At 73.5% G+C, this 57,671-nt stretch carries 43 protein-coding genes, 1 tRNA gene and 1 pseudogene (1 of these 45 cut by a window edge); 14 read left to right on the top strand and 31 right to left on the bottom strand.

The window, feature by feature from the left end:
* The 5 genes from ABT015_RS27825 to ABT015_RS27805 all read left to right on the top strand — a co-directional run.
* On the top strand, positions 1 to 1,147 hold the 3' portion of the coding sequence (locus ABT015_RS27825; RefSeq protein WP_350883745.1) for a hypothetical protein. The gene continues 680 nt to the left of window position 1, outside the view; the window shows 1,147 of its 1,827 coding nt (coding positions 681-1,827); its start codon lies beyond the left edge, outside the window; it ends in the stop codon at positions 1,145 to 1,147.
* Positions 1,148 to 1,161: 14 nt separating this feature from the next.
* Positions 1,162 to 4,851 carry a hypothetical protein gene (locus tag ABT015_RS27820; RefSeq protein ID WP_350883743.1) on the top strand — a complete coding sequence of 1,230 codons (3,690 nt, stop codon included), beginning with the start codon at positions 1,162 to 1,164 and terminating at the stop codon, positions 4,849 to 4,851.
* A gap of 40 nt (positions 4,852 to 4,891) precedes the next feature.
* The gene (locus ABT015_RS27815) at positions 4,892 to 6,514 is read left to right on the top strand and encodes a hypothetical protein (RefSeq protein ID WP_350883741.1); all 1,623 of its coding nucleotides are present in this window, start codon (positions 4,892 to 4,894) and stop codon (positions 6,512 to 6,514) included.
* A 444-nt stretch (positions 6,515 to 6,958) separates the two neighbouring features.
* Positions 6,959 to 8,107 (top strand): hypothetical protein, encoded by a 1,149-nt coding sequence (locus ABT015_RS27810; protein ID WP_350883739.1) that lies wholly within the window; start codon positions 6,959 to 6,961, stop codon positions 8,105 to 8,107.
* A gap of 404 nt (positions 8,108 to 8,511) precedes the next feature.
* Complete coding sequence (locus ABT015_RS27805) at positions 8,512 to 9,756, top strand: tyrosine-type recombinase/integrase (RefSeq protein ID WP_350883737.1); 1,245 nt, start codon at positions 8,512 to 8,514, stop codon at positions 9,754 to 9,756.
* A gap of 392 nt (positions 9,757 to 10,148) precedes the next feature.
* On the opposite strand, the gene ABT015_RS27800 is transcribed toward ABT015_RS27805, so the two are convergent.
* The 7 genes from ABT015_RS27800 to ABT015_RS27770 all read right to left on the bottom strand — a co-directional run bounded on the left by ABT015_RS27800 (position 10,149) and on the right by ABT015_RS27770 (position 16,323).
* Positions 10,149 to 10,222 (bottom strand) — tRNA-Pro (locus tag ABT015_RS27800).
* A 155-nt stretch (positions 10,223 to 10,377) separates the two neighbouring features.
* On the bottom strand, positions 10,378 to 11,769 hold the full coding sequence (locus ABT015_RS27795; RefSeq protein WP_402449786.1) for an MFS transporter: 1,392 nt from the start codon (positions 11,767 to 11,769) through the stop codon (positions 10,378 to 10,380).
* Between the two features lie 62 nt (positions 11,770 to 11,831).
* Positions 11,832 to 12,623 (bottom strand): DUF1684 domain-containing protein, encoded by a 792-nt coding sequence (locus tag ABT015_RS27790; RefSeq protein WP_350883735.1) that lies wholly within the window; start codon positions 12,621 to 12,623, stop codon positions 11,832 to 11,834.
* 261 nt (positions 12,624 to 12,884) lie between these two features.
* Positions 12,885 to 13,751: an acyl-CoA thioesterase gene (locus tag ABT015_RS27785; protein ID WP_350883732.1), complete on the bottom strand. Its 867-nt coding sequence runs from the start codon at positions 13,749 to 13,751 to the stop codon at positions 12,885 to 12,887.
* A 210-nt stretch (positions 13,752 to 13,961) separates the two neighbouring features.
* Complete coding sequence (locus tag ABT015_RS27780; RefSeq protein WP_350883786.1) at positions 13,962 to 14,660, bottom strand: alpha-ketoglutarate-dependent dioxygenase AlkB; 699 nt, start codon at positions 14,658 to 14,660, stop codon at positions 13,962 to 13,964.
* 88 nt (positions 14,661 to 14,748) lie between these two features.
* A complete protein-coding gene (locus ABT015_RS27775) occupies positions 14,749 to 15,225 on the bottom strand; it encodes a transglycosylase family protein (RefSeq protein ID WP_350883730.1) in 477 nt (158 codons plus the stop codon).
* A 339-nt stretch (positions 15,226 to 15,564) separates the two neighbouring features.
* Positions 15,565 to 16,323 carry a transglycosylase family protein gene (locus ABT015_RS27770; RefSeq protein WP_350883728.1) on the bottom strand — a complete coding sequence of 253 codons (759 nt, stop codon included), beginning with the start codon at positions 16,321 to 16,323 and terminating at the stop codon, positions 15,565 to 15,567.
* A 596-nt stretch (positions 16,324 to 16,919) separates the two neighbouring features.
* On the opposite strand from ABT015_RS27770, the gene ABT015_RS27765 reads away from it, so the two are divergent.
* Together ABT015_RS27765 and ABT015_RS27760 are read left to right on the top strand one after the other, a co-directional pair.
* Positions 16,920 to 17,762 carry a DUF8842 C-terminal domain-containing protein gene (locus ABT015_RS27765; RefSeq protein ID WP_079135943.1) on the top strand — a complete coding sequence of 281 codons (843 nt, stop codon included), beginning with the start codon at positions 16,920 to 16,922 and terminating at the stop codon, positions 17,760 to 17,762.
* 270 nt (positions 17,763 to 18,032) lie between these two features.
* Entirely contained in the window at positions 18,033 to 18,782 is a 750-nt protein-coding gene (locus ABT015_RS27760; RefSeq protein ID WP_350883725.1) for a hypothetical protein, read from the top strand.
* A gap of 134 nt (positions 18,783 to 18,916) precedes the next feature.
* On the opposite strand, the gene der is transcribed toward ABT015_RS27760, so the two are convergent.
* The 3 genes from der to ABT015_RS27745 all read right to left on the bottom strand — a co-directional run bounded on the left by der (position 18,917) and on the right by ABT015_RS27745 (position 22,852).
* A complete protein-coding gene (der, locus tag ABT015_RS27755; protein ID WP_350883723.1) occupies positions 18,917 to 20,371 on the bottom strand; it encodes a ribosome biogenesis GTPase Der in 1,455 nt (484 codons plus the stop codon).
* A 202-nt stretch (positions 20,372 to 20,573) separates the two neighbouring features.
* Complete coding sequence (cmk, locus tag ABT015_RS27750; RefSeq protein ID WP_350883721.1) at positions 20,574 to 21,287, bottom strand: (d)CMP kinase; 714 nt, start codon at positions 21,285 to 21,287, stop codon at positions 20,574 to 20,576.
* Positions 21,288 to 21,766: 479 nt separating this feature from the next.
* On the bottom strand, positions 21,767 to 22,852 hold the full coding sequence (locus tag ABT015_RS27745; protein WP_350883719.1) for a prephenate dehydrogenase: 1,086 nt from the start codon (positions 22,850 to 22,852) through the stop codon (positions 21,767 to 21,769).
* A 414-nt stretch (positions 22,853 to 23,266) separates the two neighbouring features.
* Here ABT015_RS27745 and ABT015_RS27740 point away from each other — a divergent pair, with 414 nt between their 5' ends.
* From ABT015_RS27740 to ABT015_RS27730, 3 genes are all read left to right on the top strand, one after another.
* Positions 23,267 to 25,627, top strand: coding sequence for a DUF4139 domain-containing protein (locus ABT015_RS27740; protein WP_350883717.1), 2,361 nt, complete (start codon positions 23,267 to 23,269; stop codon positions 25,625 to 25,627).
* Positions 25,628 to 25,630: 3 nt separating this feature from the next.
* Positions 25,631 to 27,190, top strand: coding sequence for a mucoidy inhibitor MuiA family protein (locus ABT015_RS27735; RefSeq protein ID WP_350883715.1), 1,560 nt, complete (start codon positions 25,631 to 25,633; stop codon positions 27,188 to 27,190).
* 79 nt (positions 27,191 to 27,269) lie between these two features.
* Positions 27,270 to 27,632: a DUF952 domain-containing protein gene (locus ABT015_RS27730; protein ID WP_350883713.1), complete on the top strand. Its 363-nt coding sequence runs from the start codon at positions 27,270 to 27,272 to the stop codon at positions 27,630 to 27,632.
* 55 nt (positions 27,633 to 27,687) lie between these two features.
* Here ABT015_RS27730 and ABT015_RS27725 read toward each other — a convergent pair whose 3' ends face one another.
* The 10 genes from ABT015_RS27725 to pyrG form a co-directional block, all read right to left on the bottom strand.
* The gene (locus ABT015_RS27725) at positions 27,688 to 28,671 is read right to left on the bottom strand and encodes a helix-turn-helix domain-containing protein (protein WP_159398525.1); all 984 of its coding nucleotides are present in this window, start codon (positions 28,669 to 28,671) and stop codon (positions 27,688 to 27,690) included.
* Between the two features lie 261 nt (positions 28,672 to 28,932).
* A complete protein-coding gene (locus ABT015_RS27720; RefSeq protein ID WP_350883711.1) occupies positions 28,933 to 30,279 on the bottom strand; it encodes a pseudouridine synthase in 1,347 nt (448 codons plus the stop codon).
* Positions 30,280 to 30,342: 63 nt separating this feature from the next.
* Positions 30,343 to 30,936, bottom strand: coding sequence for an SMC-Scp complex subunit ScpB (scpB, locus tag ABT015_RS27715; protein WP_402449853.1), 594 nt, complete (start codon positions 30,934 to 30,936; stop codon positions 30,343 to 30,345).
* A 332-nt stretch (positions 30,937 to 31,268) separates the two neighbouring features.
* A complete protein-coding gene (locus ABT015_RS27710) occupies positions 31,269 to 32,189 on the bottom strand; it encodes a segregation and condensation protein A (RefSeq protein ID WP_350883709.1) in 921 nt (306 codons plus the stop codon).
* 270 nt (positions 32,190 to 32,459) lie between these two features.
* Positions 32,460 to 33,047 carry a hypothetical protein gene (locus tag ABT015_RS27705; RefSeq protein WP_350883707.1) on the bottom strand — a complete coding sequence of 196 codons (588 nt, stop codon included), beginning with the start codon at positions 33,045 to 33,047 and terminating at the stop codon, positions 32,460 to 32,462.
* Positions 33,044 to 34,111: a ParA family protein gene (locus ABT015_RS27700; protein WP_030245868.1), complete on the bottom strand. Its 1,068-nt coding sequence runs from the start codon at positions 34,109 to 34,111 to the stop codon at positions 33,044 to 33,046. Before ABT015_RS27700 ends, ABT015_RS27705 begins: the two co-directional genes overlap by 4 nt.
* Positions 34,112 to 34,616: 505 nt before the next feature.
* A complete protein-coding gene (gene ald / locus ABT015_RS27695) occupies positions 34,617 to 35,732 on the bottom strand; it encodes an alanine dehydrogenase (protein WP_350883703.1) in 1,116 nt (371 codons plus the stop codon).
* 261 nt (positions 35,733 to 35,993) lie between these two features.
* Complete coding sequence (locus ABT015_RS27690; RefSeq protein ID WP_350883701.1) at positions 35,994 to 38,192, bottom strand: tetratricopeptide repeat protein; 2,199 nt, start codon at positions 38,190 to 38,192, stop codon at positions 35,994 to 35,996.
* Positions 38,193 to 38,367: 175 nt separating this feature from the next.
* Positions 38,368 to 39,015, bottom strand: a complete 648-nt coding sequence (locus ABT015_RS27685) for an NUDIX domain-containing protein (protein ID WP_350883699.1) — start codon at positions 39,013 to 39,015, stop codon at positions 38,368 to 38,370.
* 93 nt (positions 39,016 to 39,108) lie between these two features.
* Positions 39,109 to 40,788: a CTP synthase gene (gene pyrG / locus ABT015_RS27680; protein WP_350883697.1), complete on the bottom strand. Its 1,680-nt coding sequence runs from the start codon at positions 40,786 to 40,788 to the stop codon at positions 39,109 to 39,111.
* A 720-nt stretch (positions 40,789 to 41,508) separates the two neighbouring features.
* On the opposite strand from pyrG, the gene ABT015_RS27670 reads away from it, so the two are divergent.
* Positions 41,509 to 43,527: a glycoside hydrolase family 15 protein gene (locus tag ABT015_RS27670; protein WP_402449817.1), complete on the top strand. Its 2,019-nt coding sequence runs from the start codon at positions 41,509 to 41,511 to the stop codon at positions 43,525 to 43,527.
* A 35-nt stretch (positions 43,528 to 43,562) separates the two neighbouring features.
* Here ABT015_RS27670 and ABT015_RS27665 read toward each other — a convergent pair whose 3' ends face one another.
* The 3 genes from ABT015_RS27665 to yczE all read right to left on the bottom strand — a co-directional run bounded on the left by ABT015_RS27665 (position 43,563) and on the right by yczE (position 47,493).
* Positions 43,563 to 44,741 (bottom strand): glycosyltransferase family 4 protein, encoded by a 1,179-nt coding sequence (locus ABT015_RS27665; protein ID WP_350883696.1) that lies wholly within the window; start codon positions 44,739 to 44,741, stop codon positions 43,563 to 43,565.
* A 234-nt stretch (positions 44,742 to 44,975) separates the two neighbouring features.
* Entirely contained in the window at positions 44,976 to 46,709 is a 1,734-nt protein-coding gene (recN, locus tag ABT015_RS27660; RefSeq protein ID WP_350883782.1) for a DNA repair protein RecN, read from the bottom strand.
* An 88-nt stretch (positions 46,710 to 46,797) separates the two neighbouring features.
* Positions 46,798 to 47,493 carry a membrane protein YczE gene (yczE, locus tag ABT015_RS27655; RefSeq protein WP_402449820.1) on the bottom strand — a complete coding sequence of 232 codons (696 nt, stop codon included), beginning with the start codon at positions 47,491 to 47,493 and terminating at the stop codon, positions 46,798 to 46,800.
* A gap of 132 nt (positions 47,494 to 47,625) precedes the next feature.
* Here yczE and yczR point away from each other — a divergent pair, with 132 nt between their 5' ends.
* Positions 47,626 to 49,125, top strand: coding sequence for a MocR-like transcription factor YczR (yczR, locus tag ABT015_RS27650; RefSeq protein WP_350883694.1), 1,500 nt, complete (start codon positions 47,626 to 47,628; stop codon positions 49,123 to 49,125).
* A gap of 19 nt (positions 49,126 to 49,144) precedes the next feature.
* On the opposite strand, the gene ABT015_RS27645 is transcribed toward yczR, so the two are convergent.
* From ABT015_RS27645 to ABT015_RS27630, 4 genes are all read right to left on the bottom strand, one after another.
* Positions 49,145 to 50,053, bottom strand: coding sequence for an NAD kinase (locus tag ABT015_RS27645; RefSeq protein WP_350883692.1), 909 nt, complete (start codon positions 50,051 to 50,053; stop codon positions 49,145 to 49,147).
* A gap of 93 nt (positions 50,054 to 50,146) precedes the next feature.
* Positions 50,147 to 51,004: a TlyA family RNA methyltransferase gene (locus tag ABT015_RS27640; protein WP_350883690.1), complete on the bottom strand. Its 858-nt coding sequence runs from the start codon at positions 51,002 to 51,004 to the stop codon at positions 50,147 to 50,149.
* On the bottom strand, positions 51,001 to 51,189 hold the full coding sequence (locus ABT015_RS27635; protein WP_350883688.1) for a hypothetical protein: 189 nt from the start codon (positions 51,187 to 51,189) through the stop codon (positions 51,001 to 51,003). Before ABT015_RS27635 ends, ABT015_RS27640 begins: the two co-directional genes overlap by 4 nt.
* Positions 51,173 to 52,081 carry a histone H1-like repetitive region-containing protein gene (locus ABT015_RS27630; RefSeq protein WP_350883685.1) on the bottom strand — a complete coding sequence of 303 codons (909 nt, stop codon included), beginning with the start codon at positions 52,079 to 52,081 and terminating at the stop codon, positions 51,173 to 51,175. Before ABT015_RS27630 ends, ABT015_RS27635 begins: the two co-directional genes overlap by 17 nt.
* A 177-nt stretch (positions 52,082 to 52,258) precedes the next feature.
* Here ABT015_RS27630 and ABT015_RS27625 point away from each other — a divergent pair, with 177 nt between their 5' ends.
* Positions 52,259 to 52,606 (top strand): sterol-binding protein, encoded by a 348-nt coding sequence (locus tag ABT015_RS27625; protein WP_350883683.1) that lies wholly within the window; start codon positions 52,259 to 52,261, stop codon positions 52,604 to 52,606.
* Positions 52,607 to 52,686: 80 nt separating this feature from the next.
* On the opposite strand, the gene ABT015_RS27620 is transcribed toward ABT015_RS27625, so the two are convergent.
* Together ABT015_RS27620 and ABT015_RS27615 are read right to left on the bottom strand one after the other, a co-directional pair.
* Positions 52,687 to 53,724, bottom strand: coding sequence for an HAD-IIA family hydrolase (locus ABT015_RS27620; RefSeq protein WP_350883681.1), 1,038 nt, complete (start codon positions 53,722 to 53,724; stop codon positions 52,687 to 52,689).
* Between the two features lie 136 nt (positions 53,725 to 53,860).
* Positions 53,861 to 54,460 carry a tetratricopeptide repeat protein gene (locus ABT015_RS27615; protein WP_350883679.1) on the bottom strand — a complete coding sequence of 200 codons (600 nt, stop codon included), beginning with the start codon at positions 54,458 to 54,460 and terminating at the stop codon, positions 53,861 to 53,863.
* A 92-nt stretch (positions 54,461 to 54,552) separates the two neighbouring features.
* On the opposite strand from ABT015_RS27615, the gene ABT015_RS27610 reads away from it, so the two are divergent.
* The gene (locus tag ABT015_RS27610) at positions 54,553 to 55,923 is read left to right on the top strand and encodes a DUF1015 family protein (RefSeq protein ID WP_350883677.1); all 1,371 of its coding nucleotides are present in this window, start codon (positions 54,553 to 54,555) and stop codon (positions 55,921 to 55,923) included.
* An 89-nt stretch (positions 55,924 to 56,012) separates the two neighbouring features.
* Here the strand turns inward: ABT015_RS27610 and ABT015_RS27605 are convergent, their stop codons facing one another.
* Positions 56,013 to 56,891 (bottom strand): tetratricopeptide repeat protein, encoded by an 879-nt coding sequence (locus tag ABT015_RS27605; protein ID WP_350883675.1) that lies wholly within the window; start codon positions 56,889 to 56,891, stop codon positions 56,013 to 56,015.
* A 180-nt stretch (positions 56,892 to 57,071) separates the two neighbouring features.
* Positions 57,072 to 57,671, bottom strand: a pseudogene (locus ABT015_RS27600) (DEAD/DEAH box helicase); the annotation flags it as partial.

Below are 57,671 nucleotides of genomic sequence, written 5' to 3'. Positions count from 1 at the left end.
CTCCTACGCCGCCGCCTGGACGCTGGGCCGCGCCATCGGCATCGCCGACCCCAGCTACGCGGCCGGGATGACCCGCACCCGGCGCGAACTGGCGAACACCGCCACGCGCCTGATGGCCGCCGCCACCGACCCGCCCCGCGCACAGGCCGCTCTCACCGACCCGGACGGGCGACCCGGCCTGAGCGCACTGGCCCGCCTGGCCCGCGACCGCGGCGGCAAGACCCTGGTCGACGCCCTGCGCGCACCGCAGCTCCCGCAGGACCCGGCGGCGCGCACCACCACGACACGACCGCGGCTGAGCCATGCCGCCGCACGGGCTTCCCTGGCCGCCGAGCCCCAGCAGGCGGCCCTGCTCGCGACCGCCGGCCGCCACGCCGACAGCCTCACCGAACGCCTCGACGAACTCGGCAAGCTGCGCCTGGTGCCGTTCTCCTACCTGCTCCCGGACTTCCGGATGCTGCCCCAGGAGAGCCTGCGACTGTTCCGCATCGACCCGACCTGGATCGACGCACTGCTCGCCGGGGCACGCGACATCGCCACCAGCACCACCCTGGACGTCTCCTGCGACCAGGCACTGCGCCGGGCCACCACCACCGCGCGAGGCGACACCTACCCACAGGCGGGCATGCTGCTTCGCTCCGCCCTGGTCCCTGCCTGGCCGCAGATGCGGATCGCCGCGACCCAGGCAGGCCGGGCACTGACCGAGGTACGCCGCGACCACCCCGCGCCGGACATGATGCTCTGCCTGTTCGACGGCGTCCCGGACGAGGTGACGATCCGCGAGCCCAGCGAGGGCATCCACTTCGGCATCGACCTCACCCTGGACGGCCGCGAGGTCATCAACCTGCGCCAGCTCACCGCAGGCACCACCCCACCGCTGGGCGCGACGCTGCCCGGACAGCACTTCCCCAGCGGCACGGACACCGTGTTCTCCCGCTTCCTGCGCCCCGCCCACGCCGACGGACCGGCGGACGTACTACGGCTGCGCGGCGACGACGGGCTGGCCAAACAACTCGCCGCGGCTTTCCCACCCTTGACCGACCTGCACCCCGCGCAGTTCGCCCTCGAACTCGTCAACGCGCCGATCGAGCAGCACCTGACACCCACCGGCTCCGCCCGGTCCGAGCCGATCGACCAGGACGCCTGAAAGGTCTACGACAGATGAGCGACACCGACCTGATCGTGCCGATCCGGCTGCACGCCCTGGTCTACAACCACATGGTGCACACGGCCGGCGGTCCCTTCACCCGCTGGAACGCCGACTACGCGGGCATGCTGGAGGACGGCCTCAGCCTGGTCCCCTCCCCGGGCCGCGGGCAGCAGGAAGAGCGGCTGGAGGACTTCCGCGGCGTCCACCTCATGTGGCAGCTGCCCGAGGCCCTCACCGCGGGGCACTACGACCCGGACACCGAGGAAACCACCTGGCCCCTGGTACCCAACCGCTGGCTGGTGGTGCGCTACTTCGACGCACCGCACCAGCCCGCCCCCCAGTCCCGCCAGGACGCGCGGGCCGTCGGCTGGATCGTGCACAGCGACTACCGCGAGGCCGACTACACCGCGGCGGACTTCGACGGCACCCTGCCCTACGGCACCAACCGGTACCTCCCGCGCGAACTGCCCAGCGAGGGGCGCGAGTTCCTCGGCCGCCACCAGCGGCTGAGCGACGACGAGCCCTGGCACGAGCCGCCGCGCCGAGAGCCCTTCCTCACCGCGGTCGGACCCGGACTGCCCGACTTCGCCGCCTACCACCCCTACAACCGCGACGTCTTCTCCTTCCACGACGACCTGAGCGACCTGTCGGCCGAGGTCGACCTCCACCCGCCGGACAACCGGCTGTCCTATCTGGTGGTCGGCTGGTACTCCGAGGACCCGATCGACCTGCTCCAGCAGGCGATCTCGATCCCCGGCCTGCTCCCGCCCGACGACACCTCACCCGAGGCGGTTCTCAGCGCCCTGAACTGGGCGCTGCCCGGCGGTGTGCCGCAGGACCTGGAACGCTCGCTGTACTCGGGTACCGCGCTCGGCATCACATGGCAGTACAACGACTTCCAGCCGCCCTCCGACAAGCCGGAGATCGCCGACATCACCGTCGCCGTCGGGCACAGCACCGCCGAGGCCGCCGCCGCGCTCGCCGCCAACCAGACCCGCTCGGCGGAGACCGGCGACCTGCTCTCCGCTCTCTGCCACGGCACCATCGACACCTTCGACACCTCCGAGGGCCCCGACGACCTGACCGAGTCCCTGCGCACGACGTGGTTCGCCGGCCGTACCGGCGGCTACACCTGGCGCCTGGCGGAGCGACCGGCACAGGGACCGGAACCCGGCCGACGCTCCACCCGCCGCGACGCCACCCCGGACTGGCTGCAGGAGCTGAACGCGCGGCAGGCGCAGTACGACCGGCTCCTCGCCGAACTGGAGCACCTCCAGTGGCGCACCTGGAGCCTGTACTGGCTACGCACCCGCAGCATCGTCGAAGGCCAGCACCCTCCCCAGTTCGACACCGCCGCCGACGCGCAACTGTCCCTCACCGACCCGAACAGCCTCGCCTCCCGAACCAGAACCACACACGAACAGGCCGCCACACTGGCGGCGCAGCTTCCCCACGGCACGACGCCCGAGGACCTGGAAGAGGCGATCGCCGCCTACCTCGCCGACAAACGGCTACCCGAGGGCACGCGGCTGATCCGGGACGCCGTGCCTGCCTTCCACAGCCCCACCGACCCGGTGATCGTGGTCGACGGCGCGGGAACCTTCGAAGACCTCACCCGCGACACGCCCCTGCCCTGCCGACTGGCCTCGGACCTGCTGGAGTCCGTCAGGATCGGCGCCGGCCCCGTCAACCGCCCCACCGACCCGGCTCGGCCCAACCTCACCCGGCTGCCGGACATCTGCCTCCCCCTGATCCAGGAGTTCGCCCTGCTCGACCAGGCCGCCTGGACCACGGCCACGGACCCCGGCCCGACCGCGCTGCACAACGCGATCGCCGAACCGGACCGGAACACCACCGGCCGGATCGCCCAGCACACCGCGCCGTGGCGCCAGCCCTGGCTGCCCCTGTACATCCAGTGGGACCTGCGCTACGTACCCACGCCGTACCACAGCGACGGGGCGGACAACTGGGAGTTCGACGGCACCACCTACCAGTGGAAGGGCACCGGCTCGACCGCGACGGACGAAAGCTCCGCACGCCGCCGCATCTTCCGCGGACGCTCCTTCCTGACCCCCACCACACGGCACGTCGTGCGCGCGCAGCTGGCCCGCTACCTGGAGACCTACCCGCAGGCGAGCAGTATGGGCATCGCCACCCTGCGCGAGGACATGGGCCAGCTGGACCTGCTGTCGCAGACCCTCGACGGATTCAACGACTGGCTGCTCCTGCAAGGCGGCGGCCCGCGGCTGCTACCCCCCGCGGACATGGCCGACCTCCTCGGCGACAGCGGCACCCGGCCGATCCCCGGCGACTACGACCACACCGACGCCGAAGTGTTCCAGCCCGTCCGCGCCGGCCAGTTCTTCTTCCACGACCTGCGAATCATCGACCGCTTCGGCCGCACCGTCGACATCGTCAACGACCGGCAGAACCACATCGAACAGTTCACCCCCGTACGCGCCACCAGCGTCACACCGCCCGACCACCAGCAGCGCCCCCTGTTCCCGAACGCAATCGGCAACCAGCGCTTCATCCAACTCCCACCGCGCATCCTCCAGGACGCCCGGGTCCGGCTGGACGCCGTGAACTCCACGACCGGAGCCACCTACACCTCGGCTCCCACCGCCCGTGACAGCGCCGCCCCCACGACGCCCCTCGCAGGCTGGCTGCTGGTGAACCACCTCGACCGGACCCTGATGGTGTACGCCCCCGGGGGAGATCCCCTCGGTGAACTCCGCGTTCTGCACACCACGCAGTCCATCGCCTGGAACCCCCTGCCGCACTCGCCGCACCCCGACCCGACATCCGCGCAGTTCCGGGCGGCCTTCCCCGTCCTGGCCGGATTCCTCGCCGGCCTGCGCGGCCAACCCGAGGCACCCGCAGCGTTCGCCGCACTGCTCGACACGATCGACCGGACGCTGGACCTGATCGTCGACCCCGCCGCGCAGGACGACGACGTCCCCGCCAAGCTCATCGGCCGCCCGATCGCCCTGCTCCGCGCGGACCTCGCCATCGACCTCCAGGGACCGCCCCTCACCAACCCGAGCTGGGCGACCGTACTCGAACCGCCGAACGAGGACTACCCCACCTACACCTGGCCGGTACGCCTCGGCGACGCCCAACGCCTGACCGACGGACTCATCGGCTACTACGCCACCACCGGCGAGGCCGGCGCCGAGATCGACTACCGGCAACTGAGCGCCACCGCCCCGGCCGGCGACCACCCCTACCTCCGGCAGATCACCACCGGCCAGGACCTCGCCCTCCCCGCGCGGCAACTGGACGACACCATCACCCACCACCTCACCCTGCTGGCCGAACCGCACACCCCCGTCCATGCGATCACGGACATCCTCCCGATCGCCGTGCTCCAGTTGGACGCCGACCTCGTGCACCAGGCCCTGAAGAACATCCGCGCCTCCTTCCTCCTCAACCCCCTCCTGGCAACGGTCCGGCCTCCGCTCGACCCCGAGGACACGCTGCGCACCGGGTTCCCCCAGTATGACGAGCTGGTGATGCCGCGCCCGGCAGCCTGGCACGGCACCTGGAGCTGGGCCGAACCGCGCGAGGGCACCTCGCCGGCGCTGCCCACCTGGCTGGAGTTCCCCATCGCCCCGGCCGACACCTACGCCTCCCCGGACGGCCCGGGCGCCGAGGCCCGCGCCGGCTCCCTCCAACTGCACCCGGCCGACACCGACTGACCCCGACGCTCCTCAAGCACCGCCAAGAGAACGGACGTTCATGCCCAGGTATCTGAATTCGGCCGAGGCGTTGCTGTCGTACGCGATCAAACCCGAGCCCGATCCGCTGGCGGTCAGCACCGACCGGGACGTGGTCAAGGGCCGGCTGGACATCACGGTCACCCAGGGGAAGGACGGGCCCGCCTACTGCGAGAAGCTCACCGTCAGAATCCGTATCGGTGCTGGCGCCAACGCCCTTACCGAGAACCGCATCGAGCTCGTCTCCTCGGTGGAAGGTGGCACCGCCCCGGAGCAGGGCGGCGGTTGGACACCGAAGGACGGGTACGCCTCAGGGGACTGGCAGGTCTACGAGTTCACCCCCAACCGCCCGCCCCTGTTCGACGGCTGGCACCTGACACTGATCATCTCCCAGATCGAGGTGAACAAGACTCCCGGCAACGCCGAGATCGAGATCATCGAGAGGTCCTCCCCCACCGACAAGGACTACACGGAAAAGACGACACCCGCGACGGTCCCCAAATTCCCGTCCGAGTTCGTCTTCCGCGACTTCCACCCCGAGGCGATCACGGTGGACAGGGGGAAGCACGCCGTCCTCGAGTGGGAGGGCTCGGACGCCGAGTACACGATGTTCTGGGACCAGGCCTGCTGCGACGTGAGCAGCGTCCGATCCTGGACGACCCCCGAACCCCTCGTCTCACCCACCGGGTTCATGCTCCAGGCCAAGGTCACCACCGGCGGGGACACCCTGGTCCACACCCTCACCACCGTCGTCATGGTGAGCATGCCGGAGCTGGACGTCAGCATCATCCGGGCCAACCTTGCGTACACCCCCCATACGCACCTGCGGCATGCCGTGCTCGACATCACGACCGGGGACTGGAGCGTACCCGCCTGGACCTCGGTGGCGACCACCGATCCGAACCCGTCGCTGGCGTCGTTCGGCGGACGGCTGCGCTGCAGCTACTTCGACGGCGAACTGCGGCGGTGGGCCGGCTGGAACGGGAACGGCTGGGAGTACGAGGAGTTGGCGCTGGCACGACGCAGCCGAAGCGCGCCCGCGTTCACGCACTTCCAAGGGTATCTCAGCTGTCTCCACGGTGACCGCGAGGACTACCTCGACGTCGTCCACTCCGCGGACGGTGGTCTGACCTGGACCCGCGTGCCGGGCTTGGAACGCCAACGGGAGTGGGCGTCGACGTCGCCGCTCACCGTGACATGGGCCGTCGGCCTTGCGAGATTCTTCCTCTTCCGCAGCTCGGATGACACCATCCATCAGATCGGTGCGGGTACCGCATGGAGCCACAGCGAGTTCAGTAACACGGCCTCGCCCTTCGGGGTGTCAGGGGTGCTCGCAGCCGACAACGTGAACGCACACTTCCTGCTCGCGACCGAGAACGGATCCATGTACGTGCACTCAACCGCGGCGTTCGACTGGGGAAGTCCGAAACAGGTCGCCGACTTCCGGACGGTCTCGAGGCCGTCCCTGCTCAGGGTCACGGACACGCTCCACTGCTTCTTCCGGGACACCTCGGGCATCCAGTCGACAACGTCCACGGACAAGGGCGAGTCCTGGAGCAGCACCCTGCTCGTGCCGGGCACCGAGACCTCGACTCGGGCGCCGGCGGTAGCCGAGCACGACGGATACCTGCACCTGGTGTTCTAGGGTTCGCCCCTTCGTGCCACCGCGCACTCCGGCGGCGCGTCCCATCAGGCGGAGGACACCCAGCCCCACAGTCGCTCGGCGAGGTGCACGGCCGCAGCCGCCCGGCGCCCAGAAGCCCTCTGGAGCCGGCCGAGAACGCCGCCACGGGTAGCCGACGAGTCCAGCCGCAAGAAGACCGAGCCTGCCCATTGCACCGGTCAGGAACCTCCCGTCCGGTGATCTCTCGAGCACGCCGGTCTCCGTGATGCCCCCGCACCACTGGTCTCATCCGAACCCGTCCAGGAGCCCGCAACCCGGATTCAAACGCCTCTGCCCCTGAGGGGCTCTCGTTCTCTCGCGACCGTCGGCGCCTGTCGGCTGCACGACCCGGCGCTTTCTGGCGATGCGTCAGAATGGCTCGATGCCCGGCGGCGTTGCCGAGCAGATCACCGGAGGTACGGCTTCATGACCCGCTACAGCATCGACCCCGAACGGCACGAGCTGATCGCGGCCTGGGGAACCGGCGAGGGCGATCTCGCCACCCGAATCGCCGCCCTCCCGATCAGCACGGACACGGCCGCGCTGATGCGCCTGGCCCGCACGCTCACCCACCTGTCCGAGGCCGCGTGGCGCACCTACACCCATCCGGCCAGCGCCGCCGCGTCCATGGAGCCCAACTCCGAGGGCTGGCGCCGCGCGGAGGAGCGCATGGCGTTCGACGAGGTCCGCGGTGCCATCATCCGGCCCAACCTCCCCCAGGACGGCATGCTCGACGTCGAATACAGTCCCCTGATCGAATCCGCGCACCGCGCCGGGCGCGCCCTGCACGCCATCGGCAGCGCGGACCTCACCGACGCCGTCCTCGCCGAGACCGCCATCGAGCTCGCCGCCGTGGAGAACGCCGAACTCGGCGACCTCACCGGCCGCGCCCGCCAGGCCGTCCTCCTCAGCCGCGAAGGCGCCTCCCCCGTCCAGGTCGCCGCCGCCGACCACCTCCTCGAACAGGACCCCTTCGGCCCCGCAGCACTGTTCACCGAGATCGACCCCACCGCCGCCGCCGTCGCCGCAGCCCACTGGCTCGCAGCCGCCGCCGCGGTCACCGCCGAAGCCACCGGCCACTCCCCCACCGCCGTACTCTTCGAAGCCGACAACATCGAAGCCCTCCCCCACGAGACCCCCACCCGCGTCCTCCAGTTCCTCGAAGCCGGCGCCTCCCCGTACGACGCGGTCACCGGCCTCGTACGCCAGGCCCTCCACATCGCCGACGGCCTCCTCTCCGACCCCGCCGGCCTGCGCGAACACCTCGACGACATCGACGACGCCCTCGCCCAGTACACCGGCCCGGACACCGACCCGGAGGACACCGGCCTGCGCCTGACCCCGCTCGACCCCAAACGACCCGCCCCCGACCTCCTCGAAGACCTCCTCGCCGGCATCCACGGCTGCTGGCTCCTCCACGAGGAATACGACGAACTCGACGACGAAGACGACTTCGGCGACGACGAAGACCGCGACGACGGCGAACAGGCCGGGCGGCAGCAGGACCGCAGCCGCAGCGACTTCGCCCACCTCGTTCGCGAAGTCGCAGCCGCCCACCGCAACCGGCTCATCTGAATCGCCTGCCGCAACCACCCATCGCGGATCAGGGCACCCTGACCTCGGCGGCCCGCCCGCTTCAACCCAAGGCTGCGCAGGGCCGGCCAACCCGACAGGTTGTTCACACTGCGTAGCCGCATCGGGGGCAGGAAACACTCCCCTGCCGCCCTGGACGGGCCTCCAGAACAGGGCCCCGGGTAGTCACGTAGGGTGACAGTTTCCGCGTGCCCGCATCGACCGTGACGGGTACCACGCCCCCCGTGCATTGGCGCGCCCAGGTGCGGGTCCTCACCGTGAACCGCCAGGTCAGAGCCCCAGTTTCGCGTTGGTGATCGCATGGTGGTCGCAGACGATCATGCGATCGCGGCGCCTGTAGCCTCCGCGAACTGATCAATGAGTCACAGCCACAGGAGGTACACGGAGTGCGCAGGTCAGGACGGCCGGGCCGGGTCTACCGCCGATGCGGGTGCCGCGATGCCACCCGGCGTCAGCTCGGCGCGAAGTGCCCACGCCTCGCCGAGGAGAAGCACGGCACGTGGACCTTCGCCGTCGACATCCCGTCCCTCAACGGCCGCAGGCGCACCATACGCCGCGGCGGGTTCGAGGACGAGTGGTACGCCGAGACGGCGCTTCGGCGCTTCCTGGAGGGACGCCTGCTGGGCTTCGACGCCGACCCGCACGAGACTGTGGCCGCCTACCTCACCAAGTGGCTCAAGAGCATGGAGTTCCTGCTCAAGCCCACCACCTACGCCCGCTACCGCACCTACGTGCTCTGCGAACTCATCCCCGTCTTCGGCAAGATACGCCTGGAGGAACTCGCCCACGACCACATCGCCGCCTACACCCACCAGCAGCTCGAAGCCGGCCGCGGACGCCAGGCCGTCTACCACTGCCTCGCCACGCTCTCCAGCGCCCTGGGCACCGCCGTGCGCACCCACCGCCTCCCCTACAACGCCGCCCAGCCCCTGCCCATGCGCAGGCCCCAAGCCGCCGAACGCGTCCCCTGGACCGCTGAACAGGCCGTCGCGTTCCTGAGTCACTGCCGAGGCGTCGACCCCGCCTTCGCCGACCTCTTCGAGGTCATCATCGGCACCGGCCTGCGCAAGGGAGAAGCCCTCGGCCTCCAACGCCAGTGCGTCCGCCTCGACGACCGCGTCATGTACATCCGCCACACCCTCTCCGCGATCGACAACCACGAACTCGTCCTGACCGCACCGAAGACCAAGAAGAGCCGCAACTGGGTCCCCCTGTCCGGCCGCGTCGCCGCTGCCCTCGAACGCGCGATGGCCAGGAACACCTCCCCGGACAACGGCCACGTCTTCCAGGACGTCGACGGCAAGCCACTCCACCCGGCCGCCGTCCGCCGGCGCTTCCACGAACTGCGCGAACAGGCCGGACTTCCCCACGTCACCATCCACGACCTGCGCCACCTCGCCGCCACCCTCGCCCTGGAGGGCAACGTGCCCATGGCCGTCATCTCCAAGACCCTGCGGCACTCCACCCTGTCGACCACCGCGAACATCTACAGCCACCTGACCTGGGACGTCGCCATGGCCGCGGTCCACACCATCGAAACCAGACTCCACCTCGCCGAGTCCCGCACCCACTGCAGCACCTACACCCTCGCCGGCCCCTTGCCGAACCCACTGTTCAGTCACGCGGCCTGACACAACCGCACAGCCACAGCCACCCCGGTCCACCAGGCCCGCCCAGAACTCGGCACGGACCAGCTAAACGGCCGGAACCACCGGTCCATCATTTGACGCTCACTCAGCCCGCAGCCACCACACCTGACGCCGCGGGCTCCACAGGCATGCCCACTTCCGGGAACCCAGGCCGCTTTCGACGCGGGGCAGGAGCCCACTCAACGAAGAACTACGCTCAGCTACCTCAACTGAACAGACAAAAGCCGCATATCGATTACGCCCAAGCGCCCCACGCCCCCGGATGCGCCCCCTGAAACGACGCGAACGAGCGTCCGCGACCACACTGCGACCACCACAGCAAGAGAGCGGGCACCTGGTTTCCCAAGTACCCGCTCTCGCAACCGACTTCACAGTCGGGACGACAGGATTTGAACCTGCGACCCCTTGACCCCCAGTCAAGTGCGCTACCAAGCTGCGCCACGTCCCGTGGTCTCGGTGCCCGGCGGCAGGGCCTGGGGGGCTCTGCTGTGGGCTTCTCGACCTTGTCTCCGGTTGTCCCGGCGACGTGGAAAACAATACAGCACGTGGAGGGGTGCTCGCTGCCGGGTTGGGGGTGGGTGGGTCGGGACAGGTCGGAGTGGGTCAGGGGGTGGGGTGGCGGGCGTCGTAGGTGAGGAAGGCGGGGCGGCGGGCGGCGAGGAGGAGGACGGCGGCGACGCAGGCGAGGCCGCCGGTGATCACGGAGGTGGCGGGGTTGGTGAGGGCGGCGACGGCGCCGGACTCGAAGTCGCCGAGGCGAGGGCCGCCGGCGACGACGACGATGAAGATGCCCTGGAGGCGGCCGCGCATCTCGTCGGGGGCGGCGACCTGCATCATCGTGTTGCGGAAGATCATGCTGACGGTGTCGGCGCAGCCGGCGACCGCGAGCAGGAGGAGGCCGAGCCAGAGGTTGTGGAGGGCGCCGAAGGCGGCGATGGCGAGGCCCCAGGCGGCGACGGCGACGAGGACGGCGGCGCCTTGGCGGTGGATGCGGCCGACCCAGCCGGAGAAGAGGGCGCCGGTGAGGGCGCCGACGGCGGGGGCGGCGACCAGGAGGCCGACGGTGCGGGCGTCGCCGCCGTAGAAGGTGACCGCGATGGCGGGGAAGAGGGCGCGCGGCATGCCGAAGATCATCGCGGCCAGGTCGGCGAGGAAGCTGGTGCGCAGGTTGGGCTGCTCGCGCAGGAAGCGGAGGCCGTCGAGGACGGAGGCGCGGCCCTTGCGGTCGCCGAGCGGGCGCATGGCGGGCAGGCGCCACATCGCGTAGAGGGTGCCGGCGAAGGCGACGGTGTCGACCAGGTAGGCGGCCTGGGTGCCGTAGGCGCCGATGAGGATGCCGCCGAGCATGGGTCCGACGGTGAGGCCGAGGTTCATGCTGACGGTGTTCAGCGCGTTCGCCGCGGGGAGCTGGTGGCCGGGGACGAGCCTGGGGATCATCGCGGAGCGGGCGGGCGAGCTGAGGGCGAAGAAGCCGGCCTGGGCGGCGACGGCGGCGTAGAGGACGGCGACCTGGCCGAGGCCGGCCAGGGCCTGTACGGCGAGGACGGCGGAGACGACGGCGAGCCCGGCCGACCCGATCAGGCCGAGCTTGCGCCGGTCGACGGTGTCGGCGATCGCGCCGCCGTACAGGCCGAAGGCGACGAGCGGGAAGAAGGAGAAGAGGCCGACCAGGCCGGTCGCGAAGGCGGAGCCGGTCTCGTCGTAGACCTGGACGGAGACGGCGACGGCCGTCATCTGCTGGCCTATGGAGGAGACCGCTTGCCCGAACCAGACCCGGCGGTAGTCGGGGTGGTCGCGCAGCGGGCTGAGGTCGGCGAAGGCCCGCCGGTACCAGGGGAGGGTCTCGGTTCCGGCCGGCGGGGAGGAGGCGTCGGAGGGTGGCTCCTCCGCCGAAGAGGCGGCGGAGGCCTCGGCGGCATCGGATTCTGGGGCAGGGGCAGGCGTCGGGGCGGGGTCGGACGCCGGGGCGGGATTGGCAGGATGATTGGTCGACACAACCCTCCATGGTCCGCCCCGGCCTCCCCGCTCCCCGCACCGGGGCCGGGCAGCGGCCCGTCCTACCTGGTCAGGACCTGCTTCTCCCCCGCCTCCACCGCGAAGTCAAGCCGGTTGCCCGGCGGCGGGAAGGGGCAGATGAAGTGGTCGGCGAAGGCGCACGGCGGCAGGTAGGCCCGGTTGAGGTCGAGGACGGTGCGGCCGTCCGCGTCCGGGGCGGGGAGGGTGATGAAGCGGAACCGGTAGGTGTCGATGCCGCTGGTCGCGTCCGCGATGACGCCCGTGAGGCGGTCGCCGGAGCGGCTGACGGTCAGCGTGCGGTGCTCGCCGGCGACGGTGAAGGCGATCTGCCCGGTGACGGCGAGCGGGCGCTCCTTGCCGTCCGCGTTGGGGACGAGCACGGACTGGGCACCGTCCTCCTCGAACGGGGTGAAGACGGCGGGGACGGCCCACTCCGGCGAGTACGGGTAGGCGGAGATTCCCGCGAAGGCCGTCCGGCGCGGCGCGGCCGGGTCGAAGACCCGCAGGGCGAGCTCGCCCTCGCGCTCGATCGGGACGAGCACGACGTCGCCGAGGGTGGCGGTGTCGGCGGCCGGATCGGTGTCGGGGCGGAGCAGCGCCTCGCCGTCGACCGGCCCGTCGGCGCCGCCGACGGTGATGCCGTCCGCGGCCGCCGCCCGGACCCGGACGCCCTCGGCGTCGGCCCACCAGCGCCCGGGCAGGCCGACGATCTCGGCGGGTTCGGGCTCCAACCAGTGCGTGCCGGTGAGTGCGAGCTGGCCGTGTGGCGCGCTCACCGACGCCGCCCGGCCGTCGCTCCAGTGCTTCCAGTCCTCCGCGGCCGTCGCCGTCATCGGTACACCCTCCCACTGCGGTCCTCGGACGGCCCGCTGTTCGGGCCGTCCAACTCGGTCACCCACCACAACGCCGCGCACCCGGACGGATCATTCCCGCCTGCCGGAACCGCCACAGGGCAGCCACAGGGCGGCAACACGGCGTCACGACGGCAGCACCACCGACGCCGACATCCCGGCACCCGACACCCCGGCACCCCGGCACCCCGACACCCGGCCGCCGACGCGCCCACGCGCCCACGCGCCCACGCGCCCGCCCCGTCAGCGGCCGGCGCCCAGCGGCCGGAACAACCCCTCCTGCACCACCGACACCACCAGCCGCCCGCTCCGGTCGAAGATCTGCCCGCGCGCGAGGCCGCGCGCGCCGTGGGCGATCGGGGACTCCTGCTGGTACAGCAGCCAGTCGTCCGTGCGGAACGGGCGGTGGAACCACATCGCGTGGTCCAGCGAGGCCATGTCGAAGTGCCGGGTGCCCCAGAGCGGCTCGACGGGGGCGCGGACGGCGTCGAGCAGCGTCATGTCGCTGGCGTAGGTGAGGGCGCAGACGTGGATCAGCGGGTCGTCCGGCAGCGGGCCGTCCGTCCGCAGCCAGACGCCGCTGCGCGCCTCGACCCCGGCCAGCTCCTCCTTCGTCCAGCGCAGCCGGTCGACGTAGCGGATGTCGAAGGGCTGACGGCGGCTGATGAACGGGGGGAGTTCGCCGAGCCGGGAGCCGACCTCCTCCAGCGCGCTGGGCAGGTCCTCGGGCGCGGGGACGTCCGGTATGGGGTGCTGGTGCTCGATGCCGCCCTCTTCGGGGCGGTGGAAGTCGGCGGTGAGGGCGAAGATCGACCGGCCGCCCTGGATGGCGAGCACCCGGCGCGTGGTGAAGGAGCGGCCGTCGCGGATCCGGTCGACCTGGTAGACGATCGGCACGCCGGGCACCCCGGGGCGCAGGAAGTAGGCGTGCAGCGAGTGGACCGGGCGGTCGCCGTCCACCGTGCGCCCGGCCGCGACCAGCGCCTGCCCGGCGACCTGGCCGCCGAACGTCCGCTGCAGCGCCTCCTCGGGGCTGCGCCCGCGGAAGATGTTCAGTTCGATCTGCTCCAGGTCGAGCAGGTCGACAAGGTCGTCGACGGGGGTACCCATGCGTGCGCTTCCTCTCCAGGCCCACGGCCCCGGCGGAGGTCTTCCGCCCGGCTCCGGCGCCCGTCCTGATCGAATTCTCCAACCCACTCGAATTCTCGGGCGACCGGGGTCATTCCCGCGTACCGGGCCGAAGGAGCCGATTCACTCGAACGAGTAAGCGAGCAGTCAGGGAGAAGAGCGGTCACCAGGCGGACGAACGCACGCCCGGGCTCATGCCTCCCCCGCCGCCAGCCCCGACTGCCGCACGGTGATGTTGAGTCGGCCGACCAGGCCAAGCGCCGGATCCGCCGTGCCGGGCAGCGTGCGCACCACGCCGTGGTACGCGAACCGGGTCGGGCCGCCGAACACCAGGAGGTCCCCGCTGCGCAGTTCCAGGTCGGTCCACGGGCGGGTCCGGGTCTCGGTGTTCCCGAGTCGGAACACGCAGGCGTCGCCGAGCGAGAGTGAGACCACGGGCGCGTCGGTCCGCTCGTCGCGGTCCTGGTGGAGGCCCATCTTCGCGCCGTGCGGGTAGTGGTTGACGATCGCGGTGTCGGGTTCGTACGACGCGGCGCCGGCGATCTGCCGGGCGTCCGGCCCGTAGGCGTCGGCGACGGCGCGGCGGGCGAGGCGGTCGAGTTCGAGCGGGAACGGCTTGACGGGCGTGCCGTCCTCCGCGTCCCTCCGATAACCGTACGGATACCAGTGCCATCCGAGGCTGACCATCCGTACGGACATCATCCCGCCGGTGGGCATCCGCACGGCGTGCAGACCGGCCGGTGGGCGGGCCCACTCCCGGCAGGCGGCGACCAGGCGCAACTGGGCCTCGGCGTCCAGCCAGCCGGGGAGGAGAACGGCGCCGGGGGCGGGCTCGGCGCGCCCGCGCGCGGCAGCGGACCCCGACCGGCCGCCCGGGACGGCACCGGGCAGGTCACCGAACAGTTCACCCTGGATCACCCCACCATCCTCCCGCACCGCCACGGCCGAAGCCCGGCCGGCCTCAGAAACCCTGGCGGCCTCAGAAACCCGGCCGGTCTCGGGAGCCCGGACCACCACCGGGGGCCGGACCACCACCGGGGGCCGGACCGCCACCGGGGGCCGGACCACCACCGGAGGTCGGACTGCCACCGGAGGTCGGACCGCCACCGGGAGTCGGCGATCCACCGATCAACCCCAGCTCCCGCGCGCAGTCCGGCCACGCCTCCCAGCCCTGCCGTCGGAGGATCTCCTCGCCGACGGTCGTCTGCCCCCGGCGGCTCGCGTGGTCCGGGCGGTCGGCGAAGCGCAAGCCGCCCGCGGCCTCCCAGGTGGGCGGCCAGATCTGCAGGCCGCCGTAGTAGCCGTTGCCGGTGTCGGCCTGCCAGTCGCCGCCGCTCTCGCACTCGGCGAGGCCGTCCCACACGACGTCCGCGACCCGGACCGCCGCACCGGCCCGCTCCCAGGGGATCGCCGAAGGCCCCGCCAGCAGCACCACGACGACGCCCAGCCGAAGCACGACCCGGCACATACGCTCGTCAAACGGAAGCGGCACAGCAGCCGACCCTAGGCTGCTCGCCGCACGCCCCTCCCCAACGACACTCCGAACACGCCGAACGCGCCAGAAACAGCAGAAACGCCACAAGCACCGAAACGCCAACGGCCGCTCCCCCGCGAAGCGGAGAAGCGGCCGTGGTGTCAGCACAGCGCCGGGGCCGGGAGGCCCGCTGAGCCGAGCTCAGGCCGGGGACGTCGGACAGCCGACATCAGGCGGCAGACCCCGGAGAGCCGGTGTCAAACGCTCAGCCGATCGAGCACTCAGCTACCCAGAGGACCAGAGGCTCAGAGGCTCAACTGATCAGACGCTCAGGGTCTGGCCCGGGAGGATCAGGTCGGGGTTGCCACCGATGACCTTGGCGTTGTTCTTGTACAGGTCGTGCCAGTCCAGGCCCTGCGCGGCGGCGATCGAGCTCAGGGTGTCACCGGACTTGACGGTGTAGCTGTCGCCCTTGGCCGGCTTGGCGTCGTTCGAGCCGGTCCAGCCCTTGGCGCCCTTGGCGGCGTCGTTCTTCGGCGCGGCCTTCGGCGCGACGTCAGCCTTCGGCGCAGCGGCGGCCTTCGGGGCCTGGGTCTGCGCCGGCTTGGCGGCCGGGGCGGCCGGCTTCGCGGCGGTCGAACCGGCGGTGGAACCGGCCGAGGTGTCGACGGCCGCCGGGGCGCCGCCCTTGGTCAGGCCCGCCTTGACGGAGCACACGGGCCAGGCGCCCGGGCCCTGCGAGGCGAGCACCTTCTCGGCGACGGCGATCTGCTGCGCCTTGGTGGCCTGGTTGGCCTGCGAGGCGTAGGCGGTGCCGCCGAAGGCGGCCCAGGTGCTGGAGGTGAACTGCAGTCCGCCGTAGAAACCGTTGCCGGTGTTGATGGCCCAGTTGCCGCCGCTCTCGCACTGGGCGACGGAGTCCCAGGTGGAGACGGAGGCGGCGGAGGCCGAGGTGGCCGTGACGAGGCCGGCCACCGGCAGGGCCGCGACAGCGGCGCCCGCCACGACAGCCATCCGGACGCGGTTGCGCTTGGTGGCCGTGGAGGTGGTGGCAGCGGCGGTCTCGTGACGGAAGGTCATGGGGTTCCTCTCGAAAGCCCCGGGCGGGCATGCGGAACCAGGCCCTGGAGAGGGCCGCGTTCACTTGCCGCGTCCGTCGGGCGACCGTGCACGTGTCGGACGTGCCGCTTGCCGCCCCGGCCACCCAGCCGCTCGCCGGCGACCTCTTCGAGCGATCGCGTCGGCGGGCACCTGCCGCATCCGGCGGGAAGCCGGAGGGGCGGTGCGTCGGGGGTGAACCCGGGTGGCGCTCGTTGCGCCGCCAATGAAGCTACGAGCCGGTCGGCGGGGAAACCAAAACTCCACCGGTCTGCCCAGCTCAGCCAAGGGTTACCAGCGGTAATAACCGCACAATCATGCCCGAAATGCCCGATTTAGCCATCGATTCGTAGATCAAACATCACGACGGCGTGACTCACCTCACGGTTCCATTCCGGCAGGCCTGCCACCGACATCGACACATTGCGACCACGAGAACACGCGGCGCGGTCGGATCAGAGGCAATTCCCGTCAGCCTCGTCGACCACCCGTGACGCCTGACACAAGGGCCCGTTGGTCATGGCGACCTCCCCGTATCCGCCCCCGACCGCCAACCGCACCCACCAAGAGGAGAACCCGTGCCGCGCATGCTCGACGTCAGCGACGAGGTCCGGTCCGAGATCGGCGACGACGAGGCGGACCGCCTCCTCGGCGGCGACCGCGCACCGGACAGCTACGAATGCACCTCCTGCCGCACCTCCGGCGACACCCACGCGGAGCCCACCAGCACCGTCCTGTTCGTCGGCGAGGAGACCGCCGTACTCGCCTTCGCCCACGCCCGCTGCATCCCGTCCCAGGTGGTGCCGGTGGCCGAGGAGCAACTGGTCGGCGCCGTCCGCAGCATCAGCCAGGCCCAGACCGGCGCCCCGGCCGCGCCCGCGCACCCGCTGGTGCCCATTCCCGCGCCGACCCCGGCGACCGCCCCCACCGCCCAGCCCAGCGCGCCGGGCCAGGCCGCCATCCTCGGCATCACCTGCGGGCTGGTGCTGCACGGCAAGGTCGGGCACGCCTCGCTGGTCGTCGAACCGACCGGCCCGGTCGGGCGCCCCGGCAGCACCTCCGGCGAGGACGAGTTCCTCGACCTGCTCCAGGACGCCGGCTTCCAGGCCATCACCGACCTCGACGAGACCCCGGACCAACTCGGCGGCTGGTCGGTCCTGGTGGCGATGGGCAAGCTGCACGCGATCCTGCAGCCCGCTGCCGCCGGCGGCAGCACCGGCTGGTGGCAGGCGCACCAGCCGCTCCAGGTCACCGACGCCTGGCGGATGGCCGCGAGCCAGCTCTCCGAGGTCACCATGTACGCCGTCCCGGCCGGGATGGTGGGCCGTCAGCCGCGCGAGGACCTGCTCCGCCAGGCGCTGGAGCGGGCGGTGGCACTGGGCCAGGTGGTCGCCGCCTCCCTTCCCCTCGCCGGTACCTGAGCCCCTCGGCACCCGGGACCGCCGACACCCGCCCTGTCGGCACCCAGCCCAAGCAGCGCGCGCCCGGCCCAGCCGCGCCCCCGCCCGCCCCCTCAGCATCCAGCCCCAGCCCCAGCCGCGTCCCACCCCGTCGGCACCCGGGCTCCACGCCCGGGCTCCGCACCCGGGCTCCGCACCCGCCGGAAGGCGGCCTCCCCCTCGGCACAAGCCGCCTTCCGGCCGGGCCCCGGCACCCCGCATCCCCGTGCCGCCTCACTCGTTGGCCCCTGTGTGTACAGCTACGACGTCTCCGCGTCCCCCGGCCGGTCCACCACCGCGCCCCGCTCGATCCCCGGCATGCGCCCGTCGTACGACGCGGAGCACCCGCACTCGACGACGCCGATCTACGACGAGCTGTACTCCGAGTACCGACGGCTGTTCCGCGCGCTCCCGGGCGACCGCTCGGGCGAGGAGGACCTGAAGTTCACCGGCTTCGCGGTCCGCGACGGCTACCCGGTGCTCGCCGAGCCGCGCCCGTACCCGCCCCAGCACCAGGCCTTCCACAGCTACGGGGGGCAGGCGCCCGGCCTGCCGCAGTACATGCCGAGCCAGCAGCACGGCCACTCCGCAGGGCACGCCGCCAACCACGGCGCCACCGGGCACTCCGGCCACGGCGCGATGGGCCACACCCACCACGACGCGATGGGCCACACCGGCCACAGCGCCCCTCAGCCGCACACCCACCCGCACCCCCACCCCCACTCCGAGCCCGCCGCCCCGACCAGCGACGGCTTCGGCCAGGCCGCCCCGGCAGCCACCGCCCCTCAGCACACCCCGCCCCCGCCGTCCCAGTTCACCAACGGCCAGGGCTGGGTGGCCGCCGGCTACCTCGGCCCGCTCCCGCACGCGATGCCCGCGCCGCCCCCGGCCCCCGCCCCGGCCATGGGCACCGCCACCGGCGTCGCCACCGCCGCGCCCACCGGCGGCCGCCACCGCCAGATGCTCTCCCTCCCCCCGGGCCGCAACGGCGACCACCACTGACCCACCCGCGCACCACCCGCACGACGCCCGCACGACCCCGCACACACGACGAGGGCCCCGCCACCACCGTGACGGGGCCCTCGCCCACACCTGCTGCCGACACCCACCGACCACTGCCGGTGGATCACGACGTCCTACTTCCGCTTGCGCTTCTCCCGGACCCGCACCGAGATCGAGATCGGCGTCCCGACGAAGCCGAACTCCTCACGCAGCCGGCGCTCGATGAAGCGCCGGTAGCCGGCCTCCAGGAAGCCCGAGGCGAACAGCACGAACCGCGGCGGACGGATGCCCGCCTGGGTGCCGAACAGGACACGCGGCTGCTTGCCACCGCGGATCGGGTGCGGGTGCGCGGCCACCAGCTCGCCGAGGAAGGCGTTCAGCCGCGCGGTCGGGATGCGGGTCTCCCAGCCCTCCAGCGCGGTCTCGATCGCCGGGACGAGCTTCTCCATGTGCCGGCCGGTCTTGGCCGAGACGTTGACCCGGGGGGCCCACTGCACCTGGACGAGGTCGCGCTCGATCTCGCGCTCCAGGTAGAAGCGGCGCTCCTCGTCCATCTGGTCCCACTTGTTGTAGGCGATGACGACGGCGCGCCCGGCCTCGACGGCCATCGAGATGATCCGGGTGTCCTGCTCGGCGAGGGTCTCGCTGGCGTCGACCAGGACGACTGCGACCTCGGCCTTCTCCAGCGCGGCTGAGGTGCGCAGCGAGGCGTAGAAGTCGGCGCCGGCGGTCAGGTGGACGCGGCGCCGGATGCCGGCGGTGTCGACGAACTTCCAGGTCTTGCCGGCGAGTTCGATCATCTCGTCGACCGGGTCACGGGTGGTGCCGGCCAGCTCGTTGACGACCACCCGCTCCTCGCCGGCGACCTTGTTCAGCAGGCTGGACTTGCCCACGTTCGGGCGGCCGATCAGCGCGATGCGGCGCGGGCCGCCGGGGGCGGCGTCGCCGAAGGTCTGCGGCGGGGCCTCGGGCAGCGCGTCCATGACGGCGTCGAGCAGGTCGCCCGAGCCTCGGCCGTGCAGCGCGGAGACGGGGTACGGCTCGCCCAGGCCGAGCGACCACAGGTAGGCGGCCTCGGCCTCGGTGGACGGGCCGTCGACCTTGTTGGCGCACAGCACGGTCGGCTTGCCGGCCCGGCGGATGAGCTTGATCAGGGCTTCGTCGGTGTCGGTGGCGCCGACGGTGGCGTCGACCACGAACAGGACCGCGTCGGCCTGCTCGATGCCGAGCTCGGCCTGCGCGGCCACCATCGCGTCGATGCCGAGGACGTCGATCTCCCAGCCGCCGGTGTCGACGACCTTGAAGCGGCGGCCGTTCCAGCTGGCCTCGTAGGTGACCCGGTCGCGGGTGACGCCCGGCTTGTCCTCGACGACGGCCTCACGGCGGCCGATGATGCGGTTCACCAGGGTCGACTTGCCGACGTTCGGGCGGCCGACGACGGCCAGCACCGGCAGCGGTACGTGCTCGGCGCCGTCGAAGCCGTCCACGCCGTCGACGTCGAAGCCTTCCTCGGCGGCGATGGCCATGAACTCGGCGTAGTCGGCGGCGTCCAGTCCACCGTGGTCGGTGTCGGAGTGCTCTGCGGTCATGTTCGTCTGTTCCGTTTCCCGGCGCGGCCCTTCCCAGGGGCGCGCCGTGCGTACCTGCCCCGCTCGGGGCAGCGCGATGGTTTTCTCCGCGGCACCTCGGCGGCACCGCAGCTCATTCGGCCGTTCCGGCCGTTCGGACCGGTCCGTCCTTCAGACCGGTCCGTCCTTCAGACCAGTCCGTCCTTCAGGCCGGTCCGTCCTTTCAGACCGACGACATCCCGGCCCGCTCCTCCACCAGCGCGGCGATCCGGTCGATCACCTGCTCCAGGGTGAGCTCGCTGGTGTCCACCAGGACGGCGTCCGCGGCCTGGGCCAGCGGGGCCGTCTTCCGGGAGGAGTCGGCGGCGTCCCGGCGGGCGAGGTCGGCGGCCATCGCGGTGATGGTCGCCTCGTCGACGCCCTTGGCGCGCAGCTCGGCCGCCCGGCGCTCGGCCCGGGCCCGCTCGGAGGCGGTCAGGAACACCTTGACGGTGGCGTTCGGGAACACCACCGTCCCCATGTCCCGGCCCTCGGCGACGATGCCGCGCTCGGCGACCTCGGCGCAGCCGCGCTGCAGCTCCACCAGCCGCGAACGCACCGCAGGCACCGCGGAGACGGCACTGACCTGCGCCGTCACCTCGGGGCCGCGGATCGGTCCGGAGACGTCCTGGCCGTCCACCGTGATGGTGGGACCGTCCGCGTCCGTGCCCGACACGATCACCGGCTTGCCGCACGCGACGGCCACCGCCTCCGGGTCGGCCACATCGACGTCGTTGGCCAGCATCCACCAGGTCATCGCCCGGTACATGGCGCCGGTGTCCAGGAAGCTCAGGCCCAGCCGGGCCGCCACCGCCCGCGAGACGGTCGACTTGCCCGAACCGGAGGGTCCGTCGATCGCGACGACGACCGGGGCGTGCGCTCGGTCGGCAGTGTCCACGGGGCCGAACCTCTCTCTGGGCGTGAAAGCCGGGGCCTGGGGAGGCAGACGGCAGGGGATTGTCTCCCTCAAGGTTAATGGACCGCCGCCCTACCCACTCCGCCACCCGATCGGCCCAGTACCAGCCCCCTGCCGGGCCCCCTCGGCTCCGGCAACAGCCCCGGCACCGGCGCCGATCTCAGCCCCGGCTTCAGCCCCGGCTCCGGCTCGGCGGACTCCGGGTCCGGCGGCGCCGGCCGGGGCAGTTCGGCCAGCGCTTCGACGCTGCGGTGGTCGATCCGGAAGTCCCCACCCACCACCGCCCGCAGGAACCGCTCGTTCCCCAGGTCCACCGGCCGGCCGTAGGACCCGTGCCGGGTCCCGCCCAGCGGCAACTCGATGATCATCCCCGCTCCCCCTCAACCGACCCCCTCAACCGACCCGCTCGGCCGAAGCGCTCAACCGAAGTCCTGGAAGCCGACCGGCCCCCCGCGGCCCGATCAGTCCCGGACGCTCCACCCGCTCGCCCGCAGCGCCACCGTGAGCGGCTTGACCGCCCCCGGCGCCACCGACAGTTGGACGAAGCCCACCTGCTGGCCGGTCGAGTGCTCGATGACGACGTCCTCGATGTTGACCCCGGCCGCGCCGACCTCGCCGAACAGCCGTCCCAGCTCGCCGGGCTGGTCACCGAGCACCACGGCCACCGTCTCGTACCGGGTGGGCGGCGCGCCGTGCTTGCCGGGGATGCGGGCCTGACCGGTGTTGCCGCGCCGCATGACCGCCTCGATCCCGGCCGCGCCCGCCCGGCGCTCGCCCTCCTCGGAGGCGTCCAGGGCGCGCAGCGCGGTGACGGTCTCCCCGAGGTCGGAGGCGACCTCCTCCAGGATGTCGGCGACCGCGCCGGCGTTGGCGGAGAGGATGTCGACCCACATGCCGGGGTTGGAGGCGGCGATCCTGGTGACGTCCCGGACGCCCTGCCCGGAGAGCCTTATGGCGGTCTCGTCGGCGTGCTCCAGCCGGGCGGCGACCAGCGAGGACACCAGCTGCGGGGCGTGCGAGACCAGGGCGACGGCCCGGTCGTGCGCGGCCGCGTCCATCACGATCGGCATCGCACCGCAGAGCGCGACCAGTTCCAGGGCGGCGTTGAGCGTCTCGGTGTCGGTGTCGTCGGTGGGGGTGAGCACCCAGGGGCGGCCCTCGAACAGGTCGGCGCGGGCGGCCAGCGGGCCGGAGCGCTCACGGCCGGCCATCGGGTGGCTGCCGATGTAGTGGACGGTGTCGCAGCCGAGCGCGGCGACCTCGATGCGCGGGCCGTCCTTGACGCTGGCGACGTCGGTGTACCAGCGGGCCAGGTTGCGGCGCTGGCAGTCGGCGAGCACCTTGCCGACCAGGGCGGGCGGCACGGCGATGATCGCCAGGTCGACCGGGCCGTCGGCCGGCTCGGTGATGCCGGCGCCGAGCGAGGCGGCGGTCCGGGCGGCGTCCGGGTCGGCGTCCTCCAGATGGACGGTCAGCCCGCGGCCGGCCAGGGCGAGCGCGGCGGAGGTGCCGATCAGTCCGGTACCGACGACGGCGGCAGTGCGCATGGCGGGTCGCGCTCCTTCTCGAATTCTCGGGCTTCGCGTTCTGGGCTTCGCGTTCTGGGCTTCCCGGGTGGCCCGGCCTCGCCGGTTCTCGGTCCGGTCTGCGCCCCGGCACGGGCCGGGAGCACCCGCGACCCATCCTCTCGCATCCGCCCCACCCACGCCCCCACCGCCCACCCGCTGGGCAACCGCGGCGGCCCCGCCCCCGTCCCACACCATGCGGACGCACGCCGGGCACCGGCGGGCACCGCAGAACCGCGAACGCGCCACGCCCGCCAGGCCGCCAGGCCCGCCGACGGGCACACACGCCGCACCCCGCGAAATCCGGCGACGCCTGCACCGAAGCGGGGCAGACTGGCCGCCCGGGCACGGCGCGGGCGACACGCGGAACACGGCACGCGAACGAAGGGGTTGCGCATGGACGATCAGCACAGCGGCGACGACCAGCAGAACGGCGAGGCCCGACACGTCGGCGAGGCCGGGCCCCCGAAACGCTCCGCCGTCCCCGCCCACCTGTCGGTCCTGGACTCCGTCGTGGTCTACGCCGAGGGCGCGGTATGCCGTCGCCGGGCCAGCGTCCCGCTCCCGGCCGACGGCCGGCTCCGGCTGACCGGTCTGCCTTCCTCTGTGGACGGCCGCTCGCTGCGCGCCCGGGTGCTCGACGGCCCGAGCGGGACGGCGGTCACCGAGGCCCGGCTGGAGTTGCTCGCCGAGTTCCACGAGCCGACCGAACTCCCCCGGCTTCGGCGCGAGTTGGACGAGGCCATGGAGCGTCAGGGTGCACTCACCGAGCGCCGCCGGCTGGTCCTGACCGCGATCGCCGAGACCTCCGCACTGCGCGCCGTACCGCCGCAGCGGCGGCGTGACGAACCGCTGCGGCGGACGCCCGCGGACGCCTGGCTGGAGCTGGCCGACTTCGTCGACGAGCGCCTGACCCGGCTCCAGCAGCGCGCCGAGGAGCTCACCAAGGAGGTCGAACTCGCCGACCACGAGCGCGAGTTGGCCACCGACCGACTGGACCGCGCGTCCACCGCCGGCCCCGCCCACCCGATCGGGACCGCCGCCACCGTCCTGCTCACCCTCACCACCGCGCCGGCCTCGGCACCCACCGCACAGCCCTCCCCGGAATCCGCCACGGAATCCGCCCAGGGGCCCGTCGCCCCAACCCCAACCCCCGAGGAGCCCCCCGCCCGGCTCGACATCGAGCTGGAGTACGGCGTCCCCGCCGCCCGCTGGGTGCCCGCCTACCGCCTCTCCTACCGCCACGGCGCCGACACCGGCCGACTCGTCCTGCGCGCCTCCGTCGCCCAGCAGACCGGCGAGGACTGGACCGGCGTCCGGCTCGCCCTCTCCACCGCCGACCTCGACCGCCGCACCGACCTGCCCCGGCTCCGCTCGCTGCGGATCGGCCGCAGCCAGCCCGCCCCGCCGCCGTCCGGCTGGCGCGAGCCCCCGGCCGGCCTGGCCGACCTCTTCACCGGCTACGACGACGCCGGAGCCGGAGCCGGAGCCCGCCCGGCCTCGCGCCGCACGGCCCCGCTCGCCGTCTCGGCCCCCGGCCCGTACGGATCCGCCGCCCGGCTCAACCGCCTCGGCGGCGCCGGTCCTGCCGGTACCCGGCCCGCCGACGCCGGCCTCGTGGCCGACGCCGCTCGGCTGGCGGGCCCCGCCGGGCGCGGCGGCACCCTGGACATCGACGAACCCGTCCCGGCGCCCCCGCCCGCCCCGAGCGGCTTCGCCGGATACGGCGGTGCACCCGCCGCCGCCCCGATGCCCCAAGCCCCCCTGCCGCAAGCCTCGATGCCCCAGGCCTCCGCGCCGCCCCCCGCCCCCGTGGCGCCGGGCGGCGCGCCCCCGCCGGACCTGCACCCGCTCGCCCGCCGCTCCCGCCGAAGCGGCGGCGGCACCGAGGCCCCTGGCACCGGCTTCGCCCCGGACGCCTCCCTGCTCGACTACCCCGGCCTCGTCCTGGCCGGCCCCGACGCACCCGCCGCCCACCGCGGCACCCTGCGCCCCCAGGCCGACCGGGCCGACCAGGTCGGCTACGACGGTCCGGCGACGATGCCCCCATACGACACCGGCCGCGAGCGGGTCCGCCACCTGGCACTCCCCCGGCACGCCGTCCCGCCCCGCGAGTCGGCGGGCTCCTTCGACCACCGCTTCGACTCCGCCGCCCCCGCCGACATCCCGTCCGACGGCACCTGGCACACCGTCACGATCGACGAGATCCCGGTGTCCGTCCGCCCGGAGTACGTCACCGTCCCCGCCGTCGAGGAGAAGGTGTACGCCACCCTGGTGCTCGCCAACCGGACCGACCGCGCCGTGCTGGCCGGCCCGGTCGAGGTCACCGTCGACGACGAGTTCCTGCTCACCGCCGCCCTGCCCACCCTCGCCCCGGGCGGGCTGCGGAGCCTGGGCATCGGTGTCACCGAGAGCATCGAGGTGGCGCGGCGCACCGAGCTGCACGAGTCCACCGCGGGCATGCTGAGCAGCAGCACCGTGCTCGACCACCGGGTGCACGTCCAACTGGCGAACCGGCTCGGCCGCACCGTCACCGTGGAGGTCCGCGAACGCGTGCCGGTCACCTCCGACGCCGAGATCCGGATCGAGGAGCGGGCCGACTGGCAGGCCCCGGCGGTCTCCACACCGGACTGCCCGCCCAGCACCCGGCTCTGGCGGGTCGAGCTGCCGCCCGGCGGCCGCACCGAGCTGGACGGCGGCTACCAGATCAAGATCCCGGCCGGAAAGGCAATCGTCGGTGGAAACCGGAGGAACTGAACGATGACCGAAACGATGACCGGAACGACCATCTCCCTCCCCGTCACCGCCGTCACCTGCCTGGAGGACCGAAGCCAGGTCGAACGCACCACCACCGTCGACCTCGCCGCAGGCGTCCAGCGGCTGCGTCTGGGCCCACTCACCGCGCTCGCCGTCGACCGCACCCTGCGCGCCGAGACCACCGCCCCCGGCACCCGCGTCCTGGACGCCCGGATCGTCCGCGACTGGATCCCGCGCGCCCCGCTGCCGCCCGACCCGGAGGACTCCCGGCTGCGCCACCGGCTGCACGAGCTGGAGACCGCGAGCCGCCTCGCCGACCAGACCCGTGCCCGCCTGGAGGCCCGGCTGGCGCTGCTCGCCCAGCTCTCCGCCGACCTGCTGCGCGAGATCGGCGAGGGCGCCGGGGTCGGCGAGCTCGAACGCACCCGCTGGGCCCGCGAACTGGACCGGGTGGACGCCGAACGCGAGCGCCACGGCGAAGAGCTGCGGACCACCCACTCCCGGCTGCGCCGCCTGGACCAGGAGCGCTCGCAGGCCCTGATCGCCCTCGACGAGGCCGAGGAGGAACCGGCCGAACTGGTCGCCCACCTGGAGCTCACCGTCGAGGCGGCGCAGCCCGGCCCGAGCGGGCTGGCCGTCACCCACCTGGTGCCGTGCGCCCTCTGGCGCCCCTCGTACCGGGCCACCCTGGACGGCGGAAGCCTGCGGCTGGAGTCGGAGGCGGTGGTCTGGCAGCGCACCGGCGAGGACTGGAGCGGCGTCCGGCTCACCTTCTCCACCGCCCGCTCGGCCCTCGCCACCGACCCGCCCGCCGTCGCCGAGGACGTCCTGATGCTGCGCGAGCGCACCGCGGAGGAGCGCCGCACGGTCGAGGTGGAGCTGCGCGAGGAGGCGATCAGCGCACTCGGCCCGGCCGCCGGGGTGCCGGGGGTGGACGACGGCGGGGAGGTCCGGGTGCTGCCCGCGCCCGCCCCGGCCACCGTGCCCTCCGACGGCCGGGCACACCGGGTGCCGCTCGGTGCCTTCACCGGGCAGGCGAGCAGCGAGTACGCGTGCGCGCCGGAGCTGTCCCCGCTGGTGACCCAGGTGGTCCGGTTCCGCAACGCGGCCGGGCACCCGCTGCTGGCGGGTCCGGTCGAACTGGTCCGCGGCAGCGGCTTCACCGGCCGGGGCGAGCTGGGCTTCACCGCCGCCGGGGCCGACGCCGAGTTGGCGTTCGGCAGTTCGGACGGCTACCGGGTGGTCCGCGAGGCCGAGGAGCGCCAGGCCACCGCCGGGCTCACCGGCCGCCAGACGACCACCCGGACGGTGCGGCTGCACCTCTCCCGCTTCTCCGGCCCGGAGGAGCGGGACGAGCAGGTCGTCGCGGTCCGCGAGCGGGTGCCGGTCTCCGAGGTGTCGGCGGTGGAGGTGCGGCTGCGCAAGGAGGAGTGCTCCCCGCCGCCGGACGCCTTCGACACCGAGGGCATCCTCCGCTGGGACGTCCCGCTCGGACCCGGCGCCCGTCGGACGGTCACGCTGGTCTACGAGGTCTCCGCCACCGCCAAGGTCGCCGGGCTCTGAGGAACCCGGCCTCCGCCGCCGTCCGGACACCGGTCCGCTCGTGACGACCGCTCAGGACCAAACCGGGTAGAACAGGAACATGATCCTCCACCTCGCACCCCTGGACGACTGGCTGTCCGACCCCGGTCGGCCGTACACCACCGCGTCGCTGCTCACCGACGGGTTCATCCATTGCTCGGCGGACGAACAGACGGCACTCGCGGTGGCCAACGCCTTCTTCGCCGACACTCCCGACCCGCTGATGGCACTGCTGATCGAGGAGTCACAGGTGGAACCGATGGTCAAGTGGGAGGCCCCGCACGGCGCACCGCCGCCCGGGGCCACCCCCGGCCTGCTGTTCCCGCACGTCTACGGACGGCTCAACCGCTCCGCCGTCAAGGGCCTGCTGAAGGTCGAGCGCGGCCCGGACGGCCGCTGGGCCGCCCTCACCCCCTGGAGCTGACGCCCAACCCCCGACGGCCCGCCCGGCCCGATGCGGGACCGGCCGGTCGACCAGCTCACAGCCAACCCCGCTCCCGGGCCGCCATGCCGGCCTGGAAGCGGGTGGTGGCGCCCAGCGAGCGCATCAGGCTCTGCAGCCGGCGCTGGGTGGTGCGGGCGCTCCAGCCGAGCGACCGGGCGATCGACTCGTCGGTGAGGCCGGCCGCCAGCAGGCCCAGCAGCTTGCGGTGGTCGGCCTCCGGCTCCAGCGTCGCGTCCCCGGTGCCGATCGCGGCCTGCAACTGGACGGCGCGCTCCCACTCCGCCTCGAACAGCGTGTCCAGCGCCTGGAGCAGCGCGGAGGGGTGGATGACGTACGCGGCGTCGAGGACGCTGTCGCCCACGCTGATCGGGATGATCGCCATCCGGTCGTCCGAAATGATCATCTTCATCGGCAGCGACGGCCGGACCCGGGCCTCCTCGCCATCCGCGACCCCGGCCAGGATGTTCCGCTCCAGCCGGCCCGGCCAGGCCACCGCATCCCGGTCGTAGACGGTCCGCAGCCGCAGACCCTCCCGCAACCGCCGCCGCTGCAACGGGATCGGGGTCACCGGATCCTGGATGTACGGCGGGCGGTCGAAGCCGCGGACCTGGTACTGGCTGGTCTCGGTGATGTGCTCCAGCCGCTGCGCGATCGCCTCGCCGCCGGTCAGCACCTCCACCGAGTGCGCCGGATCGGTGTACCGCGAGGCCTCCCGGAAGGCGTCCATCAGGCGGTGCATCTCGGCCCGGGCGTGCCGCAGTTCGGACTCGCGGTGGCCGATCAGGGTGCCGATCGCGACGTCGGGGGCGACCGGCAGGTAGCGCTGCCGGTCCACCGGCGCCCGGGTCGCCATGCCCTGCTGCGCCAGGCGGTCCAGGGCGCGCACGCTCTGCTGGAGCGTCAGGCCGCAGCCCTCGGCCAGTTCCTCCGCGGTGGACTGCGGATTGGCCACCAGCGCCGCGTAGACCTGTCCGTCCGGCTCGGCCAGTCCCAGTGCGCTGAGTGGTGCATCCGACACGACGCCGTCTCCCCCGTTCGCCCCCCACCGGCGCCGACCCTGGCGCAGTCCCGCCACTGGGCGGGTGGTGGTCCGGTGGCAATCCTCTGCCACGGATCATGGCGCTGACAAGGCCGTGACCAGGGGTTGCGGCCCGCCTCGCACCCCGCCCACCCCCACCGGACGACCGAGGGCCTCCCCGCCTTTCGACGGGGAGGCCCTCAACAGAAGCCCGAATATACCGACCGGTCTACATAGCCCAACCGGAATATACCGACCGGTCTACAGACCGACCTCGCGCATCAGCTGACCGACCTCGGGGTTGGTCAGACGGCGCAGCCAGCCCGACTTCTGGTCGCCCAGCGCGATCGGGCCGAAGTGCGTGCGCACCAGCTTCTCGACCGGGAAGCCGGCCTCGGCCAGCATCCGGCGGACGATGTGCTTGCGACCCTCGTGCAGGGTCACCTCGACCAGGTAGTTCTTGCCGACGTTGGAGATCACCTTGAAGCTGTCGGCGCGCGCGAAGCCGTCCTCCAGCTCGATGCCCTGCGCCAGCTGCTTGCCCAGGTCACGCGGGATCGGGCCCTGGATGGCGGCCAGGTAGGTCTTGGTCACGCCGTACCGGGGGTGGGTGAGACGGTGGGCCAGCTCGCCGTGGTTGGTGAGCAGGATGATGCCCTCGGTCTCGGTGTCCAGACGGCCGACGTGGAACAGCCGGGTCTCCCGGTTGGTCACGTAGTCGCCGAGGCACTGGCGCCCGTCCGGGTCCTCCATGGTGGAGACCACGCCGGCCGGCTTGTTGAGCGCGAAGAACAGGTACGACTGGGTGGCGACGGTCAGGCCGTCCACCTTGATCTCGTCGTTCTGCGGGTCGACCCGCTTGCCCTGCTCGGTGACGAGCTTGCCGTTGACCTCGACCCGGCCCTGCTCGATCAGCTCCTCGCAGGCGCGGCGGCTGCCGATGCCCGCCCGGGCCAGCACCTTCTGCAGGCGCTCGCCCTCGGGCTCGCCGAAGGTCTTGGGCAGCTTGACGGCAGGCTTGTCGTGCCGGGCGAGGACGGCGTCCTCGATCTTGGCCTGCAGCTCGCGCGAGCGCTGCGGCTGACGGCGCGGGTCGCCCGGGGCGCCCTGGCCCTCACGGCGCGGGCGCGGGGCCGGGCTGGGGCGCCGACCGGAGTAGCCGCCGCGGGCGGGGGTGGCGTTGGGGCCGCCGCCGTACTCGGGGCGGTCGTAGCGCCGCTCCTCGGGCCGCAGCGGGCGGTCCGGGTACCGGTTGTCGTCGCGCCGGTCGTCCCGGCGGCTGTCCCGCCCGTACGAGCCGGAGCCACCGCGCGAACCGGCACCGCTGCCGCCGCCGTACGAGCCGCCGCGCGAGCCGGAGCCCGAGCCGGACCCGCCGCCGTACGAGCCGCTCCGCGAACCCGAGCCGGATCCACCGCCGTACGAACCCCCGCGCGAGCCGGAGCCCGAGCCGGACCCGCCGCCGTACGAACCCCCGCGCGAGCCGGAGCCCGAGCCGCTGCGGCCGCTGCCGCTGCCGCCGTAGGAGCCGCCGCCCCGGCCCCCGCCCTGTCCGCTGCGACCGCTGCCGCCGCCGCTGCCGTTCCTGCCGTTGCCACTGCTACGCATCAAAGTGTCCGTACGTCGTTACCGTCTGGGATGTGCGGTCGTTTCGGCCGACCTCACCGCCCCCTACCGATCAGGCGCAGCCCGACCGGCCTCGCCACTGCCGTCCGCGGCCTGCACGGCAGCGGCGGCGACCGCCTCCGCGATCATCGTGCCCTCCAGGGACTCCGCTTCCACGTCGTCGACCTCGGGCAGGAAGGGAGCGAGCTCCGGCAGCTCGTCCAGGCCGCGGAGCCCCATCCGTTCCAGGAAGTAGTTCGTCGTCCGATACAGGATCGCACCTGTTTCGGGCTCGGATCCGGCCTCTTCCGCCAGTCCTCGCTGTACCAGGGTACGCATCACGCCGTCACAGTTCACACCGCGGACGGCGGAAACCCTCGATCTGGACACCGGCTGCCGGTAGGCGACGACCGCCAGGGTCTCCAATGCGGCCTGCGTGAGCCGGGCCTGCTGGCCGTCCAGCAGGAAGCGGTCGACGGCCGGAGCGCAGGTGTCCCGACTGTAGAACCGCCACCCGCCGGCGACCAGCCGCAGGTCGAATCCGCGGCCCTGGGCGGTGTATTCGGCGGCCAGTTCGCGCAGCGCCGCGGCCACTTGCGCCCGGGGCCGCTCCAGCACGCCGGCCAGCCGCTCCTCCCCGGCGGGCTCGTCGACGACCATCAGGATCGCCTCCAGCTCGGCCTTCAACCCGGCCCCGGCCGCCTCCCCGCCCCCGGCCGGATCAGCGACGCCGACCACATCAGTGACGCCGGAAGTCGACGGGGCCGACTTCTGGTGCACGACCCGGGCCTCGCCCTCCGCCGACACACCCGTGGGCGCCGCCACGGGCTCCACCGCCGGCCTCGCCGCCACCGGATCCGTCACGGCCCCCGCCACCGGCTCCGGCAGCAGCTCGAAGGCCGGCTCCAGCCATTCCCCGGCCCGCGGCCGCCCCGGCAGCCCGAGCGGGCGCCGCACCGGCCGCCCGCCGCCCCCACTCCCACTCCCACCGCTCATCGACTCTCCTCCCGCGACCGCTCACCCACCGGCCGCTCACCCACCGGCCGCTCACCCACCGGCCGGTCGAACTCGTCCGTCACCTCGACCGCGCCCCGGTCCGCCTCCGCCACCCAGCGCACCAGCAGTTCGCCCAGCGCCTCCGACTGCTCGAAGGCCAGCACCCGCTCCCGGTACAGCTCCAGCAGCGCCAGGAAACGGGCGACGACCACCAGCTCGTCCGGCGCGTCCGCGACCAGCCGCTGGAACGACGCCTCGCCGAGCTCGGTGAGCAGCCCGACCACCAGCCCGGCCTGCTCGCGCACGCTGACCGGCGGGCTGTGGATGTGGTCGACGTACACGACGGGCTTCGGCTTGGGTTCCATGGCCCTGGCCGCCAGCTGCGCGAGCCGCTCCGGGCCGATGGTGATGACCACCTCGGGCAGCAGCCCGGCGTGCCGGGGCTCCAGCCCGACGGTGCGCGGGCGTCGGGCCAGCTCGGCGGCCCAGCGCTCGCCGAAGAGGGCCGCCGCCCGCTTGTACGCCCGGTACTGCAGCAACCGGGCGAACAGCAGGTCGCGGGCCTCCAGCAGCGCCAGGTCCTCCTCGTCCTCGACGTCGGCGACGGGCAGCAGCCGGGCGGCCTTGAGGTCGAGCAGGGTCGCGGCGACGACCAGGAACTCGGTCGCCGCGTCCAGGTCCCAGTCCGGGCCCATCGCCCGGATGTGTGCCATGAACTCGTCGGTGACGGTGGCCAGCGCCACTTCGGTGACGTCGAGCTTGTGCTTGGCGATCAGGCTGAGCAGCAGGTCGAAGGGGCCTTCGAAGTTGTCCAGCCGCACCCGGAAGCCGCCCCGCGGCTGTTCCTCGGTCGCGTTCTCGGTCGCGTTCTCGGTCGCGTTCACGGCGGTGGTGGGTGGTTCGGCGGTGCTCGGCATGACGGTCCATCTTCACCCGGCCCGGCCGCCCGCCCCGTCCCCGGGGCCCTCGACACGCCGTCGTCACCCGGCCATCACGCGGTCGACGCCTCCCGACGCCGGCCCTCGGCATCGACGTCGACACCGACGTCAACGCCACCGCAGGACGTCACCACAGGACGTCAGCACGCCACACCGGAGACGCCGCACCAGGGATGCCACACCGGGACCGTCGCACCGGAGGCACCGCACCGGCGGCACCAGAGGCACCACCGACGCCCGGGAAGGGGCCTAGCGGCCGCGCAACCGCCGGACCAGGATGGAGGCCTCGCCGCGCTGCTCCAGGTCCGCCAGGACCACCGCGATGGCCTCCCGGACGATCCGCCCGCGGTCCACGGCCAGGCCGTGCTCACCGCGCAGCACCAGCCGGGCGTGCTCCAGGTCCATGAGCTCCTCGGCGGACACGTACACGGTGATCTTCTCGTCGTGCCGCTCGCGCCCGCTGGGGCGGCGCGGCGCGCGGCCGCGCGGCCGGGCGCGCCCGGTGCCGCCGGCCTGCTCCTCGGCGGCGCCGGGGTGCTGGCGGCCGGCCGGCACGGTGCCCTGGGGCCCGGCGGGCGAGGCGGAGCGCTGGGCGGGCGGCTGGGCGCCCGCCGGCGCGCCGGCGGCCGGCTGCTGGTCCTGGGACGGCTGCCGCCCGGCCTCGCCGCTGCGCTGGGTGTCCTGAGCGTCCTCGGCGCCTTCGGCGCCGTCCGTGCCGTGGACGGTCCGCGCGGTCTCCGCTCTGGCTGCCTCGGCGGCCGGACGCGGCGCGAGGGACGGCGACAGCGCCATCCCGCCGGTGGTCCGGAACAGCTCGTCGGCCCCCGGGAGACTCACTCGGCGGGGCGGCACCGGTCGAGCACCTCCCTGGCGAGCTGGCGGTAGGCGGCGGCACCGACCGAGTTGGTCGCGTACGTGGTGATGGGCTCGCCGGCGACGGTGGTCTCCGGGAAGCGCACGGTCCGCCCGATGACGGTGTGGAAGACGTGCTCGCCGAACGCCTCGACGACCCGCGCCAGCACCTCGCGGCTGTGCACGGTGCGCGAGTCGTACATGGTCGCGAGGATGCCGTCCAGGCGCAGCTCGGGGTTGAGCCGCTCGCACACCTTCTCGATGGTCTCGGTCAGCAGCGCGACGCCGCGCAGCGCGAAGAACTCGCACTCCAGCGGGACGATGACGCTGTGAGCGGCGGTCAGCGCATTGACCGTCAGCAGGCCCAGCGAGGGCTGGCAGTCGATGATGACGTAGTCGTAGTCGGGCAGCAGCGGCTTCAGCGCGCGGGCCAGCGCGGACTCCCGGGCCACCTCGCTGACCAGCTGCACCTCGGCGGCGGAGAGGTCGATGTTGGACGGCAGCAGGTCCATGCCCGGCACGGCCGTCTTGAGCAGCACTTCATCGGCCGTCAGGCCCCGCTCCATGAGCAGGTTGTAGACGGTGACGTCGAGCTCCATCGGGTTGACGCCGAGGCCGACCGAGAGCGCGCCCTGCGGGTCGAAGTCGACGAGCAGGACCCGGCGGCCGTACTCGGCCAGCGCGGCGCCCAGGTTGATGGTCGACGTGGTCTTGCCGACGCCGCCCTTCTGGTTGCACATGGCGATGATCTGCGCGGGGCCGTGCTCGGCGACCGGGGCCGGGATCGGGAAGTACGGCAGCGGGCGGCCGGTCGGACCGACCCGCTCGCGGCGCTGGCGCGCGGCGTCGGGGGCCAGCGTGGCGGCGTACTCCGGGTCCGGCTCGTACTCGGCGTCCGGGTCGTCGTAGGCACCGTAGGCGAACTCGCCGTAGGCCAGGCCGTAGGCCGCCAAGTCGGCGTCGTGATCGGTCACCGTGGTCACCTGCGCTGTGTTCTGGCGTGCTTCGAAGGTACGGAGTGCGACCGAGCCGACCTCGGCCGAGCCCACGGAGGGCTGCCGGGCCCCGGGCTCCTCACTCGGCTGGCCGGCGGTGCGCTCCGCCAGTCCTGGCTGACCACCCCCGGGAGCAAATGTCGACTCATTCACAAGTCGTCTTACCTCCTTGGGCATCCAGGACTCTATGTCGATTCGTCAGCGTGGCAGCATGCCGACGGTTTGCGACTCTAGGCCGTTCAAGGCGTTCGCAGCAACACAATCCACGGTAGTGGGCCGGATGTGTCGACTATCGGGCGGGCCGATGTCAAGGGATGAGTAGGCCGTTGACCCTAACGTTTCTGCGGTGGGGTGACACGACCGACAGAAATTGACGACAGAGCGACCCGCCCGCCCCATCACCCGTTCACGGGCACGGCGAAGCCCCCGGCCCGAGGGGATCGGGTCGGGGGCGAACGACCGCCGGGCGGTCCACCGGATCGCCGGATCGAAGGATCACTGCATCACCGGATCGCAGGATCACCAGATCTCTGGATCACCGAATCGCAGGATCACCGGATCAGGCGAGCACGCTCTCCAGCGAGACCGACTCCAGGCCGAAGGCCTCGGCCACGGCCGGGAAGGTGATCTGGCCCTCGTGCACGTTCAGGCCCTTGGCGAGCGCCGGGTCACGGCGCAGCGCCTCCTTCCAACCGCGGTTGGCCAGCTCGACGACGTACGGCATCGTCGCGTTGGTCAGCGCGTAGGTGGAGGTGTTCGGGACGGCGCCCGGCATGTTGGCCACGCAGTAGAAGACCGAGTTGTGGACCTGGAAGGTCGGCTCGGCGTGCGTGGTGGCGTGCGAGTCCTCGAAGCAGCCGCCCTGGTCGATGGCGATGTCGACGAGCACGGAGCCCGGCTTCATGCGGGAGACCAGCTCGTTGGTGACGAGCTTCGGGGCCTTGGCGCCCGGGATCAGCACCGCACCGATGACCAGGTCGGCCTCGATGACGGCCTTCTCCAGCTCGAAGGTGTTGGAGACGATCGCCTTGATCTTCGTGCCGAAGATGCGGTCGGCCTCGCGCAGCTTGTTGATGTCGCGGTCGAGCAGGGTCACGTCGTAGCCCATGCCGATGGCGATGGTGGCCGCGTGCCAGCCGGAGACGCCACCGCCGATGACGACGGCCTTGGCCGGGTGGGTGCCGGGCACGCCGCCGGGCAGCACGCCGCGGCCGCCGGCCGGGCGCATCAGGTGGTACGAGCCGACCTGCGGGGCGAGACGGCCCGCGACCTCGGACATCGGGGCGAGCAGCGGCAGCGCGCCGTTGCCGAGCTGCACGGTCTCGTACGCGATGGCGGTGGTGCCCGAGGCGATCAGCGCGTCGGTGCCGGCGCGGTCGGCCGCCAGGTGCAGGTACGTGAAGACGGTCTGGCCCTTGCGCAGCCGGTGGTACTCGGAGGCGATGGGCTCCTTGACCTTCAGCAGCAGGTCAGCGGTGGCCCACACCTCGTCGGCGGTGGGGAGGATGGTGGCGCCGGCGGCCACGTACTCCTCGTTGGGGATCGAGGAGCCGACACCGGCGTTGTCCTCGATGTAGACCTCGTGTCCGTTGCGGACCAGCTCATGCACGCCGGCGGGCGTGATGGCCACGCGGTACTCGTGGTTCTTGACCTCGCGGGGGATGCCGACCTTCACGGCTAAACACGTCCTCTTGCCATGGGGGTCCCTACCGGAGAAGACCGGCGGGCGACGCGCACGTGGGGAAGCCTCCGGGGCAGCCCGGGGCGGGGATCGCTGCGCGACTGAGTTCGAGTGTAATGAAGCCCAGTCGGCGTGTCAGCCTTCCAAAGTGAATAAATCTGCCGAACACATTGGCAGGTTCGTAGGCTTCCCTTGCGATCTTCCCACCAAAGGTGTGTTAACCGGGCATCTTCGACAATACCTCCGAAATACCCCTCACCACCCGGCGTCGACGCGTTCCCGCAGGTCCGCGAGGGCGGCCCCGACGGCCTCCCGGCCGCGCTCGTCGCCGAGCCTGCGCAGCACCGCCAGCGCGGCCCGGTACTCGCGGTCCGCCTCGTCGAAACGGCGCTGCGCGGTGTGCGCCTCGGCCACCCGGGCGAGCAGCCGGGCCTCGGCGGCGGGCTCCCCCATCGACTGCCGCAGGCCGAGCGCCCGCCCGTACCAGTCGGCGGCGCGCACCGCGTCGCCCAGCGCCCGGTGGCAGCCGGCCGCACCCTCCAGGGCCCGGGCGCAGAGCGGTTCGTCCCCGGCCGTACGGGCGTGCTCCAGGGCCGCCCGGTAGTGCGCGACGGCCTGCTCCCAGCGGCCCGCGGCGGCCTGCAGGTCGCCCAGGTTGAGCAGCGCGGCCGAGGCCCGGCGGGGTCTGCCGTGCCGCTCGGCGACGGTCAGCACCAGTTCGTGCAGCCGGTAGAGGTCGGCGGGGGCGGCGGCGCCGGTCAGCGGCAGCGCCCGCAGCAGCGCGGTGACCAGCCGGCCCGCCGAGCCGTCCAGGTCGCCCTGACCGATCGCGTCGGCCACCGCCCCGAGCAGCAGGTCCCGCTCGCCGAGCAGCCACTCCCGGGCGTGCTCCGCCGAGCCCAGCCGCAGGGCGGCGGGCAGCGGGTCCGGCCCGGGGCCGCCGCCCGCCGGGTCCAACAGGGCGCGGGCCGACTCGGTGAGCCGGACCAGCCGCTCCAGCAGCCGGGCCCGGGCGAGCTCGGTCTCGGCGGGCCGGTCCTCCTGCTCGCGCAGCCGGACGAGCCTCGGGTAGAGACGGCCGGGCACCCGGTAGCGCGGGGTGCCGTCGGCGGCCGGCGCCTCCTGGCCGAGCAGTTCCCGTTCGGCCAGTGCGGCGAGCGTCACAGCCGCCTCCGGTGCCGGGCAGCCGACCAGGGCGGAGGCGGTGCGCGGGTCGGCGGTCTGCGCCGGGGCCAGGGTGAGGGTGCGCAGCATCCGCGCCTGGGCGGCCGGGAGGGTGCCGTACAGCAGGGTGAACGCGCCGATCAGCGGGTCGCTGTCGGGGACGGGCACCGGCTCGGCCGGCCCCGGGCCGGGCTTCACCCAGGCCGCCTGCTCCCCAGCCGTCTCGCCGGCGGCGGGCTCCGGCGCCGGGCCCTCGGTCGGCTTCTCCCCCGGCGGTGGGGGCGTCGCGGCCTTCCCCGGCGTGGACACCTGGGCGGCCTTCGGCCCTGGTGCGGACTTCGCGGCGTTCCCCGACGCCGCGCCCTGTACGGGCTTCGCGGCCTTCCCCGGGGCCGCCCCCTGTACCGGCTTCGCAGCCTTCCCGGGCGCTGGCGCCGCGGTGGTCTTCGGCCCCTGAACGGGCTTCTCCGCCTTCTCCCCCTCCCCCTTCGGCGCCGCCGACCGCGCCGACTCCTCGCCCACCACCCGGGTGAGCTCGCGCGCCGCCTCGGTGACGGCCGCCTTCGGGTCGCCGCGCAGCCATCCGGCCATCAGCCGCAGGGCGGCCGGCCGGGCCGCGCAGGCCTCCGCCAGGTCGGCGCCGCCGACCGGGTCGCAGGAGATCCGGGTGCCGCCGACCAGGTCGGCGAGCAGTTCGCCGGAGGCCTGCCGGTCGAGCCCGCCGAGGATCACCGGGTCGATGTCCTCGATGCCGGTGAGCGGCCCGGCGGTGGTGGCGAGCACCAGGCAGCCGGGTTCGTCGGCGAGGAGCGGCCACAGCTGCCCGGCGTCCCGGACGTCGTCCAGCACCAGCAGCACCCGGCGGCCCACGAGCGCCTCGCGCAGCGCGACGCAGGCGGGCTCGTCCCGTCCGTCCCCGCCGGCACCGGGCAGCGGCACGGGGGCCTCGGGGTCGAGCTGCTCCAGCAGCAGGCGGGCGGCCCGGGCGGGCGCCACCCGGCCGCCGTCGGGGGCGGACAGGCGCGCGAAGAGCACACCGTCGGGGTGGTCCGCGGCGGCGGTGCGGGCGAAGCGGACCGCCAGCGTGGTGCGGCCGGAGCCGGGGCGACCGGCCAGGACCAGCACCGGGCTGCGGCCGGTGGCCGGGCGCGCGGCGGCCGCCCGCAGCGCGGCCAGTTCGGTGCGCCGCCCGACGAACAGTGCGGGCCCGGCCGGCAGCCGGTCGAGGCCCGGAACGGCCCCGACGGGCACGTCGGGGCCGGGGTCCATCGTCGCCGTCTTCCTCGCCACCCGTGCCACTCCCGACGTCATCCGGCCCCAGCGGAGGCGGCCCGGGACGGGCGCCCTGTCTGCGAAGCGTAGTTCGACCGTCCGGCTCAGCCGAGGTGACATCCGGTCGTACGAACCGGTAAATCACCCTCGCGGATCAACAGCAGGGTGCTCAGGAGGCGTACGGGCCGTTCGCTCACCCCTCGAAGGGCCGGGCCGGCCAGGGCGAGTCCGCCGGGCGCAGCCCGTCCAGCCCGTCCGGTCCGGTGAGCGCGGCGTGCACGGCGAGCGTGCCGGTGACGAGGGTCGGGTTGTGCAGCCGCCCGGCGTGGATCAGCCGGATCAGGTCGGACACCGGCACCCAGGCGACCTCGATCTCCTGCTCCTCGCCCTCCGCCGCGTAGCGCTCGCCCTCGGCCTCCGCGAGGTCGGTGGCGAGGAACATCCGCAGCGCCTCGTCGGTGCCGCCCGGGGAGGTGTAGTAGTCGGCGAGGATGCGCCAGGTGTCGGCCTTGCTGTGCGCCTCCTCGTACAGCTCGCGCTGCGCGGCGTGCCACGGGTTCTCGCCGGGCACGTCGAGCAGGCCGGCCGGCAGCTCCCACAGGCGCTGGCGGACGGGGTGGCGGTACTGCCGCAGGATCAGCACCCGCTGCTTGTCGTCCAGGGCGAGCACGGAGACCGAGCCGGGGTGGGTCTGGTAGTCGCGCCGGGCCCAGCTGCCGTCGGGCATCCGGACCTCCTCGCTGCGCACGCCGGTGACCTTGCCCTGGAACGGCGTCCGGCTCTCCCGGACCTCCCACTCCTCGGCCACGTCGGCGATCCCCTGGTCGCGCTGCTCGTCCATCGCTCTCCCCTTTTCGTCAGTACGACACAATCTAACGCCGGACGGCGGCCCCGCGGGAATCGCGGGGCCGCCGTCCGGTGAACGACCGACGACTTACTCGGCCGCGGTGGTCTTGATCTCGATGGCGGCCTTGACCAGGCCCGCGAACAGCGGGTGCGGGCGGGTCGGGCGGGACTTCAGCTCCGGGTGGGCCTGGGTGGCCACCAGGTACGGGTGCACCTCGCGCGGGTACTCGACGTACTCGACCAGGTCGCCCTTGGGGGAGAGGCCGGAGAACTGCAGGCCGGTCTTCTCCAGGTCCGCGCGGTAGGCGTTGTTGACCTCGTAGCGGTGGCGGTGGCGCTCCTCGACGTACTGCTCGCCGCCGTAGACCTCACGGACGATCGAACCCTCGGCGAGCTTGGCCGGGTACAGGCCCAGGCGCATGGTGCCGCCCAGGTCGCCCTTGCCGTCGACGATGGCCAGCTGCTCGGCCATCGTGGAGACGACCGGGTGCTTGGCGGCGGCGTCGAACTCGGTGGAGTTGGCCTCGGGCAGGCCGGCCAGGTTGCGGGCCGCCTCGATGACCACGCACTGCAGACCCAGGCACAGGCCGAGCAGCGGCACCTTGTTCTCACGGGCGAAGGTGATGGCGCCGACCTTGCCGTTGACGCCGCGGTCGCCGAAGCCGCCGGGGATGCAGATCGCGTCCACGTCGCCGAGCTGCGCCCGGGCGCCCTCGGGGGTCTCGCAGTCGTCCGAGGTCACCCACTTGATCTCGACCCGGGCGTTGTTGGCGAAACCGCCGGCGCGCAGCGCCTCGGTCACCGACAGGTACGCGTCCGGCAGGTCGATGTACTTGCCGACCAGGGCGACCTTGACGATGTGCTGCGGCTCGTGGACGCGGCGCAGCAGGTCGTCCCAGGTCGTCCAGTCGACGTCGCGGAACGGCAGGTCGAGCCGGCGCACCACGTAGGCGTCCAGGCCCTCGCCGTGCAGGACCTTGGGGATGTCGTAGATCGACTTGGCGTCGATGGCCGCGACCACGGCCTCCTCGTCCACGTCGCACATCAGCGAGATCTTGCGCTTGATGGCCTGCGGGACCTCGCGGTCCGCGCGCAGCACGATCGCGTCGGGCTGGATGCCGATGTTGCGCAGCGCGGCGACGGAGTGCTGGGTGGGCTTGGTCTTCAGCTCGCCCGAGGGGCCGATGTACGGCAGCAGGGAGACGTGCACGAAGAACACGTTGTCCCGGCCGACCTCGTGGCGGACCTGGCGGACGGCCTCCAGGAACGGCAGCGACTCGATGTCGCCGACGGTCCCGCCGACCTCGGTGATCACCACGTCGACGTCCTCGGTCGCCATCCGGCGGATCCGGGACTTGATCTCGTTGGTGATGTGGGGGATGACCTGGACGGTGTCGCCCAGGTACTCGCCGCGTCGCTCCTTGGCGATGACGGTCGAGTACACCTGGCCGGTGGTGACGTTCGCCGAACCGTGCAGGTTGGTGTCCAGGAACCGCTCGTAGTGGCCGATGTCCAGGTCGGTCTCGGCGCCGTCGTCCGTGACGAAGACCTCACCGTGCTGGAACGGGTTCATGGTGCCCGGGTCCACGTTGAGGTACGGGTCGAGCTTCTGCATGGTGACGCGCAGGCCTCGGGCCTTGAGGAGCGCGCCGAGGCTGGAGGCGGTGAGGCCCTTGCCGAGCGAAGAGGCGACACCCCCGGTGACGAAGAGGTGCTTGGTCGTCACGGCGCGGCCGTTCGCTGCCTTGCCGGAATGGGGCTGTGCCAAGAGGGGGCTCCCGTGGGTCGCGTGTCGAAGGTGACGTGGGCGGGATGCTCTCGACTCGCCGAACGACGGGAGGCGGTGCGGTGCACGGCACTCGGGGGGTCGTCGATTCGGCTGGTCCGGGGCGTTTGATCCCACCGGTCCACGGGATACCAGGGTATCAGTGACGCGACCGGGACGCCTTCCGGCCCGCTCGCGGCACCCCGGGGGCGTGCGCGGGGCGCACCACCGGCGCATCATCCGGCGCAACAATCACACCGGTCGCACCACGGCCGGACCGGGCCACTTCGGAGCACTCCGTTCGGGCCATGACAGCCCCTCCACTGGGACCAGCCGGAACTGATCCGTCCGGACCATCCTGCCCGGCGTCCTCGCGATGCACGGCATTTCCGCCGAATTGTGGCGCCACACGAGGCTGCGCCCGCGTGCTTCGCCCCTTTCGTCCGTCGTAAGCTGCACGGACGCATCGCCGACAGCACGAGCACGCGGAGGGCGTGGGAGGTCAGGACACTCCCGGTCCCCGATGCGCGACCGGACCTCCCCGTATTCCAGCTCCTCCCCTCCCACCCCAGGGGCTCGACCGAGCCCCGCGCGGACACTCCAGCAAGGCCCGCCACCACCCCTCGGCGGGCCGGACGTCCCGGGGTGGGCTCCGGCCCCGCAGACCGCTCGCTCCCCCAGATCGCCGATGCGTCGTGACCACATTGCGAACTGGAGATCCACGTGGCCGGCCGTATCGAGGACTACGCACTCATCGGGGACATGCAGACCGCTGCCCTGGTCAGCAGGGACGGGGCGGTGGACTGGCTCTGCCTGCCCCGCTTCGACTCTCCGGCCGTGTTCGCCGGCCTGCTCGGCACCGATGAACACGGCTTCTGGCGGATCGGTCCGGCCGAAGCCGTCGCGACCGAAGTCCCCACCCCCGCGGCACCCGCCACCCCGGCCGCCCCCGCCCTCGGCCTCCCCCGCTTCACCGACACCGCCGATCTGAGGGTCCCGCCGCCCACCGCGGCCGCCCCCGCGGTGCCCGCCGACCGCCGCCGCTACCGGGGCGACTCGCTGGTCCTGGAACAGGAGTGGGACACCCAGGGCGGCACCGTCCGGGTGATCGACTTCATGCCGCCGCGCCCGCTGGCCGGCCGCGACGCCGTCCCCCAGGTGATCCGGATCGTCGAGGGCGTGGCCGGCACCGTCCGGATGCGCTCGGCGGTGCGGATGCGCTTCTCGTACGGGCGCATCGTGCCCTGGGTGCACCGGGTCGAGCAGGCCGGCGGCGGCCACCGCACCGTCGCCGTGGCCGGGCCCGACTCGGTGTGGCTGGACGGCGAGTCCGAGACCTACGGACGCGACCTGACCACCTACGCCGACTTCACCGTCACCGCCGGCGAACGGATCGCCTTCGCCCTGACCTGGCAGGCCTCCCACCTGGACGCGCCGAAGGCCCCGGACGCCGAGGAGATGCTCGACGCCACCACCGACTTCTGGCACGAGTGGGCCGCCCAGTGCACCTACCAGGGCCCCTACCGCGAGGCCGTGATCCGCTCCCTGATCACCCTCAAGGGCCTCACCTACGCCCCCACCGGCGGCATCGTCGCCGCCCCCACCACCTCGCTGCCCGAGGACATCGGCGGTGAGCGCAACTGGGACTACCGCTACACCTGGCTGCGCGACGCCGCGATCACCCTCTCCTCGCTGCTGCGCACCGGCTACCGCGACGAGGCCAAGGCCTGGCGCGAGTGGCTGCTGCGCGCCGTCGCCGGCGACCCGGAGAACCTCCAGATCATGTACGGCATCGCCGGCGAGCGCGAGCTCACCGAGTCCTCGCTGGACTGGCTGCCCGGCTACGAGGGCTCCCAGCCCGTCCGGGTCGGCAACGGCGCGGCCGGCCAGCTCCAGCTCGACGTCTACGGCGAGGTCGTCGAGGCCCTGCACCTGGCCCACATGACCGGCCTGGTCCGCAACGACCACGCCCACCACCTCCAGCTGCGCCTGATCGAGTACCTGGAGGACCACTGGCAGGAGCCGGACGAGGGCATCTGGGAGGTCCGCGGCCCGCGCCGACACTTCGTCCACTCCAAGGTGATGGCCTGGGTCGCCGTCGACCGGACGATCAAACTGCTGGAGCAGACCCCCGAGGACGCCCCCTCCGACGGCCACCTGGAGCGCTGGCGCGAGCTGCGCGAGACCATCCACCGGGACGTCTGCGAGAAGGGCTACGACCCGGAGCGCAACACCTTCACCCAGTACTACGGCGGCAAGGAGCTGGACGCCTCGCTGCTGCTCATCCCCCAGGTCGGCTTCCTGCCGCCGGACGACAAGCGCGTCATCGGCACCATCGAGGCGATCCAGCGCGAGCTGTCCACCGAGGACGGCTTCGTGCTGCGCTACCCGACCCACGACGATTCGAGCGGCGACCACGTCGAGAACGTGGACGGCCTCTCCGGCCACGAGGGCGCCTTCCTGGCCTGCTCGTTCTGGCTGGCCGACGACCTCGCCATGATCGGCCGGGTGCAGGAGGCGCGCGAGCTGTTCGACCGGCTGCTCGCGCTGCGCAACGACCTCGGCCTGCTCGCCGAGGAGTGGGACCCGCGGCTCAAGCGCCAGGTCGGCAACTTCCCGCAGGCCTTCAGCCACGTCCCGCTGATCGACACCGCACTGCGGCTGACCGCCTGCGGCGGCGCCTTCCTGTCCGCCCAGCCGGACGGCCTGACGGCCGAGCGGGTCGAGCAGGCGACGGTCTAGCGGCCCGGGGGCCCGGCGGCGGGCGGTCCGGCGGCCTAGTCCCGCTGGACCAGCTCGTCGTAGGTGCTGAGCACCTGGGCGACGGTGGCGGCCTCGTCCGGCCAGGTCTCGGCCTGCTGCCGGCCGGCCGCCACCAGCCGCTCGCGGCCCGCCGGGTCGGCCAGCAGCCCGCGCACCGCCCCGCCGATCGCGACCGGGTCGCCGGTCGGCACCAGCACGGCCGCGTCGCCGACCAGCTCGGGGATCCCGCCGACGGCGGTGGCGACCACCGGCACGCCGGCCCGCATCGCCTCCTGCACCACCAGCGAGCGGGCCTCCCAGCGACTGGTGACCACCACCACGTCGGCGGCCGCCAGCAGGTCGGGCACGTCGGTGCGGAAGCCGAGCAGCCGCACCGGCAGCTTCTCGGCGGCGACCCGCTCGCGCAGCCCGGCCGCTTCCGGGCCGTCCCCGGCGAGCAGCAGCAGCGGCTCCGGGTCCAGCACGGACAGTTCGCGGGTGGCGTCCAGCAGCAACCCGAAGGCCTTCTGCGGGACGAGCCGGCCGACCGCCAGCACCAGCGGCCGGTCCGGGCCGTCGCCGAGCAGCGCGGCGCGCGCCGCGGCCCGGTCGAGCCGGCCCTCGGGCATCGGCGGGGCGGCCACCGGGCCGAGCCGGGCGTCGGTGGCGCCCAGCTCGCGGGCCCGGGCGACCAGGTCGGAGGAGGCGCCGAGGACGAGGTCGGCGGCGCGCGCGACCCGGCGCTCCATCAGCCGCTGCAGGCGGCGCTCCAGGCCGGTGGCCAGCAGCGCGTGGTGGGAGGTGACCACCAGCGGGGTCTCCGGGCGCAGGCCCGGGAAGCGCCCGGCGGTGCGCAGGGCGAGGTCGGCGAGCAGTCCGGCGCGCAGCCCGTGCGCGTGCACCACGTCGGCGCCGGTGAAGGCCCGGCGCAGCTCGCCGATCGCGGTGGCGTCACTGCGGGCGCCGGCGGTGGGGGTGATGTCGACGGTGTGGAACCTGGCGCCGGTGCGGGAGAAGCCGAACAGCGCGTCCGTGCCGGCCGGGGCGCACACCGTGACGATCACGCCGTGCGCGACGAGGCCCTGCGCCAGGGAGCGCACGTGGGCACCGATGCCGCCGGTGCTGGCGGCCAGGACGAGTACCACGTGCAGCTGCCCCGGTTCTGGGGTGGCAGCGGCGGCCCGGGCGGCGGAATGGTCCACGTTCTCTCGCATCCGACTCGATCAGGTTCGCGCGCCGCTTCGCGAGGGTTGCCCGTCGGCGGCGCTCGGGACTGGAAAGCCAATGTCCAGCCGCCACCATGCCAGGTCGGCGGCCCTCTTGGACAGTCGGCGCCACCAGGGGCGCGTCGCCTTCCGTCCGCAAGGGCCACCCGACCCTGTCGGCGGGTCGGGTGGCCCGGCCAGGGCGTGTCGCAGCAGGTCCGGCCGGGCGCTCGACGCGAAGTGCTAGCGGTGGCGCGGGGCCCGGGCGGCGGCGAGCAGTTCCTCGGCGTGGGCCCGGCCGAGCTCGGAGTCCTCCAGGCCGGCCAGCATCCTGGAGAGTTCGCGCACCCGCTCCTCGTCGTTCAGCACCTTGACGCCGCTGCGGGTCACGGTGCCGTCGTTGGTCTTCTCGACCACCAGGTGCCGGTCCGCGAAGGCGGCGACCTGCGGCAGGTGGGTGACCACCACGACCTGGGCGGATTCTGCCAGTTTGGCCAGCCGGCGGCCGATCTCGACCGCCGCCTTGCCGCCGACGCCCGCGTCCACCTCGTCGAACAGGTAGGTGGGAACGGGGTCGGCGCCCGCGAAGACCACCTCGACGGCGAGCATCACGCGGGACAGCTCACCGCCCGAGGCGCCCTTGGCGATCGGGCGGGGCTGGGCGCCGGGGTGCGGGGCGAGCAGCACCTCGACCTCGTCCACGCCGTGCGGGCCGTAGGCGACGGTACGACCGTCGACCTCGATCCCCGACAGGTCGTCGACCTGGGCGATCGAGAAGGTCACCCGGGCGTGCGGCATCGCCAGTTCGGCGAGTTCGGCGGAGACGGCCTCGGCGAAGCGCCCGGCCGCGGCCTGCCGGGCGCCCGACACCTCGGCCGCCAGCTCGGCCAACTCGGCCCGCAGTGCGCTCTCCTGGGCGCCGAGCTGGTCGATCCGGTCGTCGTCGCCGTCGAGTTCGGCGAGCCGGGCGGAGCCGACCTCGGCCCAGGCGAGCACCTCGGCGAGGGAGTTCTCCGGGCCGCCGTACTTGCGCAGCAGCTGGGCCAGGACAGCCCGGCGGTCCTCGACGGCAGCGAGCCGGACGGGGTCGGCGTCCAGGTCGTCCGCGTAGCCGGCCAGGTCGCCGGCCACGTCGGCGAGCAGGTAGCCGACCTCGTTGAGGCGGTCGGCGAGGCCGGCGAGGCGCTCGTCGTGGTGGCGCACGGCGTCCAGGGCGCGGCGGGACTGCGCGAGCAGGGTGCCCGCGTCCAGTGCCTCCGGGTCGGCCGGGTCGCCGGCCAGGGCGGCGTGGGCGAGGGTCGCGGCGGAGGACAGCGCGTCGGCGTGGCCCAGCCGCTCGGCCTCGGCGGCCAGCTCGGTGTCCTCGTCGGCGACCGGCTCGGCGGCGGCGATCTCGTCCAGGCCGAAGCGCAGCAGATCGGCCTCCTGCGCGCGCTCACGGGCCCGGGTGGTCAGCTCCTCCAGGGTGGCCGAGACCTCGCGCAGGCTCCGGTAGGTCTCCCGGTAGCGGGCCAGCGGCTCGGCCACCGCCTCGCCCGCGTACCGGTCCAGCGCGCCGCGCTGGCGGGCCGGGCGCAGCAGCCGCTGCTGGTCGGTCTGGCCGTGCACGGCGATCAGTTCCTCGCCGAGTTCGGTGAGCAGCCCGACCGGGACGGCCCGCCCGCCGACGTACGCCCGGGAGCGGCCCTCGGCGGAGACGGTCCGGCTGATCAGCAGGGCGCCCTCGTCCAGTTCGGCCCCGGCCTCGGCCGCGCGGACCGCCGCCGGGGAGCCGGCGGGCAGCTCCAGCCGGCCCTCGACGACGGCGCGTCCGGTCCCGTTGCGCACCAGGCCCGGGTCGGCGCGGCCGCCGAGCAACAGGCCGAGGCTGGTCACGACCATGGTCTTTCCGGCGCCGGTCTCACCGGTCACGGCGGTGAAGCCGGGGGCGAGCTCGACCACCGCGTCGTCGATGACCCCAAGATCCCGTATCCGCATCTCGTCCAACACGGAGACGACCTTACGAGGTTCCACCCCCGGCGCGCGACGAGCGGCAACGCCGCGCGGCAACTCCGTGCCCGGAAGTTCACCCCTTGCGGGGCGTTTGCCCGGGTCCCGGCACCGTGCACCACGGCAGGAAGATCTGCACCAGCGGGCCGATCGCCAGTGCGTACGCGACCGTGCCGACCCCGGCGGTGCCGCCCAGCAGGACGCCGGCGACCAGTACCGTCACCTCGATGCCGGTGCGGATCAGCCGCAGCGAACGCCCGGTGCGCCGGTGCAGGCCGGTCATCAGGCCGTCGCGCGGGCCAGGGCCCAGGCGGGCACCGATGTAGAGGCCGGTGGCCAGGCCGTTGAGCACGATCGCGGCGGCCATCAGCGCGATCCGGGCGGGCAGCCCGTGCGGGCCGTCGACCAGCCGCAGCGTGAGGTCCATCGAGGCGCCCAGCACCAGCACGTTGGCGACGGTGCCGACACCCGGGCGCTGGCGGATCGGGATCCACAGCAGCAGGACCAGGGCGCCGCAGATGGTCACCCAGGTGCCCACCGAGAGGCCTGCGACGCGTTGCAGTCCCTGGTGGAAGACGTCCCACGGGTCGAGGCCGAGGCCGGAGCGCAGCATCAGCGCCATGCTCGCGCCGTACAGGTAGAGGCCGACGGCGAGCTGCGGGATCCGGCGGCCCAGGGCGTGGGTGTCGCCGAGCACCCGGGCGGCGAGCGGGGGCCGGGCGGCCTCCCGGGCGGGTCCGGACGTGGTCGTGGGCGTGGTCGTGGTGGCCATCGGGCGCTCCTGCGGGTGGTGCTGCACCCCGGGCGGCCCCGGCGGTGGCGGACTCGACGGCCGCACTGCCATGATGGTCGGGCCAATAGAGCCCACTCCAGGGCCAATTTCGAGCAAGTGGACTGATCAGCCTTGGCCGACTGGCACACCACCGTCACCCCGCCCGCGCTCGCCCGGCTGCTCGCCGCCGCCCGGCTGCCCGAACCGGCCGCCGCCCGCCGCCCCGCCTACCGGACCCTCGCCGGGCAGATCCGGCTGCTGGTCACCGAAGGCCGCCTGCCGGTCGGCGCCCGGCTGCCCGCCGAACGCGAACTCGCCGGTGCCCTGGAGCTGAGCCGCACCACCGTCGCCACCGCCTACGAGACCCTGCGCGCCGACGGCTACCTGCTCAGCCGCCGCGGCGCCGGCAGCTGGACCACCCTGCCCGAGGGCGCCCCGCCGCCCAGCGACGCGCTGCACCCCGTCCCCCCGGACGAGCAGGGCAGCACCCTGGACCTCGGCGTCGCCGCCCTGCCGGCCCCGCAACCCTTCCTCGGCGAGGCCACCGTCCGGGCCGTCGAGCAGCTGCCCTGCTACGCCGCCGGGCACGGCCACTACCCCACCGGCGTCCCGGTGCTGCGCGAGGCCCTCGCCCGCCGCTACACCCAGCGCGGCCTGCCCACCACCCCCGACCAGATCCTCGTCACCACCGGCGCGATGGGCGGGCTGCACCTCGTCCAGCGGGCGCTGATCGGCCGCGGCGACCGGGTCGCCGTCGAGGCGCCCAGCTACGCCCACACCCTTCAGGCGCTCCGGATCACCGGCGCCCGCCTGGTGCCGGTGCCGTACGGCTACCGCCCCCAGCCCGAGTGGGACCTCACCGAGTGGCGCGGGGTGCTGCGCGGGGCCGCGCCCAAGGTCGCCTACGTGATCCCGGACTTCCACAACCCGACCGGCGCGCTGATCGGTGAGGAGCAGCGCCGCGAGCTGCTGGCCGCCGCCCGGGCCGCCGGCAGCGTCGTCCTGGTCGACGAAACCACCGCCGAACTCGGCTGGGGCGTACCGGAGTCCGCCCCGCTGCCGCGCCCGATGGCGGCGCTGGACCGCTCCGCCCAGGTGGTCACCGTCGGCTCGGCCAGCAAGCTGCTCTGGGGCGGCCTGCGGATCGGCTGGGTCCGGGCCGCGCCCGCACTGGTGCGCCGGCTGGCCACCGACCGGGTCTACAGCGACGTCGGCACGCCGGTCCTGGAGCAGCTGATCGCCGCCGAACTGCTGGGCGAGCCGCTGCCCGCCGTCCGGGCGCACCAACTGGACCGGCTGCGGGCGACGGCGCACGCCTTCGCCGCCGCACTGCCCGAGCACCTGCCGGGCTGGTCGTTCACGCCGCCGCCCGGCGGCCTCTCGCTCTGGGTGTCCACCGGCGGGCTGTCCGGCGCGGCGCTGGCCCGGGCCGGGGAACGCGCCGGGGTGCGGATCGCCTCGGGCAACCGGTTCGGCTCGGACGGCGCGTTCGAGCACCACATCCGGATCCCGCTCACCGTGCCGGCCCCGGCCGTCCCCGCCGCCGTGCAGCGGCTCGCCGAGACAGCCGCCCGGGCGACGGCTGGCGGCCGGTACGGACCGCCCGCCGACACCCCGCCGCTGGCGATCTGACCGGCCGACCGGCGATCCGTCAGCAGTGGGTGTTCGCCCGCCCGCGCCAACCCGTCACCGGCAGCGCGAACTTGGCCACCAGCCGGTCGGTGAACGGCGCCCGGTGCAGTCTGGCCAGGCGCACCGGGGTCTGCCCCCGGCGGACCTCCACCCGTGCGCCGGCGGGCAGTTCGACCGTGCGCCGCCCGTCGCACCAGAGCACGCCGTGCGGGGTCTTGGGCTGCACCTCGACGGCCAGCACCGAGTCCGGCGAGGTCACCAGTGGGCGGGCGAACAGCGCGTGCGCGGAGATCGGCACCATCAGCAGCGCCTCCACCTCCGGCCACACCACCGGCCCGCCGCCGGAGAACGCGTACGCGGTGGAGCCGGTCGGCGTCGCGCACACCACGCCGTCGCAGCCGAAGTTGGAGACCGGGCGGCCGTCCACCTCGGTCACCACCTCCAGCATCCGCTCCCGGGACGCCTTCTCGATCGACGCCTCGTTCAACGCCCAGTCCCGGTGCACCACATCGCCGTTGGTGCGGACGATGACGTCGATCGTCATCCGCTCCTCGACCTCGTAGTCGGCGTCGACCACCCGCTCGACCACCACGGCCAGGTCGTCCCGCTCGGCCTCGGCGAGGAACCCGACCCGGCCCAGGTTGATCCCGAGCATCGGCAGCCCGTGCTCGCGGGCCAGCTCCGCCCCGCGCAGCAGCGTCCCGTCCCCGCCGGCGACCAGGATCAGCTCGCAGCCGTCCGCCGCGCCCGGCCCCCCGGCCACCTTCTCGACCCCGTCCGGCAGGTCCAGGTCCAGTGCCTCGGAGGCGAGCAGTCTGATCCGGATGCCCGCCTTCAGCAGCCCGTGCACCAGGGCCTCGACGCTGCGCAGCGCCGCCGCCCGGCCGGTGTGCGCGATCAGGAAGACCGTACGTTCTTCATCGCTCATGCCGCTGCCCTCTCCCTCACGCCTGCCGGGTCGCCTTCGGCCCCGGTACGGTCGCGTCACACAGCATGACGGACCGGACGCCCCCACAGCACCCTATCGGGGCCCCTCCGCGACGGCCCGGTCCGCCTCGGCGGGATCCAGCTGCGGGGCGTCCCGGCGCAGCCACAGGAAGTACTCCACGTTCCCGGACGGGCCCGGCAGCGGGCTCGCGGTGACGGCGCGCACGCCCAGCCCGAGCTCCCACGCCTGCCCGGCGACCTGGCGCACCATCTCGGCGCGCAGCTGGGGGCTGCGCACCACCCCGCCGCTGCCCAGGCGCTCCTTGCCGATCTCGAACTGCGGCTTGACCATCAGCACCAGGTCCGCGTCCCCGGCCGCGCAGGCGGCCAGCGCGGGCAGCACCAGGCCCAGCGAGATGAACGACAGGTCGCCGACCACCAGGTCGACCGAGGTGCCGCCGATCAGCTCCAGGGTCAGCTCCCGGACGTTGGTACGGTCCATCACCGTCACCCGCTCGTCGCTCTGCAGCGACCAGGCGAGCTGCCCGTAGCCGACGTCCACCGCCAGCACGCCGGCCGCGCCGGCCCGCAGCAGGACGTCGGTGAAGCCGCCGGTGGAGGCGCCCGCGTCCAGCGCCCGGCGGCCCTCGACCACCAGGCCCTGCGGGACGAAGGCGGCGAACGCCCCGGCCAGCTTGTGCCCGCCGCGCGAGACGTAGTCGGGGTCGTTGTCGTCCTTGGCCACCACGACCGCCGCCGAGGTCTCCACCTGGGTGGCCGGCTTGGTCGCGGTGGTGCCTCCGACGGTCACCCGGCCGGCCGCGATCAGCTCGGACGCGTGCTCACGCGACCGGGCCAGCTTGCGGCGGACCAGCTCCGCGTCGAGTCGGCGTCGTGCCACTGCCACTGGTGTTTCAGCTCCTACGGGTCCTGCGGGTCGTTCCAGGGTCATTCCTGGTCGAGCGCGGCCAGCGTGTCGGCCAGCCGCTGGTGAACATCTTCGTACACCTCGACGTGTGCCTCGGCCGGGACCCCGTCCAGGGCCTCCAGCCGGGCCAGCGCGGCGTCCACGACGGGGTGGCCGGTCGGGGTCGGTTCCACGCCGAGCGGTTCGACGGCTTCAGCTGGTCCGGTCATCGGGCTTCTTCGTGCTGGTGGCCTTGCGGACGGTGGTCTTCTTCGTCGCCGTGCGCTTCGCGGGCGCCTTGGGCTGCGCGGCCTGCTCGGCGGCGGCCTGCTGCGCGGTGGCGGTCTTCTTGACGGCCGTCTTGCGCACGGTCGTCTTCTTGGCGGCCGTCTTCTTCGCCACCGGCTTCTTGGCCGCCGCCTTCTTCGCCGGGGACTTCTTCGCCCCGGCCCGGCCCGCCGCCGGGGCCTTCTCCGCCTGAGCCTTCTCCGCCGAGGTCTGCTCCGCCGGAGCCGGCTCCGCCGCTGCGGGCTTCTTCGCCGGGGTCCGCTTCGCGGCGGCCTTCCCCGGTACCGACGGCCGTACCGGCGGGACGGGCGGGTCGACCTCGACCGGCTCGTCCACCTCCACCCGTTCGGCCACTATCGGCTCCCCCGCCGCCGGGGCCGCCGGCTGCTCGTCCGCTCGCTCCCAACCGCGCCCGAAAAGGTCGTCCGCCCGGGGCGCCGGCGTCGGCTCCGCCGCCTCGTCGACCCCGGCCGACCGCACCGCCGGCTCGGCGTCCTCCTCGACCTCGCGCAGCTTGCTCTCCAGGTAGGCGAGCACCACCCCGACCTTCATCACCTGGTCGCCGACCTTCTCGAAGGCCTTCTCCACCTCGCCGCGCGCCACCCCGACGGCCAGGTCCACCCCGGCCCGCCCGGCGGTGACCGCCTCCTCCGCCAGCGTCTGCAGCGTCCTGGCCGACGGCGGGAACTGCCCGCCGAGCCGGCGCTCGACCTCGGTGACGTCGACCCCGGTCCGCTCCAGGATCACGGCCGCCGTCCCGACGACCCGCTTGCCGACCTCCTCCGCCAACCCGGCGGCGACCTCCACCACTCCCCGCACCGTCCTCGGCAGCATCCGGGTGCCTCCTTAGCGCCTGCGCGCATCGCTCCGTCGCCGTCGGTGCCCGGGCCGATCCGGGCACCCCACCGACGACGCTACCGCCAAAACCCGGCTGCGGTACCGTGGCCCGGCAGGGACCATCGCCGTCACCTGCCACGACCACCAGGGAACCCAGGGAGGGGAACCACCGCCATGGCCAACGCCGAGGAGTGCCGCGGGGCACTGGAACAGCTCAGCCGGAACATGGCGAAGTCCACCGGTGACGTCCGCAAGGCGGCCGCCCTCGACCGCTCGCTCAGCTGCCGGATCACCGACCTCGACCTGACCTTCACCGGCCAACTGCGTGACGGCCGGATCCACGACCTCGCCTCGGCCCCCGGCGCCCCGGCCGAGAAGGCGGCGATCCGGCTCACCATGAGCAGCGACGACCTGGTCGCCGTGGTCTTCGGCGGGCTCAACTTCGCGTCCGCCTGGGCGGGCGGCCGGATCCGGCTGGAGGCGGGCTTCCGCGACCTGCTGCGGCTGCGCACCCTGCTCTGAACCCGGCCGCCGTGGTCCTTCCCTCTCGGACCCGAGCACTCCGGACCCGACCGCCCTCGCCTTGAGCGCCGTGCGGCGGCTCAGAACCCCAGCTCGGCCAAAGCCTTGCGCCCGTCGGCCGGCGCGCCGTCCGCGTCCAGCGCCGTCCACGCCGCCGCGCACAGCGCCCGCAGACCGTCCCAGCGGTCCCCGCCGCCATCCAGCCGCAGCACGCCACCAGCGGCCGACGCCACCCAGCCGCCGCAACCGAAGCCGTCCGCCCCGGTCGTGACCGCCGGGTGCGGCTCCAGCAGCCCGCGCAGGTCCGCCGACAGGTAGGTCGGCCGGTGCTCGGCCGGGGCCGTCAGCAGCTGTGCCGGGGTGGTCACCCCGGTGAAGACCAGCAGGCTGTCCACCCCGCCGTTGAACGCGCCCTCGATGTCGGTGTCCAGCCGGTCGCCGACCACCAGTGGCCGCCGCGCGCCGGTCCGCAGTACGGTCTCCCGGTGCATCGGCGGCTGCGGCTTGCCCGCCACCACCGGGTCCACCCCGGCAGCCGCCCGCACCGCCGCGACCAGCGTCCCGTTGCCGGGCGCGATGCCGCGCGCGGTCGGGATGGTCAGGTCGGTGTTGGAGGCCACCCACGGCAGCCCCTGCTGCACCGCGTACGCGGCCTCCGCCAGCTGAGCCCAGCCGACCGACGGGTCGTAACCCTGCACCACCGCGAGCGGCTCCTCGGCCAGCGAGCGGACGGCGACCAGCCCGCGCTCGGCCAGTGCCTCCTCCAGCCCCGGGCCGCCCACGACCAGCACCTTCGCCCCGGCCGGCACCTGCTCGGCAACCACCCGGGCGGCCGCCTGCGCCGAGTTGATCACGTCGGCCGGCTCGGCCGGCACGCCCAGTCCGGTCAGGTGCTCGGCCACCACCCGCGGCGGCCGGGAGGCGTTGTTGGTCACGTACGCGAGCCGCATCCCGGCCGTCCGGGCGGCGGCCAGCGCGTCCACGGCGTGCTCGATCGCGTGCGGGCCCGCGTAGACCACGCCGTCCAGGTCCAGCAGCGCCGTGTCGTACGCCTCGGTCAGCGGCTGCTCGCTGCCGCCGGGGGCGGTCCGTCGCACGGTGGTGGCCGTCTCGGTCATGGCTGCGCTACCTCATTCACTGCGTCGTTCGCTTCCTCGGGTGCCCCCGAGCGGGTGGCCCTTGAGCCGGTGGGCCCTTGAGCGGGGTGGGCCCTTGAGTGGGGCGGGCCCTTGAGTGGGGCGGGCCCCGAGCCGGTCAGACCTCGTCGTCCACACCGGCGTCGCCCGTCGGCGCCCCGTCCGGGCCCGGCGGGGGCGCCAGGTACCCGGGTGCCCCGGGCAGCAGCGGGCCGAACGCCCCGGCGCGGGCCGCCAGGGTCGCCCTGGTCTGCCGCAGCGCCGCCTGGTAGTGCTCGGTGCCCGGCCGCATGGCCACGGCCAGCGCCAGGTGCTCGGCGGACGTCTCGAAGTCGCCCAGCCTGGCCGCCGCGACGCCCCACCCGAACTGAGCGTAGTCGTCCGACGGATCGGCCAGCGCGACGGCCCGGAAGTTCTCCAGCGCCGCCGCGTACGAACCGGTGTCGAACTGGGCCCGCGCCAGCGTCTCCCGGATGCTGCGCGACTGCGGCTCGGCCGCTGCCGCCCGGACCAGCAGCTGCTCGGCGGCCGCCGGGTTGCCCTGGGCCAGCAGCCTGCCGCCGCGCCGGAACCAGTCGTACACGTCCCCGGTCGGCTCGCCGGAACGCCCCTGCGCCGGCACGCCGCCGTGCGCCGGAGCGCCCCCGCCAGCGGCGCCGTCCGGCCCGCCCTGCTCGGCCGGGCCGTTGCCGTCCAGCCGTTCCTGCCCGTCGTCCATGCGGTACCTCGCCCTCGGTCGCACACCCGTCCCACAGGTCAGCACGGGTATTCCGATCTCTCAACAACGCGTACCCGGTTACGATGCCCAGAATGAGCACACCCAGTGCAGAAGACGGAGTCGAGACTCCCGAGGGCGGCCCCGGCGATCCCGGGCACGTCGCCACCGCAGGCCTGTCCCTGTCACCCTTCCGAGGCCTGCGCTACGTCCCCGATCGGGTCGGCGCCCTGGCCGCGGTCATGTCACCGCCGTACGACGTCGTCGACCCCGGCCGCCGGCTCGACCTGGAGACCGCCGACCCGCACAACGTGGTCCGGCTGATCCTGCCCAGGCCCGAGCCCGAGGACGTCGGCGACCGGCCCGACCGCGACACCAAGTACCGGCACGCCGCCCGGCTCCTGGCCGCCTGGCAGCGCGAGGGGATCCTCGCCGCCGACCCGGCGCCCGCGCTCTACGTCTACGAGCAGCGCGTGCCCGCCACCGGCGACTCCCCCGAACTGCTCCAGCGCGGGCTGATCGGCGCGCTCGCGGTGAGCGGTCGCGAGGCCGGCGTGGTCCTCCCCCACGAGGACGTGATGCCGCGGCCGGTCGCCGACCGGGTAGGCCTGATGCGCACCACCCGGGCCAACCTCGAACCGCTGCTGCTCACCTACCGCGGCGGCGGCGGCGCCTCCGGCGTCATCGAACGGACCGTCCAGGGCGAGCCGCTGCTCTCCACGGCCACCAGCGACGGCACCCACCACCGCCTCTGGGCCGTCGCCGACCCCGCCGAGATCGCCGAGATCAGCCGCGACCTCGCCACCTGCCGGGCCCTGATCGCCGACGGCCACCACCGCTGGGAGATGTACCTCCGCCTCCAGCGCGAGCACCGCCACCTGCCGCGCAGCCCGTGGGACCGCGGTCTGGTGCTCCTGGTGGACACCGCCCGCTACCCGCTGCGGGTCCGGGCCATCCACCGGGTGCTGTACCGGCTGCCGGTGGCCGAGGCGCTGGAGAGGCTCGGCGACCAGTGGAAGGTCAAGGAGGTCCCCGGCCCGCTGACCGCCGCCCTCCAGGCACTCGCCGAACAGAAACGGCACGGCGGCAACGGCTTCATACTGACCGGCGGGGACGGCGTGTACTGGCTGCTCGGCGAGCCCGAGGAGGCACTGCTCGACGCCACCGTGCCGCACGACCGGCCCGAGGAGTGGCGCCACCTGGACGCCACCGTCCTGCACGCCACCCTGCTCGACCGCACCTGGCACGTCCCCGACGGCCCGGACGACATCGGCTACCTGCACACCGCCGCGGCCGCCGAGCAGGAGGCCGCGCGCACCGGCGGCACCGCCGTCCTGCTGCACCCGGTCCGGGAGAGCGTGGTCCGCAGGCTCGCCGAGCAGGGCGTCACCATGCCGCGCAAGTCCACCTCCTTCGGGCCGAAGCCGGCCACCGGACTGGTACTGCGCAACCTCGAACTGGGCTAGGTTCCCCAGCGGAACGCGAAGAGGCCCTGCCTGCTCCCCCTTGAATTCCAGGGGAAGCGGGCAGGGCCTCACTCGTCGGCCGGAGCCGCTCAGCTGCGGGCGTCGCCCTTGGCCTCGGCGTCAGCCTTGACCTCGTCCTTGGCCTCGTCCTTGGCCTCGGTGGCGCGCGCGGGCACCACGCCGTCGAACTCCTCGTCGATCTCGAGGTCGTCCTCGTCGTAGTACTCCTCGACGTTCTCCTCGTCCTCGAAGATCACGCGGTCATCGGAGGCCTCGCCGCCGCGCTTCTTCGCCGGGGCGTCGGCCTGCTCGAACTCCTCCTCGGCCATCTCCGGGTCGAGCGCGTCCACGAACTCCACGCCGTCGATCTCGGCCAGGCGCTCCGCCGCGTTGGTCGTGCCGTCGGTGTCGGCCTCGGCCGCCTTCGCGAACCAGTCACGGGCCTCGTCGCCACGGCCGGCCGCGATCAGCGCCTCGCCGTAGGCGTACCGGAGACGCGCGGTCCACGGGTGCACGGCGCTGGAGGCCAGCTCCGGGCTCTGCAGGGTCACCACGGCCGCGTCGAACTGCTCCATGTCGGAGCGGGCGCCGGCGGAGACCAGACGCATCTCGACCTGGCCGGCCTTGTCCAGCTGCTTCACCTCGGGCTCACCGGCCATCGCCAGTGCCCGCTCCGGGCGGCCCAGACCGCGCTCGCAGTCGGCCATCACCGGCCACAGGTCCGCACGGCCGGTCATCCGACGGGCGGCACGGAACTCGGTCAGCGCCTCGGAGTACCGCTGCGTCATGTACGAGGCGAAACCGGCCGCCTCACGGACGGCCGCCACGCGGGAGGCCAGACGGAGCGCGACGCGGGAGAACTGGTAGGCCTCCTCCGGCTCGGTGTCGAGCAGGCGGGCCACCATCACCAGGTTGCGGGCGACGTCGTCCGCGAGCGTCTTGGGAAGGCTCTTGAGCTCCTGGCGCACGTCCCCGTCCAGCTCGAAGCCGGTGACGTCCTCCGGGATCGGCAGGCGCTTGACGGGCTCGTAGTTGCCACGACGGTCGTCGTAGCCGCCCCGGTCGTCACGGCGGTCGTCGCGGTTGCCGCGGTAGCCGCCGCGGTCGTCCCGACGGTCACCGCGGTCACGGTTGAAGCCACCGCCGGACGGGCGGTCGTCACGACGGAAACCGCCACGGTCGCCACCACGGTCATCGCGGTTGAAACCACCCGAGGGGCGGTCGCCACGGTCACGGTTGAAGCCACCGCCGGACGGGCGGTCGTCACGACGGAAGCCACCGCGGTCGCCACCACGGTCATCGCGGTTGAAACCACCGGACGGACGGTCGTCACGACGCGGACGGTCGTCACGGTCACGGTTGAACCCGCTCGGACGGTCATCGCGACGGAAACCGCCACCACCCGAGGGGCGGTCGCCACGGTCACGGTTGAAGCCGCCACCGGACGGGCGGTCGTCACGGCGGAAGCCGCCACGGTCATCGCGGTTGAAACCACCGGACGGACGGTCGTCACGACGCGGACGGTCGTCACGGTTGAAGCCACCGCCGGAGGGGCGGTCGTCACGACGGAAGCCGCCACGGTCGCCACCACGGTCATCGCGGTTGAAACCACCCGACGGGCGGTCGCCACGGTCACGGTTGAAACCGCCACCGGAGGGGCGGTCGTCACGACGGAAGCCGCCACGGTCGCCACCACGGTCATCGCGGTTGAAACCACCCGACGGGCGGTCGCCACGGTCACGGTTGAA

The sequence above is a fragment of the Kitasatospora sp. NPDC094016 genome (assembly GCF_040304045.1).
Taxonomy (GTDB): Bacteria; Actinomycetota; Actinomycetes; order Streptomycetales; family Streptomycetaceae; genus Kitasatospora.
The sequence above is the reverse complement of the archived record's forward strand: the minus strand, read 5'-3'. Positions and strand labels throughout refer to the sequence as shown.

What these genes read in the sequence shown, in the direction of transcription:
- ABT015_RS27770 (WP_350883728.1), bottom strand. Translation starts at nt 16,323, where the DNA reads ATGACCTTCCGTCACGAGACCGCCGCTGCCACCACCTCCACGGCCACC.
- ABT015_RS27785 (WP_350883732.1), bottom strand. Translation starts at nt 13,751, where the DNA reads ATGGGTACCCCCGTCGACGACCTTGTCGACCTGCTCGACCTGGAGCAG.
- ABT015_RS27745 (WP_350883719.1), bottom strand. Translation starts at nt 22,852, where the DNA reads ATGCGCACTGCCGCCGTCGTCGGTACCGGACTGATCGGCACCTCCGCC.
- ABT015_RS27625 (WP_350883683.1), top strand. Translation starts at nt 52,259, where the DNA reads ATGGCCAACGCCGAGGAGTGCCGCGGGGCACTGGAACAGCTCAGCCGG.
- ABT015_RS27815 (WP_350883741.1), top strand. Translation starts at nt 4,892, where the DNA reads ATGCCCAGGTATCTGAATTCGGCCGAGGCGTTGCTGTCGTACGCGATC.
- scpB (WP_402449853.1), bottom strand. Translation starts at nt 30,936, where the DNA reads ATGGTCGTCGACGAGCCCGCCGGGGAGGAGCGGCTGGCCGGCGTGCTG.
- ABT015_RS27740 (WP_350883717.1), top strand. Translation starts at nt 23,267, where the DNA reads ATGGACGATCAGCACAGCGGCGACGACCAGCAGAACGGCGAGGCCCGA.
- ABT015_RS27685 (WP_350883699.1), bottom strand. Translation starts at nt 39,015, where the DNA reads ATGGACGAGCAGCGCGACCAGGGGATCGCCGACGTGGCCGAGGAGTGG.
- ABT015_RS27820 (WP_350883743.1), top strand. Translation starts at nt 1,162, where the DNA reads ATGAGCGACACCGACCTGATCGTGCCGATCCGGCTGCACGCCCTGGTC.
- ABT015_RS27640 (WP_350883690.1), bottom strand. Translation starts at nt 51,004, where the DNA reads ATGACCCTGGAACGACCCGCAGGACCCGTAGGAGCTGAAACACCAGTG.
- ABT015_RS27665 (WP_350883696.1), bottom strand. Translation starts at nt 44,741, where the DNA reads ATGCGAGAGAACGTGGACCATTCCGCCGCCCGGGCCGCCGCTGCCACC.
- ABT015_RS27735 (WP_350883715.1), top strand. Translation starts at nt 25,631, where the DNA reads ATGACCGAAACGATGACCGGAACGACCATCTCCCTCCCCGTCACCGCC.
- ABT015_RS27810 (WP_350883739.1), top strand. Translation starts at nt 6,959, where the DNA reads ATGACCCGCTACAGCATCGACCCCGAACGGCACGAGCTGATCGCGGCC.
- ABT015_RS27645 (WP_350883692.1), bottom strand. Translation starts at nt 50,053, where the DNA reads ATGAGCGATGAAGAACGTACGGTCTTCCTGATCGCGCACACCGGCCGG.
- ABT015_RS27720 (WP_350883711.1), bottom strand. Translation starts at nt 30,279, where the DNA reads ATGCGTAGCAGTGGCAACGGCAGGAACGGCAGCGGCGGCGGCAGCGGT.
- ABT015_RS27630 (WP_350883685.1), bottom strand. Translation starts at nt 52,081, where the DNA reads ATGCTGCCGAGGACGGTGCGGGGAGTGGTGGAGGTCGCCGCCGGGTTG.
- ABT015_RS27730 (WP_350883713.1), top strand. Translation starts at nt 27,270, where the DNA reads ATGATCCTCCACCTCGCACCCCTGGACGACTGGCTGTCCGACCCCGGT.
- ABT015_RS27635 (WP_350883688.1), bottom strand. Translation starts at nt 51,189, where the DNA reads ATGACCGGACCAGCTGAAGCCGTCGAACCGCTCGGCGTGGAACCGACC.
- recN (WP_350883782.1), bottom strand. Translation starts at nt 46,709, where the DNA reads ATGCGGATACGGGATCTTGGGGTCATCGACGACGCGGTGGTCGAGCTC.
- ABT015_RS27790 (WP_350883735.1), bottom strand. Translation starts at nt 12,623, where the DNA reads ATGACGGCGACGGCCGCGGAGGACTGGAAGCACTGGAGCGACGGCCGG.
- ABT015_RS27620 (WP_350883681.1), bottom strand. Translation starts at nt 53,724, where the DNA reads ATGACCGAGACGGCCACCACCGTGCGACGGACCGCCCCCGGCGGCAGC.
- yczE (WP_402449820.1), bottom strand. Translation starts at nt 47,493, where the DNA reads ATGGCCACCACGACCACGCCCACGACCACGTCCGGACCCGCCCGGGAG.
- ABT015_RS27615 (WP_350883679.1), bottom strand. Translation starts at nt 54,460, where the DNA reads ATGGACGACGGGCAGGAACGGCTGGACGGCAACGGCCCGGCCGAGCAG.
- der (WP_350883723.1), bottom strand. Translation starts at nt 20,371, where the DNA reads ATGACCGCAGAGCACTCCGACACCGACCACGGTGGACTGGACGCCGCC.
- ABT015_RS27710 (WP_350883709.1), bottom strand. Translation starts at nt 32,189, where the DNA reads ATGCCGAGCACCGCCGAACCACCCACCACCGCCGTGAACGCGACCGAG.
- ABT015_RS27610 (WP_350883677.1), top strand. Translation starts at nt 54,553, where the DNA reads ATGAGCACACCCAGTGCAGAAGACGGAGTCGAGACTCCCGAGGGCGGC.